Source organism: Rhizobium sp. LEGMi-198b, from assembly GCF_054114205.1.
Genome location: NZ_JBSYVH010000005.1, coordinates 345,610 through 403,280 on the forward strand (window position 1 = coordinate 345,610; position 57,671 = coordinate 403,280).

Below are 57,671 nucleotides of genomic sequence, written 5' to 3' on the forward strand. Positions count from 1 at the left end.
TTCTCACGCCGCGCCTGCGCAAGGTCCTTGTCCGTCTGTTCGGTCTGAAACCAGGTTCCCATCATAGTCATTTGCTGTGAGACAAGAGCGCGAAGCTTCTGAATCTGCGCAATCTGTTGCGCAGCGATCTGGTGCCCCACCTGCAAAGCCTTCATCTGTCCGTCGGCGGTATCAGACATCGACCGCAGGGAGGCCATCGTGCCTTCCTCATTGTCGAACTGTTCGGCCGTGAGGCTTGCCGCCTTTAACGTGCTTGCGATCGTATCGCGGTTGGTGTCCGACCAAGACTGATATGCAGTTGAAAAAGAAGCATTGTCTGGCAGGTTGGTCTTAAGGATTGAGTAGCTCTGAAAGCGTTGTTGCAGCACATCATCGGCATTGCCCATGGAAAACGAGATGCTCTGCCCCTGATCGACGATGCTGCGCAGCTGGTTGAGATCGCTTTCGACCTGCCCCCACATATGCGACGGAAGCGTCGCCGTGTTCTGGAGCATGTTCTGGTAGATATTCAGCTGCGTTTCGATCTGTTGTGCGAGCTGGCTGATCTGGGTGAGCTGGTTCTGGATCTGCTCGCCGGACTTCCCGACCAAAGAGACCAGCTCGCCATTGTTGAGGACCTGCGTCCACTCGGTGGCGGCGCCAGTTGCGGTGCCGGCTTCCGCGGGAATGACGGCGGCGATCGTCAATGCAACCGCCGCGAGGCCAGCGAGCAGCCTATTCGATGGTGAGTTGCGCTTCGGCATCGTAAACTCCTCTCGTTTGTAGCCAGTGGATCGGCCAGTCGCGGCCGTGTTCCGAATGGAGGGCGCGAATGCGCTTCAAGTCTTCCTTGCCGGATGCGCCGACGAAACTAAGGGCCACGGGACCGAGCGCCATATCGAACAGCCGCCGGCCTTCAGGGGTGACGGCGTAATATTCGCGCTTGGGGATCGCGTTCGAAACGATCTCGATCTGTCGCTCGTTGAACCCGATCCTCTCATAGAACTCGCGGGTCCCGGGCTCTCGGGCGGCGCCGTTGGCAAGGCAGATCTTCGTTGGGCAAGATTCCTTCAGCACGTCGATGATCCCGGAACGCTCAGCATCTGAAATGGAGTGCGTGGCGAGTACGACGGCGCAGTTGAGTTTACGAAGCACCTTCAACCATTCCCGGATTTTGTCGCGAAATTTCGGATGCCCAAGTGGCACCCATCCTTCATCAAGGACGATCAGGCTCGGCGACCCATCCAAGCGCTTCTCGATGCGACGGAATAGGTAGGTCAGGACTGGTATGAGATTTCGCTCGCCCATGTTCATCAACTGCTCGATCTCGAAGGTCTGAAAGGCACCGAGCGAGAGACCGTCCTCCTCTGCATCAAGCAGTTGACCCATCGGACCGTCGACAGTGTAGTGATGGAGCGCGTCCTTGATCTCGCGCATCTGGACGCCGCTCACAAAGTCTGACAGCGATCGACCCGGTGCGCCGATCATTAATCTAATCTGGCGCGAGATCGCATTGCGATGATCGGGAGTGATAGTGACGCCCTGCAGCGCGACCAGCATCTCGATCCATTCCGTCGCCCATGCTCGATCAGACTCTCCGGAGAGGTCCGACAATGGGCAGAAGGCCAGCGCACTCCCCTCTTCTTGAGCATCGCATCCAATTTCATAGTGATCGCCACCGGCGGCGAGCGTGAGCGGCAGGAGGGAGTTCCCCCGGTCGAAGGCAAAGATCTGGGCGCGTTCGTAGCGCCGGAACTGCGCGGCGATCAGCGCCAGAAGCGTCGACTTTCCCGAGCCGGTTGGTCCGAAGATCAGCGTGTGACCGACGTCATCGACATGGAGGTTGAGCCGGAACGGCGTCGACCCGCTCGCCACCTGCATCAGCGGCGGCGAGTTCGGAGGATAGAACGGACACGGCGCGATCGCGCCGCCCGACCAGACAGAATTGAGCGGAATGAGATCGGCGAGATTACTTGTGTTGATCAGCGGCTCCCGCACATTGCAATACCAATTGCCCGGCAGGCTGCCGAGAAAGGCATCGGTGGCGTTGAGCGTTTCGATCCGCGCGCCGAAACCCTCCGCTTGGATCAGCCGGCGGATTGCTTCTGCTTTTTCCTGCAGGGCCTCCCGGTTGTGATCAAAGAGAACGATCACCGGCGTATAGTAGCCATAGGCCACCAGCTGCGAGGAGGCTTGCGCGATGGCGTCTTCGGTCTCGGCCACCATGGTCATGGCGTCGTGGTCTACCGAACGGCTCTGCGTCTGAAACAGCTGATCGAAAAAGGGCCGCACCTTTTGCTGCCACTTTTTGCGAGTACGTTCGAGCTTCCGCCGCGCCTCTTCCGCATCGAGGAAGATGAAGCGCGATGACCAGCGATAGGCGAGCGGCATCAGATCGAGGCTGTTGAGAATTCCCGGCCAGCTCTCGGCCGGCAGACCGTCGATCGCCACGACCCCGAGGAAACGGCTTTCGACCTTCGGCGTCAAGCCATGCTCGAGCTCGGCAGTCGCAAGCCAGTCGAGATACATCGGGGCATCCGGCACTCGGATCGGATGATTTTCCCCTGTGACGCAAAAGCGAACGAATTGCAGCAGCTCGTCATAGCGGGCGACCCGTTCCCCTCCCCTCTCGACAGTTTCCCGGGTTTCCATGCGACGGATCGAAAGGCTGTTGGCGAAATACTGCTCAATCTCCCGGACAGCGTTCTTGAACATGAACAGCACCGTGTCGGCATAGGTTTTCTTCCGGCTCTCCTCGTCGGAGTAGATGTATTTGCTGAGCGCCGTTTTTTTGGATTCGAGCGGCCGATAAGTCAGGATGAGCGCATGCTTGCTCTCGAAATGCCCCTGCGCGCGCGCGAAATGCGCCCGCCGTTCGGCGTCGATCGCGCGGGTGACCGCATCGGGAAAGTGGCAACGATCATCCGACGGATAGTCGAACGTCGGAATCCGAACCGCCTCGACCTGGATCATCCACCCGCTTCCGAGTCGCGACAGGATCGTATTGATCTGCCGTGACAGTTCGTTGCGCTCGAGATCCGTTGCGCTTTCGGAATCCGGCCCGGCAAAATACCAGCCGGCCATCAGGCTTCCGTCTTTCAATAGAAGAACACCATTGTCGACGAGGCCGGCATAGGGAACGAGATCCGCAAAGGACGGGCCGGTGGCCCGGAAACGTTTGAGAGCGACCATGCCTTCCCCTCAATACCGGCGCCACGGCGAGGAGGTCGCCTTGTACGAATGTTTGTACGAGATATGGCGGACATAGACCCGTCGCATGAGGGGGTCTGCCTTTGCCATCATTCTCAGGAGCCCGAGGACGACGATCCAGACGGCAGCGCCGAAGAGCGCGGAATAGATCGTGAGGACGACGAAGATGAGGATGACTGCGGCAAGGCCGGTGATCAGCACCAGTTCCCGGTCCGCGCCCATCAGAAGGTTCGGGCGCGAAAGCGCGCGGTGGATGCGGTTCCGCTGCAGACCGGACGCGGACTCAGCCATTGGTCACTCCTGCGCCTTTCAAGCCGTCCGAGGCGATCAGCTCCCTCGTCAGGCCAATTGAAGCACCAGTCGCACCGAACAGGCCCACAATGGTCGTGGCACCGAGCAGAATGCCGGCGACGAGAACCACGTACACAAGTCGCCGTGCGAAGTCGTTCAACTCCCCACCAAATATGAGCATGCCGCCGGCTATGGCGACAGCCGCAAGTGCGATGTATCCTGCCACGGGTCCGGTGATCGACTCCTGAATCTGCTGCAATGGTCCTTCCCAGGGCAGCCCGCCACCGCCCGAACTGGCGAGTGCCGGATCACGCGAAGCTAGCACCATGGTTAGGACAGAAAATGCGACCGTGACGACGGAAGCCTTACGCGACATGACGGGCCTCCTCTTCTTCATCGACTTGGTCTGAACCGATCTCGTATTGGCCCTCCGCGAACCGTTCGATTTGGATGACGTCTCGAACCCGCCGCCCGCGCGGTGTCCGTTCAATGGAAATGATGAGGTCGACCGCCTCACCGATAACCTCGTGCATCGGCCGCTGGCTCGCTTCCGCGGTCAATTGTTCAAGGCGGCGGAGCGCCGACATGGCGGTGTTCGAGTGAATTGTCGCCACGCCTCCGGGATGACCGGTGTTCCACGCCTTCAACAGAGTCAACGCGGCACCGTCGCGGACTTCGCCGACGACAATCCTGTCGGGGCGCAGTCGCATCGTGCTCTTCAACAGTCGCGCCATGTCAACGGTATCGCTGGTATGTAGAAGAACGGCGTTCTCGGCCGAACAATGAATTTCGGCGGTGTCTTCGAGGATCACCAGACGGTCTTCGGGGGCGAATTTGACGATCTCATCGATCAACGCGTTCGCAAGCGTCGTTTTGCCAGAACCGGCGCCCCCGGATACGATGATGTTTAGCCTTTTGGAAATCGCTTTTCGGATCATCAAGGCGTGGTATCTCGTCAGCGCGCCTGAGCGCACATATTCTTCGAGCGGAATTGGGCGTGGGGCACGGCGGCGGATCGTAAAGGCTGGCTTGGCGACCGCTGGTGGTAAAAGGCCTTCGAAGCGGTGCCCACCTATCGGGAGCTCGCCGGAGATGATGGGTTGCTTCGTGTCTACCTGGGACTGAATGAAATGCGCCACAATTCCGATCACCGTTTCCGCCGCGACGGGCGACATTTCGCCGGCCGCCGCAACGCCGTGAGCGAGGCGCTCAATAAAGAGCTTTCCGTCCGGATTGAGCATTATTTCGATCACATCCACGTCTTCCAATGCGGCGCACAGCTTATGGCCGAGCGCGTCTTGAAGTTTGCAGACAAGCCGGTGGTGAGAGCGGAGCTGGTTCACGGATCTCTCCTTTTCCACTGCCCATCTGGCGAGATGAATTCAGAGTGGTAATTGGATGGGCGAAGCCGGAGGAATGTCTCGGCGTTCACCGGTAAGGTGCCCGCGACGGCTATTGTCTTGCCAATATTCTTGGGTTCGCCCAATCGTGACAGGCGCCATCCAACGCGTGCAAGGATCCGCTCAAATCGAAGATCGGTCACCGTGACGAGCTCCGTGTACCCATTTGCGATGCACCATTCGATGATGCCCGCGAACATGGTCAAAGTGGCCTCGTGGACGAGGCCCCCTCCGCGAAGATCGACCAAGGTCGTGTCCACGCAAAAACGGGAGCTTTCGATCATAGATGGATGGGCGTTTAGTTGTCCGTGTGTCAGCAGTGAGGAAAAGACATGCGTCACCATCGTTGGACCCATGGCTGGCAGGAGCCTAGCGCATCCTGCCACACGAGCGCTATCCGATACGGCGAGAATGTAAGTCGGCTGGAGAGCGTCGAAGGCGTCCGCTTCCCGGCCGTCAAGAACCCCGACCTCCCAACCCAATCGATCTGAAAACACCTGAGCTCGAAGTCGATGATGTGCTTCGAGAAGGTGCTGTGCGGGAAGCCCCTGTCTTGTCGATATCGCAACAACCTTCATGCTGATCTCCGTCGCTAAAATTTATCGACAAAGAGCAGCACGGATTAGAATGGCTGGGCAGTTGTAGAATCCTACAAGGTATTTCGGTGAGTCGCGCCGTTTTGCGTGAGGACGTGCTGATCTGATCCCGCGTGTTATCCCCTTAGTTGTAGGAATCATCAGCGAACAAATACGCAACGAACGTTGCGGTACGGAGCAGTAACAGATTGGATTCACAGGTGAAACGCCGATCGCGGCGTTAACCATAGGTCAAGGGGCGTCCCGCCTATTAACAGTTTATTAGCCGCATTTTCCTTGCCGGCCCGGGAGAATCGGACATAATAACGGTTCAGTGGCATTATCGGGCCGAAAACCGTTATCTGAAAGATTTCTGACAATGAACGCTAATTCGATGGCTTCGCTTAAGATGCCGATGCACTTTGAAGATCAAATCCTTGAACAGGGTGATTTGATTTCGAAAAAGCTGCACCTCCTTAGCGTACAGCGATTCCCGCCGAACGCGAAAAAGACATTGCGAAGCTTCTCGCTGGCAGAGGTCGCAACCTATGTCGGTGTATCGCAGAGCACATTGAAAAAGCTGCATCTGGAGGGAAAGGGCCCCTCCCCTCAAACCTCGTCCTCGGGTCGTCGCTCTTATACCGCCGAACAGATGTTGGAGCTTCGCCAATATCTGGATATGCACGGTCGATCCGACAACCGCATGTATGTTCCCCATCGGCGCGGCGGTGAAAAGCTGCAAGTGCTTGCCGTAGTCAACTTCAAGGGCGGCTCGGGGAAGACCACGACCGCCGCCCATTTGGCGCAGTACCTGGCATTGACGGGGCATCGCGTCCTTGCCGTAGACCTCGACCCTCAAGCATCCCTCTCGTCTCTGCACGGTTTCCAACCGGAGCTCGATCAGATCGCGTCGATCTACGACGCCATCCGCTATGATGGTGCGAGAAAGCCAATCTCGGAAATCATCCAGACCACCAATTTCCCTGGATTGGATATTGTCCCTGCAAACCTGGATTTGCAGGAGTATGAATATGACACGCCGCTCGCGATGTCTGATAAGTCATCCAATGAAGGCAAAACGTTTTTCACCCGTATATCGCGGGCTTTGGCTGAGGTCGACGATCGGTATGATGTCGTCGTCGTCGACTGTCCACCGCAGCTCGGATATTTGACGCTGACCGCACTGACCGCAGCGACAAGTGTTCTGATAACAATCCATCCGCAGATGCTGGACGTGATGTCGATGGGTCAGTTTCTTCTGATGCTTGGTGGAATTCTAAAGCCGATCCGTGCAGCCGGCGCGGAAGTGAACCTCTCCTGGTACAGGTACTTGATTACGCGCTACGAGCCAACCGATGTTCCGCAAGCCCAGATGGTCGGCTTTATGTCCACGATGTTCCACGAGTTCATACTGAAGAACCAGATGGTGAAGTCGACGGCGGTTTCGGATGCCGGGATTACCAAGCAAACTCTGTACGAAGTTGATCGCGCATCCATGAATAGAGGCACGTATGACCGTGCGATGGAATCGTTGGATGCAGTGAACGCTGAAATTGCCGGCCTCGTTCACGAATCGTGGGGGCGCCGATTTGTCGGCTGACAAAAACGGAGGTTTTATGCGGAAAAACAAACGGCTAACGGCTGTTCGGAGCAAATGAGATGGCACGAAAAAATCTGCTCGAGGGACTCGCTGACCTGCATGATGATAGCGGCGCGGCACCCGCATACCCCATGCGGGGCGCAGGAAAATCTCTCGTGCGTTCGCTGGACGAGTTGGCGAAGCAGGCTGATAAATTTCTCGAAGGCGAGGCAATTATCGAACTCGATCCGGCACAAATTGAAGGCTCTTTCGTGAAGGATCGGCTTTCAGACGACGACGGCGAGTATCAAGATCTGCTAGAGGCGATCCGGGTGCGTGGGCAGGATACGCCTATTCTCGTGCGGCCCCATACGAAGGTCGATGGTCTTTATCAGGTCGTGTTCGGCCATAGACGAGTAAGAGTAGCAAGAGACCTCGGCAGAAAAGTTCGGGCTGTTGTCAAGGCAATTGACGACCGTGCCCATGTCATTGCTCAAGGGCAAGAAAATTCCGCGCGTGCAAACCTCTCTTTTATCGAAAGGGCATTATTCGCCAAGCGCCTGGATGATCTTGGTTATGGCCGAGAGGTGATTTCCTTGGCATTGTCGGCGAATGCGGCTTCGATCTCGAAGATGATGACTGTTGCAGAGCGCATCTCGGCTGACGTGATAGAAAAAATCGGACCAGCTCCCGGTGTGGGCCGAGAGCGTTGGGTTGAGCTTTCACTTTTAGTCGGAAAATTCGCCAATGGTGGCAAAGTATCAGAAGTTTTGAGCACAGACGGTTTCGACGCATTGCCATCTGATGAGCGCTTTTCATCTCTGTACAAGGCGCTCAACACAACAGCGCGGCCTGTGAAGAAGGCGGAGGTTTCGACTCAAAAGGCGAAATGGCAGCCCCGTGACAAGGCGGTGCAGGCTGAAATCAAGAATACGGGCAAAGCTTTCTCGCTCTCGATGAAGGCGAAGAATGCTGGCCGTTTCGGAGAATATCTTTCCCGCAATTTGGATGCGCTCTATGAGCAATTCCTGAAGGAGGGAAGCAAAGGAGACTGAAGCCGCAAAAGAAAAAGGCCCCCAAACGACCAAGTCGTGGAAGCCCTTCTCGTATTCCCTAAGCAAGATCGAGAGTCGCATTTCCACGAATCGCTGTCAAGAGTCGTAACCGTCGATTTGGCGGGCGGATCTCTTTTGCCTCAATGAAGGTGAGAGAAAATGCAGACTGGAAATGTGACGACGCCCTTCGGGCGGCGGTCGATGTCGCTTGCCCAGGTAAAAGGGCAAATGAAGACGGCTGAGATGCGGCCGGGTAAGACGGCCGACAAATGGAAGATTTTTCGCGATGCCTCGGAGGCGAGAACAGTGCTCGGCGTTCAGGACCGCGCCCTTGCCATTCTTGATGCGCTCTTGACCTTCTATCCGGACAATGAGCTTTCGGAAGAGCGCGGCCTGGTGGTGTTCCCGTCAAATCAGCAACTTTCGGTTCGAGCGCATGGTATTGCTGGCACGACATTGCGCCGGCACCTTGCCGCACTCGTCGATGCTGGACTGATCCAGCGCAAAGACAGTGCTAATGGCAAACGATACGCCCGAAAGGACAATGGCGGCCAGATCGAAGATGCGTTCGGCTTCAGCCTCGCGCCGCTGCTTGCTCGCGCCGAAGAGCTTGCGCAGCTCGCCCAGCAGGTAGCGGCCGAGCGCCGGCACTTCCGTCGCACCAAGGAAGCCCTGACGATCTGCCGGCGAGACGTACGCAAGCTGCTGACGGCTGCGATAGAGGAGGGCGCTTCCGGCGATTGGGAAAAGCTGGAGGGCTACTACGTGCAGCTGCTAGCCCGTGTCCCCCGCTCCCCAACCCTCAAAGATATTGAATCCGTCCTCGACGAAATGCGGATGTTGCGTGAAGAGATCATCAATCACCTGGAATTTCAGGAAGATTCCCAAAAAACAGATAGCAATGATGTCCAAAATGGACGTCACATACAGAATTCAAAATCCGACTCCAGCAGTGAACTTGAACCACGCTCTGAAAAAGAGCCGGGGGCGAAATCGAGCCCAGATATCGGGCGGATGCGAGAGCCGATAAAGGCTTTTCCGCTTGGAATGGTGCTGCAGGCCTGCCCTGAGATTTCGAACTACGGGCCGGGCGGTGCGATCGGTAGTTGGCGCGATCTGATGTCGGCTGCGGTGGTCGTGCGATCGATGCTGGCCGTCAGTCCAAGTGCCTACCAGAATGCCTGCGAGGCATTGGGCGCCGAAAACGCCGCGGCAGTGATGGCCTGCATCCTCGAAAGGGCGGGGCACATCAACAACGCGGGCGGTTATTTGCGTGACCTCACCCGCAAAGCAGAACGCGGCGAGTTTTCGCTTGGGCCGATGTTGATGGCGTTGATGCGAACGAATGGTTCTCCAGGCCGGAGGGCATCGTGATCAACAAAAAGCACATACTCGTCAGACATTACAGCAGGCGAAATGCTCACTTGTGGTCTCCGGAGTTTCGCCGATAAACTGCCAATGTGATGGAGTCTCTGAAGAACATGCATATTCGAAGAGCCGTAATCACGGACGCGGAGGAGCTTTGCAGCCTTCTGAACGAAATCATCCGCGCCGGGGGACAACCGCACTCGAGACACCGCATTCTGCCACTGAGTTCGCCGAGTGGTTTATCGATGGCGAGTTTGCGCTTGCTTGTCATGTTGCTGAGCACGATCGGTTGCTCGTCGGCTTTCAGTCGTTGAGCCTATACGGCGATCCACCGAAGGGATTTGTCGACATTGCTACATTTGCACGCGCGAACCCAAACATATCCGGCGTCGGCAGCGCCCTATTTCCTGCAACGCGTGCAACAGCCGAAGAACTCGGGTTCGAATTCATCAATGCGACCATCCGTGCCGACAATTTAAGGCGTCTTGCCTATTACACCAAGATGGGTTTTGAGGATTATGACAGGCTCATAAAGGTTCCGCTCCTGGATGGGAGACCCGTCGACCGGGTCAAGAAGCGCTTCAAGTTGGGGCTGTGCCACATATGCTAAGGCCCACTTGAACTGATGATTTCAGCAAGTCGCAACTTAAGAGCAGGCGGCCGAAGGCGCTTTTGAGCGCGTTACCGCCGCTCCTGTCCAATGGCGTCAGAGCGGTCTCACGTTTTCCGCCTTTAGCTTGCCGGTCTTTCGATCTTGACCGAGATCGTAGGAAACGGACTGTCCTTCTCTGAGCAAATCGCCATATTGCAGAGCGGTGACGTGCACGAAAACGTCGCCTCCTCCGCTTTCCGGCGTGATGAAACCAAAGCCTTTATCGGCGTTGAAGAACTTTACCTTGCCAGTTGGCATAACAATCCTCGTGTCTTCGCAGTTTGGGCGGCGAACCAATGACCAGCCAACGCAAGAATCAAGCCAGTCCGCTTCCGGCGATTGTTACCGCACTCTCTTGATAGAGCGGACGAAAAGCCCCGCGCCCGAACCGTTGCTTCTATCGCTCCTGCTCCGGCAGTTTTAAGGTGTACCGCGTATGCCGGCGTTCGCCGGTGCCGTTCAATCGCTCCCTTCCCCACCATATCGTGAAGGTCTCGAGTAGACGCCGCTCGGGACGCCCCTATGATCGCGATGTAGTTTTCCGCGCTCAGCCGCCTTTGAAGCCCTCAATCCCTTCGCGGAACATGCGGGGAGATCACCTTGTCCTGGCGCTTGTTGAACTGGCCGCGGAACCGGTCATAGAACTTCGCTTGCGGATATAAAACGCGACGCGAGTGAGAGTCGTCTGCTGCGCATCGAGAATGGTTTGCGAGAAGTACACGAGCCATTCGGTTATATCGAGCTTGCGCTGATTTTTTTCGAGCTCTGCGTAATAGGCCTTGCGGCTCTTTTCGATCGTATATGCAAGCGAAATCAGGCTTGGCTGCCCGATGTTTTGCGCCAGCGACTTTCCCGCCAACGCGCGGCCGATCCTGCCGTTTCCATCTTCGAATGGATGGATGCTTTCGAAGTAAAGGTGACTTATCCCGGCACGCGTCAGAGCGGGGAGGGGACTTTCGCCCTCCAATCCGGATCTGTTGAACCAGGAGACATACCCATCCATTTCGGACTGTACCTGCCGGGAAGGCGGCGCATCGCGTCCTCGTGAGTCCGATAGCCACCGATCGTTGCGAGATGGCTGTTGCCTGCCATCAGCATCGAATGCCAATGAAAGAGGGTTTCGTGGTCGAGCGGTTTGGACCAGGTGTCGAAGAGGTGGATCATCATGTCGGCGATGCCACGTTCCTGAGGCCTGATCGCTCTGTTGTCGGCATCAAGGCCGAAGTCCCGACGCAGCGACGACTGCACGCTCAGCCGATCGAGCATCTCACCTTCGATCGCTGAGGTTTTCACAACCTCATTGCTCAAAAGCTCGATCCGCAGGGACTTGCCATCCTCTTCATTGAAGTGACGCATGGCCCCGATGACCTCTCCCGAGGACTTGAGAAACTGACGCTCCAGCGGTTCGAGGGGTTCACGATCTTAGCTGAAGTGCGGCCAGCCGGGTTGCGCCCAATCTCAGCGCATGAGTGGTAGCTCATGAGGATCACACACAGTGCAGCTTCCAGACGGCCGAGCCTAATGAGCGACTGTAATCAGCCTTCTGTTAACTAATTCGGTGGCTTGGTCTGCCGGCTGGTCGCGATCTTTCTTCAGCGCGGCGACTGCTCGGCCGCTTGTTCGGCCGTCACCCTATTTGTGAGCGGCCTTCTTCTATGAAGGCGTCTTCAATCACCGCAGACACCGCCGGTTATAATGTTTTTGCAAAGACATTATAACCGGCGGTGTCTGTTGCGGTCGTCAGCTCGAGGAGCCAATCCCCCTTGGCCGAACAGGTCGTGGCAAGCACGGATTGGAAGGAGATCTCCGCCCGGAAAGGAAGCTGGCGGGACAAAAAGCTCGGGCGCTCTTATGAACCAGCTACTTAAGAACGAACTAAGCCGAAGCGATGTGCCTCATCCAACAGCGCCCTGACGGAAGAGGGCTGCCACTTCCTATTGCCATGCGCCGGTCGTTCCCCCATTTGGTCCAGTTGCGCGGCAATGTCGCGCAGCGACAGACTGGGATCGGCGATGGTGATCGCGGCGACCAACTTCATCAAATGATCTTCGGGAGCGCGGCGCGGTGAGCGGGCCAGCACCTCTGGCTCTGCAAGCTTCTCACGAACCATCCGGTGAACAGCGCGTCGGAGCCGCTCGACGGTCCAGTCGTGGCCGCGGCGGTTAAGGACGCGCACGACATTGTCCCAGCTGTGCTGCGGGCGGAGCTGCCGCACGGTCGGGAGCCACGTCTGTGCCGACGAAATCAGTTCGTCGAGATAAAGTTTCTGGCGTGCTTTCGACACCGCCTTGATCGCCTCCGGTCGGCGCTCGCGCAGACCGGGGTTTCCGGGAACCTTCCCTCTGGCTTTCGCAGCCTTAATACCAGCTTTGGTTCGTTCGACGATCAGGGAGCGCTCAAGCTGGGCGACGGCGCCGAGCACCTGCAGGGAAAAGATACCCTGCGGCGTGGACGTGTCGACCGGATCGCGCAACGAGCGGAAATGAACTCCGCGCTTTTCGAGATCTTCGATCACGTGAAGCAGATGATTGACTGATCGTGCCAAGCGATCGAGACGAACGACGACTAGCACGTCGCCAGAAGTGAGATCCTTCAGCAACTTGGTGAGCACCGGACTTGCGCGAGATAAGCCGGATCCGTGCTCCTGATGAATGCGGTCGCAGCCGGCTGCGCGCAACTCATCGACCTGGGCGTCTTTGAGCTGATCGTCCGTTGAAACCCGTGCGTATCCGATCAGCCGTTGCGGCGCGGACGGGGAGCTGACGGTTGCTGTCTGTGGCATTAATTCTCGCCTTGTTTTTGTTTGGCGCTGTACAGATAATGAATGCTTGAGAAAATGTAGGTTTGCAAGCGTGTTTTGAGACCAAAATGGAGGACTATCCAGCGTGTTTTGTGATTTGGGATAGGCGCAGCTCCATCGCGACCCCTGAAAGGGCGTCAGCGGGCTTCCATGGCGGAAATCGCGTGAAATAGGTTGTTTCGGAAGGGGTCTGCTCCGGCCCCGGCGTTTTGGCAGGTTCTGACGCAGAGTAACGGTCGGGGAGAGACAGCGGTGCGGCCGATTCGGCGAGCTACATTCCACTCATCAGACAGATGGGTCCACCGAACCTGGGTGAACACGCCGCTATAATGCTCGGCGCGAACATCCTCCTGTCCGAGAGGCGATGCGTGGGCATGGATTGCTCGCACTGGATGTGCTTAGCTCTCGGTCAACAGCTGACTCCAGGTCGAGATAGATCGACGGAGGTCGGCTATCAAGAGTGCCAATGTCGTTTTACCGACCTGACGCGGGCCGATGAGTGCGACAGCCGGGCTGGTGTCTAGCAGTTCGTTCAGTCGGATGATATTCGACGGTCGATCATCCTTGCATTTGTGGAGTTTAATTCCAGAATTGCAAGGGAAAATTCCGTGTGGCTTCTCGGGAAGACCTCGATGCCCCAGTTACATCACCAATCGCGCCGCGACCGTTCTTCCGCTCGGCGCTATTGTAATAGCTCGCGGCCTGGGCCACGGACTTATGCAGCGATTGCTGCATCGCTTCGGGCAAGGGTATGGCCACGATTGGCGGCCTCAGTCAGATAAGCCGGAGCGTAATCCGTGCGCCAAAAACGCCTCCGGATCCAGGCCAGCGAGCCTGCAATGGGTCTTGAGGATTAGACTGCCCGATTGCGGCGTCAGCGCGCGCCGCTCGACGTTGCCCATTGATCGATGCGTCGGAACAACGGTCCGCTGTCGATCTAGCTGATGTCAGCTACTGTTTAAGTGCGGTGACCGGCCGGCCGATCAGGGCGAAATGCATGTCATCGTCGGCCGCCATCGTCTTGGTCCGACCGAGTTGGATTGCCAGGCAGGGAAGTTCGCATCGGCTGGATTGGTCCTTACCGGTTCCTCCTGGAGGGCGTGGCGAGGCTGTGCTCTTTGGCGACCTCGGTTTTGCGGGACCGCGCTTGAGCCGGCGTGGCGCGATTCCCCATGATTTTCCGGATTAGCAGAACATGAAATCGGACGCGGTCAGACCCAGGCCGGCCAAGTGGAGCAAACTCTGCACGTTAGCCAAATGCGCGAAGTCATCCACCTGATTGTCGGAGGTAACATAACCCAGCTCCGCCGTCATGGTGTTGTAATTAAAATAGGCAACGATATCGCCTGCAGCTTCGCCGGAGATATCCCTGGCTGCGGCTGAACCATCGGCGAAACCGTGATCGGTGATCACGACGACGTGCTCGCCGTGCGCGCCGTTGGCGGGGCCGCTATAGAACGTGTCCACCTGATCGCCGCGCGTCGCATGATTGACGAAATTCGCCGCAAGACCATCGCTGCCAAAGCCCACCGCGTCGAAGGTGAAAGTATCTTGCACTGGGTCAAAATCAACAATGCTGGTGTGGTCCGATTTTGGCTCGTAATTTTGATCGTATCCCGCCATGGGATTGTGGAACTGGAATACAAAGGTGTCGTGGTCGGCACCACCGGTCAGAGAGTCCCTGCCGTCGCCCACGAAAAGGACGTCATCGCCGGGGCCGCCGTAGAGCTTGTCGTTGTCCTCACCGAGGAGGGCCGGAGCGAGGATGCGCGGTTTGTCGAGGCCATTGTCGCCGTAGAGGTAGTCATTACCCTCGTCGCCAAAGACGTGGTCATTGCCCACACCACCGAAGACTCGGTCATTGCCCTCGCCGGCCGAGATGGAATCGCTGCCGGGACCACCGTCGATCCAGTCATCTCCCGTGGGATCGACTATTATATCGTCACCATTGCTGCCAAAGAGACTGTTGCTACCGGGGCCACCCAGAATTGTTTTTTCCATCGCCAATCCTCCTTGTGAAACAAGCCCCACTAGCCTCAGTCATATGCCTTATCGGCCAACTGAGGTAATTGATTGTTTGAATAGAGCACATCGCCAAAACGGATGCATACACGTGCGGTGCGCCGCAAATGGATCTGAACTCTGGAGGTAATCATCCAGATCGTGCTCAAGTGTATGATGGCAGGGCATTTCATCCGGCTAGCCGGTTCATGTTTGGGCGAGCGGTTGAGTTCGGACTGGATCGCTGCGTTTGCTTTCGTTCTCCGGCGCGTGTCAAGCCGCCAGCCTCTTTATGTCAGAAGCAGCATCACCAGTCTCGTTGGGCTGAACGGAAGCGGTAAAAAGGCTGGCTTTGCGGGCCATCAAACGCCTTGGCAGTGCCCGAGACCGGTGATTAAACTTGCGGCCCGCCAAGACTAGCGTTCAGATGACAAGCCGTGCCGCCCGGCCATTCTTCCGCTCGGCGTTGTTGTAATAGCTTGCTGCCTGCGTCACCGACTTATGCAGCGATTGCTGCATCGCCTCCGGTAGGGATACACCGCGATTGGCAGCTTCGGTCAGATAGCCGGAGCGTAACCCGTGCGCCGAAAACGCCTCAGGATCCAGGCCGGCCTGCTTGCAGCGGGTTTTGAGGATCAGATTGACCGATTGCGGCGTCAGCGCGCGCCGGTCGATATTGCCCCACTGATCGATGCGCCGGAACAGCGGTCCGCTGTCGGTCTTGGCCGCGGTAAGCCACTGTTTCAGCGCCATGACCGGCCGGCCGATCAGCACGACGTGGGCGTCGTCATCGGCGGTCGTCGTCTTGGTGCGGCCGAGATTGATGGTGAGGCACGGAAGAAGAGGGGAGTCCTTATCGGCCGGGTTCTGGTTCACGGGTTCTTCGTCGACGAGATCCTCGACCCGCAGTCCTGCCACTTCCGAGCGCCGGCGGCCGCCGGAGGCGAAGGCGGTCAGCAATAGCGCCCGATCACGGAGATCGACCGGGCGATCGCCGGCACAGGTGGAAAGCAACTTTGTCAGCACATCGCCGGTGACGGCTTTTTTGCTCTTGCGGCGACGTTGTCGCGGTGCGGCCCGAACCGCCAGCCGCAAGGCAGACTTCAGCGAAGGCGCGGAGAACGCTCCCGTCAGCCCGCGCCAGCGCGTCAGGATCGACCAGGAGGTCAGGCGACGCCGCACGGTATCGGGGGCATGCGGACCGTCGACGCGCAACAAATCCTGGGCACGCAATCCCGCCTCGACCTCGACCGGCATGCCGTGATCGGGGTTTTCTGCCCGTTCGACGGGATCCCAGAGATGATGGGCAACGAATTTCAGCAGGAGACTTTGCGGCGCCGGCCAGGGCAGGGGGGAACCGGTGGCAAGCTGGCACCAAGCCTCGAGGTAGCCGAGGTCGGAGGCGAGCGCCCGCAATGTATTGTCGCCCATGCCTTGCTTGGCTAGATGTTTTAACGTGGCAACGTCTTCATCGGTGAGCAATGCTGCCAGTTGGTCGCGCCGATCGAACGGAAGAATAGCATCGAGAGCGTCAAGCGCCTCGGCGCGCGCGACCCGCGCTTCGTCCGAGGATGCCGTTGGGGCGGATTTTAGCACACGCATTGTGTTCGCTTTCGTCTTGCGGGATTTCCGGGAAATCCGTATATTACGGAAAAAGGAGAATAGGCATGACAGCGACGGTCACCGCCGCGGCGGTTTCGAAAAATTTCGGCGCCTTTCAAGATGCCGCGGTTCGCGAGCCGGTGATCATTACCAAGAACGGCCGGCCCCGTACGGTGCTGATTGCCTATGAGGACTATCTTCGGCTGATGCGGCGCGAGCGTCGCGTCGACCTGACGACGGCGCTTGGCGACGCGGACATTATCGCGGTCGAAACATCCGAAATGGACCCGGGTCTCGATCATCTCAATGCCGAACTGCTGACGGACAAGAATGCTGCCGACTGAACCGAAGGTCGGCTGGGTCTTCCGTTATTCCTATCTCTGGCACCGTCACCACCTCGAGGGACGGGAGGAGGGCGACAAGGATCGGCCGAGCTTGGTGCTGGCGATCGTGGCCGCGCTTGATGACGGAGCGCCGGTGGTGCGCGTCTTGCCGATCAGCCATTCGCCGCCAAGTAATCCGGATGATGCTATCGAGATCCCGCCGGCCACCAAGCGGCGCCTTGGCCTCGACGACGAACGCTCGTGGATCGTTTTGACCGAAAGCAACCGCTTTGTCTGGCCAGGCCCCGATATTCGTCCGCTCGACCGCGAAAGCGGCTATTACGGGCCATTGCCGCCGGCGCTGTTTGCCGCGGTCAAGCAGCGTTTTGTGGCGCTTGCCCGCGGGCAGGGTCATCGTTCCACGAGCCGCAGCGACTGATGTGGCGGCAGCCATCGTCGCGCCGGTGCGGTGTTCTACCGTTTTTTGGGGCATTGGAACCGCTTTTCCATCGCATTCAGTTTCGTACGGGCCTGAGAATTGGCACGAGTTTAGGTGAATTTGCTTCGACTTTACCGATTTTGCAGGCTCAAATCCATCATTATCGATACTTGATCCTTATCGGAAGTTAGAGCGTCAACTAGCAGTCATACTCAGTGTGGAACACTAACTTTTCAATAGAGTTCGTTTAGCAAATCATTTACCATGATTTCAATGTCTTACGATTTCGGAAAGTTGCCAATATCGACTCTGATTGGCCCGGCTTTTGTGGCTTTTACTTACCGATTTCAATTGAAGTCCTGAGGTAAAAATCCAGCATCCAAATTTCACCTAACGACTTCACGCTGAGGAGGGGAGGGGCCACTCAAAGGCCCGATGCTTTGGTGAGATTGACCCGAAAACGGTCACGCCGGCGCTGATATTTGCGGGTCATTTCCGCACTGGCATGGCCAAGCTGTTTCTGGACATAGCGCTCGTCGATCTCGGCCGAGGAGGCGAGGCCGGCGCGCAGCGAATGGCCCGAGAATTTTTCGGCGCGCTCAGCCTCGCTGAGGTCGCTCCTGACGCCGGCGGCCAATGCCGCTTTCTTGACGAGACGCGCCACCTCCCGGTCGTTCAATCGATCCGGTCCAACATCTTTTCCTTGGCCGCGGACACGGCGGAAGAGGGGACCTTTTGCAATCCGGGCAAATTTGATCCAGGTCCCGAGAGCGACGACCGGGCAGGTGGCGTCCGAGGAGCCGCGGCCGATCTCGACCTCGCGCCAGCCGGTTTTTCCGCGCAGCCAAACGACCATGCCCTTGTCGAGAATCTCGACCCAGCCGCGGCCGTCTTCCGTCTGGTCGCGGCCGCAATCCAGCCCGACGATCTCCGAGCGGCGCAAACCGCCGGCGAAACCGACCAACAGCATCGCCCGATCCCTCAAGCCGCGCAGGGTTCCCCTGTCGAGCGTTTCGAGCATGGCAATCAGGTGCTCGGGTAGCACGGCTTCCTTCTGCCGGGGCGGGGCGGCGTGGGTGTTGCGGATGCCGGCGAGCACCGTGGCGATATGGCGGTCCTTGCGGTCCAACGACATGCCACGCTGGACGCAATTCCAGCCAATCGCGGACAGACGGCGTTCGATGGTGGAGACGGTGTTCGGCTTCATGCCGCGCTCGGCCGTCCCCGAAGCACAGGCGGTAATATAGAGGCCGACCGTCTGCGGGTGCGGGGGAAGAGCTGCCAACCCGGACCGCCGGCACCAGGCGGAAAAATGTTTCCAGTCGGCGGCATAGGCGCGTCTGGTATTGGCGGAACTGGCTGCCTCGACATAAATGCGGGCGCGGTCGGTCAGATCCCGCAGATGTGCGGGCAGGCCCGGCGCCGACGGGGCAGGGGAGGGGATGCTATTCGGGAGATCGTCAACGGCATCCGGGTCGCTCGTCATTATGCGGCCTCTATATCGGTTTGGGCAAAATCGCCGCCGATAAACAGCAGTGGCTCGTCGGCGCGTTTTGCCAAGGCGTAGGAAAAACAGTCGGCAAAATTCAAACTTGCCGGATGACGACCCTTGCCGTAAGCGAGCCAGGCCTGGGATGCCAGATCCACCAGATCGGCATCGACTGCAATAATCTGGGCCTCGATTTTTTTGAGCCACAAATCGATTTCGGCCAGTGCATGTTCGCCGCGGCGGCTGACCAGCACCATGCGCGCTTCCAGCACGCAGGTGGCGGGCACCAGCCGGATCGGATCGGCAACCAGCGCCTTTTCCAGTCTCAGTGCGTCCGGTTCATTGCGCAGGATGGCGACGATGGCGGAGGTATCGATGACCATCAGTTGGGAATTCCGTGTTCGTCGTAGCCGATAATGTCCTCGTCGCTGCGGTTGTCCAGTTCCGGCAGCCGGCCAACCCGCTCGCGGATGGCCCGCAGGTCGCCGAGCAGACGCTCTTGGGAGACGTCGCCGTAACCGAGGCGATGCAAGCGTTCGCTGAGCGCCTGATGAATGGCGGCGGTTTTGCTGATGCCCTGGCGGCGGGCGAGCTCGTCGGCGAGCGCGACGGTGGCCGGGTTTTTGATGTTCAGGGACACGAGAATCTCCAAAAATCTACCTTTTGTTGATTTTCTACCATTGTTCTGGATCTGTGTCAAATACGCCCGATAAGGCAAGATTATTGGACATAAAACACCAATGACAAGCTGTGCGGTTTTGCGGGAAATCGATAGCACAAACCGCGCGCGTCGATTATGATCCACCGCATGGATTCGCGCCTCCGCTCCCCGCTTGCCGCCCCGATCGCGCCGGCGACCGTGCCGTCCCTGCCGGCCTGGGCGACCGCGCGCCAGCACGATCTGGGCGAGGCGGACGCCGCCTTTGCCGCCGGTATCGCCTTGAAATCGCTCGACGATCTGGTGCGCACCGAACCCGCCTGGGCCGGCTGCTGGCGCCAGCGGCTGGCGCTGAGATGCGCGCAAGCCGCTGTGCAGCTGGTCGGCCGCAATGAGGGCGAAAAAGCCTTGCGTGACGCGGTGCTGCTGACCGCGCCCGGCGACGATCCGGGGCCGGCCGGCGCGATGGTTTTGGCCTTCAACAAGCTTGCGGCGAAGAAGCGGCCGATCGGCACAAAGGTTCTGCAGGAAGTGGCGGCACTGATCGGGTTGCGAAATGAGGGCCTGAGCGAGCTCGCCGATCTCTTCGACGCCGCGCTGCAATCCGGCCGTGCGGTGCCCTTTGCCGTCGCCGACCTGGTCGCCAGCATCTCTGCGGCGCGGCCCGACGCTGAAATCCTCGCCTGGTGGCTGGCCGATCGGCTGCTGGCGGAGAAACTCGGCTGGGCGTCTGGCGTGCCGCTGACGATGGGCGAGCGTTATGGCGCGGCGTTCAAGACGATCGGCGGTCGGGGACGCGTGCGGCCCGGCGAGCCCGGCTTTGCGCGGGCGGTGTGCCTGGCGCTCGTGTCAGGTACGACCGAAGCACTACGGCAGGCGAATGAGATCGGCCGCCGCGCTGAAACATTGCTGGCGACGGCGCCAAAAGTGCGGACCAAAGGCGCCGGCGTCGTCATCCAGAAACTACTCGACGAGGATGCAGTGCCGGCCGCCGCGCCCGGCAGCCATCTCTCCCGCTGGGCGGCGACGCGGCTGTTCGAGCGGCTCGAAAGTTTTGGCGCGATGCGCGAACTCTCCGGCCGGACCTCGTTCCGGATTTTTGGACTGTGACGATGGCGGGATCGAGCGCAATAAAAGCCAGGGGTCGACGGGACAAGGATCGGCAACACGATGTGTTGCTCGATCGCGAGCTCGAGGATCTGCCGGCGGAACTGCGCTGGCGGGAATGGATGCTGCGGGTCGAGGCGGTGATTTTTGCCGCCAACGAGCCGGTCAGCCGAGAGATTTTGGCGCGTGTGGTCGGTCAATCCTGCAGCATCGAGCTTTTGATCGACGACCTCAGGGAGGAATTGCGCGACAGGCCTTACGATCTCGTCGCGGTGGCCGGCGGCTGGCAGCATCGGAGCCGTTCGGCTTACGCGTCCGCCATCCGCGCCTCGCAGGCGCCGACGCGTGGCCCGGCGGTGTCGCTCTCCGAAAACGAGGCTGCGGTGCTGGCGGCGATCGCCTACATGCAGCCGGTGACCCGCGGCGAACTGTCCAACATGTTCGGCAAGGAGGTGAGCCGCGACACGATCGCCAGCCTGCGCGACGCCGGATTCCTCGGCTCCGGACCGCGTAGCCCGACACCCGGTGCACCCTACACCTATGTGACGACCAAGCATTTCCTCTCGGCGTTCGGTCTCGAGACACTACGCGAGTTGCCCGATCTCGAGCGGCTGGAGGACGCCGGGCTGCTCAGCCGCCAGGCGCTCGAGGGGGATGCACTGGAGGTGCATGAGAGCGAAGTATCGGAGGATGATTGAGAGCGGGGTTCATCCAAGTGTTTCGGCCTGTCTCATGCGTTCGATTGACGACGTCGACCACGCTCCATCACACGCGCATAAGCTCCGAGCAGGGCTGCCACTTCCACGGGCTTTGGCTGGACGATCGTCTTAGCCTGGAGTTTCCGGAGTTCTCTTCGTTTCGCGAGGCAATCCGCAAAACGCTCGATGAGCCTCCTGTGGCTTTTCGCCGCCAGGATCAGAAGTCGCCACTGCGCGGCTGTCGTTTCGTCGCCGGCCGTCAGCCAGTCGTCGTCTGGTCGGTTTGCGGCCCACGCAATGCAGCGCGCCCGTGCCGCCGTTGACAGGCTGGTCAGGGTCATTGTCGAATAGATGCCATCGGGCAGGTTCAAAAGACGTCGAATGAGCGAACGGCTGGATGGCGAATCTCTCATCCCTTCCAGTCGACAGATGTCGTCAATGCAGCGATCGAGCTGTCTTGCCGCTGGACTGATACCAATTCTCGATGCGCGACGCAGGTCGTAGCCACAGCGGGCACAGTAATGTTGCGGCACCAGTTCGGCCTGGTCGAAGACAGCAATGCAGCTTTGGCAGGACGGACATCGGTCACGCAATCGACAGCTATGCTTCGGACATGAAACCCGGGTCGCCAGTCGCCATCTCCGCCGAAAATATGGCTGCGCATCCTCGGCGAGACAGTAAGAACAAAACTGCAGCCAGGTTGAATCCGTACGATGCCCGCTGTTGCGAAGCGGTAGCAACAGCTGCCTCGGCAGGGCGTGCGGCAACATCATCGCCGCGAGCTCGTCGGGCGCGATACCGGTGTTGGCGCTCAGCAGCTTTGCGATGTCACTCGGGAGCCTGAAATCAAGGGCTGGCGACCACCTCACCGAATTGCGCCGGAGCACGCGAGCGAAGGCTCGCGGCGCAACACCATTGGCATGTGCAAGACGGTGTAGCCAGCTGGACAGCAACTCATCTGCCTGGGGCACGACGGTGACAGGCCAGCGGTCGGAAACCACGTCACGATAGCGTTCACGGATGCTGATCGTCGGTGCAGACGCGTCGATCATCGTCATAGAAGGCTCTCGCGTAGAGCCGAGTTGCGCCGCTTAGAAACCGGCACGTAGCGCAGTTCGTCGATGCTGGCTTTGCTGATGCGTTCGGTTCCGGATCTGATCGCCGCAATAGCTGCCTTGGTGACGATGGTGACGATCTCGCCGATCAAGCCCTCCGATAGGCCGAATATCCGGCGCGCCAGCGGCTCGTTCGACAAATCCGAGGTTTTGGCGAGCGGCAATGCGGCCTCGAGACTGTCGAGCAGCATGAGATAGTTTTCGTCATACTGCCAGCGCGGGACGGCGACCAGGTCGAAGCGGCTCGCCATCTCGCTGGTGGCGTTGATGAAATCGCAGACCGCCACCTCACCGATCAGCACCGGCGAGATGTCGTACTGGCGGCCGATCCGCCGCAGGAAGGCAAAGACGGCTTCGACGTCGCGGGCACGGCCCCGCAGCGCATTGTGGAACTCGTCGAGAATCAGCACCTTCGGTTTGAGGCTCGCCAGCAAGTGGTCGAGTTGCTCCGCCTTGCGACCGACATCCCACATATCGCCGCCGGGAGCGCGCAGCGCCTGCAGAATGCTGGCATAGAAATGGCCGAGGCCGGCGCCTTCGCGTGTCTGGACCATCCAAACTTTTTGCGCGGGCGCGGTTCTCAGGTGCTCGACCGCGAACCGCTCGGCGATCATCGTCTTGCCGTTGGCGTAGGGGCCGACCAACATCAGCCCCTGGGTTCGCAAAGACGGAGGTCGTTCCAGGAGCTCGGCCAGCCGCCGATGGCTGTCCTGGGCTACATGATGCCCGATCCAACGGGGTGCGCGGATATAGGCGATTCTTTCCGCCTGATCACGGCAGAGATATGGCCGGACATGTTCGAGCAAATGATCCGACATGGCTACCAATCCTCCACCGGCAGCCGGCTCTTCCGGCGCGGCGGATGCTCCACCGGTAGAGGCACCGGCGGCTGCATGCCCGCATAAGGCTTTCCCGCCGTGGCGGCATGTGCGCTGCGGACAGCGTCGCGCAACTGGCGCTTGGAAGCCTTTGCGGTTTCCGCGATGGCTGCGATCTCGCGACGGACCGCTACCTTCTCGACGTTTGAGCGTTGATTGGTTGTGCGCCGCCGGGCGCGCTCTGCCTCGTGTTCCCACAACGTCAACGGCATCAACTGGCCATCGCGTCGCTCGACCGGCCGGAATAATCGCGTCTCGGGGTCGCGGATGTAGACATGACTGATATCGCGAGGATCGTATCGCACCTCCAGCTTTTCGAGCCGGTCACGCTCCGGAACGAGGACGCCCAGCCACGGCGAATAATAATGCAAGGCGAACAAGCTGATTCCTTGCGGCGACAACTGCCTTTCCGCCCTCGGCAGGAACGACAACAGCACGCGCTGCGGATCGTCGCCAAAATCCGGCAGTTCTGTGCTGTTGCGTTGCCATTCGCTCAGCGGCACTTTCAGGGTCTTGGAATTTTCCTGCAGGTTGTGATCGATCACGGCCAGCGCAACGCAGCGCTCCAGATCGGCGAAGCTCAGGCAGGCGCGCCGCTCGGACGGATATTCGTCGCGGTGGGCGACTGAACGCCCCGAAGAGCCCGGGTAGGTGGAGAGCACCCCGTTGACTTTGCCCAATAGCCGTTCAACCACGCCGCCGTGGTGGACCCGGCCACGATCCCGGGGCCGGATACGAATGCCGTAATCATCACAGCCTTGTTGGAACGCATGCCCCTTGAACTCCTTCGCCGAGTCCGTGACCAGCAGCCTCGGTCGACCGAACATCGGCCAGGCGTGATTGAGATTGCGCGCAGCAAGCCATGCGTCTTTCGGACACATGGCTTGGGCGAGGCATAGCGCAACAGACAGCACCGACGGCTTCTCCAGGGTGAGGCAGAAGCCGAGAATGGATCGTGTCGCCACGTCGGTGATGACCGTCAAATAGGGGCGGCCTATGAACACACCAGCCCCGTCGACAACCTCCACGAAATTGATATCGGTCGGCGTATGGTCGATTTGGCAGACGGCGAGCCGGTGCGACGCGTGGATATAGCCGGGCCGCGGCTTTAGCCGCAGCAAGTGCTTCGGATTGGCCGATCGCTTCTTCGCGATCTCTTCAGGCGAAAACAACGCCGGAATGCGTCGAGCGACCGTCACATAGGACGGCACGACAAGAGCGGCTTCCTCGCACCGTGCGCGGATCTCGTCGACCACGGGAGCAAGGGCGGTCGGCTCGAGCGTCAGCCACTTCTCGCGAAGTGTAGCCGCAATGATCTCCTCGACCTGTTCCGGCAACCGCTTGCGCCGACTGCTCGCGGTGCGAGGAAGTAAGGCGGTCACCGTGCGATCGGCGCGGTAACGCGCAAGGAGATTGTAAATCTGCCGTGTGGTCAGCCGCAGTTCGGCCGCCGCGCGTGCAACGGCAGCCTGTCTCGGGCCACCGTCATCGAGGACCTTGTCCAATTCGCCGGCGACGCGCCTCGCCATCGACCAATGCTCGTCTGAAATTGGACGCGCCGAGGGCAAGGTTTGGTCGGGTAATCGCTTTGGCAAGGGTGCTTCATTGAAATCGTTAGCGGAAAATCGACGCCGATTTAACGCCTAAACCTCACGGGCGTATGACATTTTCCGATTTGAAATGTGAAAGTAAAAGCCACACCCGTTCACCGGTTGGGGCCGGGTGGATCGAGCGGCAGAATTTCGCCGACGCCTGCGCCTCGCTGTGGATTGACGGCGAACTCGTCCATCTCGAAGACCTCGTCCTCCACGACGCCACTCGCGACATCCGCACACCCACCCACGAACTCACCATCGCCCGCGACGTCCTTCGCACCCGCCGGCGCATTGTTGGCCAGTCGCCGGATTGGGCGCTGTCCGCGGAAGGTATCCGGATTTTGCGACAAACGTCGGACATCAACCCTGTCGGAGCCGAAGGAGTGGAGCCGGCCGGCATCATGCGACCTGCGCCCGCCGTCGATCCGGAAGGGGAGGGGGAGGATGTCGATGATGCGGAGCAACTGCCCGGCGTCGACTATGCTGCCATCGATGCAGTGCTTGCCCGATCGGAGGCTGCGATCGAGAGTGCCAAACGGCCCGGCCGTGGCAGCGTTCAAGAAAAAGATCCGATGATCTACGATCTCGACTGGGACGAGGATGCCCGGCTCGACGAATGGCGGGCGGTGATGCGTCAGGCCGAAAACCTGCCGGCAATGCTGCAGGCGATCGTCGCCCTCGATGCCTGGAACGAGCTTGCTGTCTTGCAGCACGCGCCCTGGCTCGGCCGGCTGCTGGCCGCGTCGATATTGCGCCAGGCCGGCATCACCTCCGGCGCCCATCTCGCGGCCATCAATCTCGGCCTGAAAACCATTCCGATCGATCGGCGTCGGCATCGAGACCGGGAGGTCCGGCTATTGGCCATCGCCCATGGGCTTTTGGCGGCCGCCGAGATCGGTCTGAAAGAGCATGACCGGCTGGCGCTGGCCCGCACACTCATGGACCGGAAGCTGGAGGGGCGCCGCACCTCGTCGAAACTACCGGAGCTGGTCGAGCTCGTGATGGCAAAGCCCTTGGTGTCGGCCGGGATGGTAGCGAAGACGCTCGACGTCACGCCGCAGGCGGCGCGGCGGATCGTTTTGGAGCTGGGCCTGCGCGAGATGACCGGGAGGGGGAGGTTTCGCGCATGGGGACTTATGTAGCTAGCCTGTCGGCAATTGCGCGCGGCGCCGTGCCCAGGATTTCAGTCGTCGGAATTAGAAAAGTTCGCTGTGTTAAAGGAGCAAGGGTTCCGCAGACTGTTGGCGCTGACCGCGGCGTGCGAAAAGCTGCTTGTAGGCCGGCAGACAGGTACAGTATTCGGCATTTTCGATGCCAATAATGTCGACAACATGGGACGTGCTTTCTGGAGGAATGCGCATTCGACCATCGCGCAGTGCTCGGAAAAGGGCCTCCCTATGGCCCTCCGCCCCCAGGCTCTCAGCAGTGGTCGGATGGAGGACGAGATCGAGGGACCATGCAGGTTCAACACCCATGATGGTATTGGCGCGAGTTCGGCCGCGTTTCTCGTCTATTACCGGATAGAGTCCTCTTGCGCTGGCGAGCGTGATTGTCGCCGCCTCTCCGTCATCGAGTGAAGGCGATACTGAAGTGAGCTCGAAAAACATCTCGAATTCCTGATCCGACAGATCAACTAACGTGACGTGTCCAGCTGCAGAAAGCGCTCGCAAAAATGCCTCTTCGCCGTTGCGACGGCTCGTCTCGTTTTCAAGCTCGCCAGCTACAATGTTCGCGACGACGATCGGATTGGGAATCGAAGTGAGAATATCGACCCCGCACCTGGAGGCATGCAGGTTGATGAGCACGCTCGTATCAAGAACCAAAGGGACGGTGTCGTCACTCAGGGAATTTGAGTAGGTCATCCGTCTCTTTATCCTCAAGCTCGATTTCATCGACGATCTCGCGCAGCTGCAGCCTGGTGATTTTCAGGAGTTCAGCGAGCTGTCCCTCAGACATTAGCTCCCGCTTCCAAGCCGCATGTGCCATCAAACTCATTCGTTGCGAGACCAACCGATCTGCATCAGCCTTTCCGGCGTCGCGTCTATCTGCAGCGCTCCCAAGCACTTCTCGTGCCTGCTCGTCCGTTATACCTCCATTATCTTCGAACCAGGACCACGTTCCCTTCTTCACAAGCCCCAGTTCCTCCAAACGCAGAACACAGGCTTGGCGGGAAATCCCATATTGGTCAGCAAGAAGAATGACGAGGCGACGCGTCGTCTTTCCAGTAATCTCCTTCAGCTCTCGAAAGCTCTCGCCAAAACTTTCCGCCGGTGCAACGAATGCGCGACCGAAGGCATTTGCGTAACGCTCGTCCCGTGACAGAAATTTTTCGTCATCTTCAAGGACCTCAGGCATTTGCCGCGTCCCATAGAAATGCCCCGTTTCGTGTGCCACGGTCTGGACCCGGCGAGGCAGTGGATGGTTTGCGTTCAGAAGAATGCAAGCGCCAACGTTATCATCGTAAGTGAACAGACCCGCTACCCGTGACCGTGAAGAAAGGCGCCGCTGGTAAAGGCGAATGCCAAGCCCCTGCTCCACGATTGAAAAGATATCTGCGATCGGGCCTGATCCTAGACCGAGCCAGTCTCGAAGCTCTTTCGCATGGGCTTCCCCCAAGGCGACTGCGTCACCCTCGTTGAGTCCCCGTTCCGGAGGATAGTTACGGCGGCGCTGTATACCGAGAATGTTTTCGAGCTCCACGTCTGCTTTGATCAGGTCGTTGAGCAGCCGTATTGCTTCTAGCGTATGTTCGTCTTCCGTCTCTCGCAGCTTGCGGAACCGCGGCATCAGGTCCGTATGGACGGCCTCGCGTCGCAGCAGTGCATTTACCGACACGCCGTAGTGGCGAGCCAAGCTCTGAATCTCTTGGATGCGAACGCGCCTTACGCCCTTCTCGATAGAGACCAGCGTCGGTCGAGAGACGCCGATGAACTGCGCAGCGTCATCTTGGCGAACGTCGGCGTTCTCGCGGGCAATCCTGAGCCGGCGACCGATTTCTTGCGCGCTCAGCTCATTTAGAACGGTCATAGCGGCCTCCGTCCATCCAGCTGTTCAAGAAGCTTTTTTCACCTTGTGCGGACAAGAATGCCCGCCATTCTCTGGCATGCGTCATCAACATTATTCTCAAGTTTCGAAGGGTCTGCTCATAGGCCTCACCAGTTGCGGCCGCAACCTGCGACGCAAATGGCCGTAACACTGCATCGGGCAATTCAGACATTGCGGCGAGGTGGTCCAGGTGGCGAGCTCCTACGCTTCCATATTCAATCATGATGTCACGATCGGCCTTGTCCGTAATGCGAGCGAGCGCCGTTTCAACGTCTGCAGAAGAAAGATCCGAGACAACATAGGTGTCACTCGGCTCTACGACTTCTGCCGCGTGAAGGCTCATTCGACGCAAGAGGCAGGCAGCGCAGAGACCGCATTGCCGCCGGTGCTCGGCATTGACGATCCTGCGCGTCTGCCAGCACGAACGGGTGTTGATCAAATGCTGATGTTTCCTGCCCGCCAGACCAAGGAACGCCTTCATCGTGTCACCTTTGGTCGACCATAGGCGTGGCTGTTCAAACTTTATGCTGCAGTCGAGCAAAGCCCGCGTGAACCGCTCCATCTTTCTGAAGAACGCCGGAAAATTCCGGTAATCAGTGTAGATATTATAAAGGGGTACGAGCACCGGTCCGAGTGCGCCTTGCCCGCTTTCGGGCACGATAATCCTGCTGATATTGGAAAGATGCGAGGCAATCGTCGCCATTGCCGCGAACTGGAAACCGCGAGATCGGAAGCTACTCTCTTTGCCCTTGAAGCCCTTCACCCGGAACGGAATCTGAGTGAAGTGGCTGTCGCCATCCATCCGGCGCTGCTTGGTGCTGGCAACGCGGATACACAAGGCCTCGGAGGGCCGGCCGCTCAGCGCGGAAACCGCACGCGAATCCAATCCGTTGCTATAGGCGATAGCGAAAGTCTTCGGCTGGTCAAACATAAGCGGTACCTGCCGCCAACCTATCGGAGACGCGTTGGCGGCTTTGACAAAAGTGAAACGCCAGCTGTCGCCGGTCAGAAAATTCATGGCGCTTCGGAGTGACGACTGAACCTCAGGCCTCGACCAGCATGCGTGGTCGATAACCGGGATCGTAACATGCAGGTTGCGCAGCCATGATGCCGGTCGCCTCCACCGGCGGTCGGCGAACTCGATCGCGGCTGCCAAGACCATCAGGTCATAGTGTTTGGCCGCAAACCCCTTCACGTCAAAGGTGTCAAGAATATCTGGAACGAACTGTATATGCTTGCCGATCTCGGCAATGACAGTTTTATCCAACCCTGGGGGTTGGACGACCTGGCCTTTCTCAACAGCGAAAAGGCGCTTTTCCTGCTGGACCTCTGAGAGCGCTTCAGTCTTCATCTGGTCCATCGTTCACATCCGTGCGCGCGGTCCGGCGGAACGCGTTCTTGTTGCCATTCTCGAGAGCAGCACAAATGCTGCCAACATCGATACTCGCGAAGGTTTCTCGATTCCGTTTAACGCCTTTTGCAAAATCCGATTGGCTCATATCTCTAACATCTCTGGCGCGAAGGCATTCCTCGTGGATACGATTTTTGGCGTTTTCGAGAAGCTCGCTGACAGCGCTTCCGAGGGCCGTGTCGAGCGATTTTCTTTCCGACATCCCTTCCCGAAGATTGCAAAGGAGATTTCGCTCGAGCGCGTCGCCGAGAGACGAGCGCTCGTTATTGTCGAAGATGGATTCCGTCGCGGCTACGGAATCCAGATCCATCTGGTCACGCGATGCACGAGAATCTAGTTCACGATAGAGCCGATCGAATGCCTTCATATCGATGGCACCAAGAACGCTATGACAGGCCTGCTTAGCACGCTCGTCCTGCGAGGCCGCGTCATTGACGAGGTCCCGTCCATACTGCTTCCACTTATTGCTCAATGCGGAGTTTCGAAAAGGTCCGTCGGTCATCATTGCCTCCAATGTTGGCAATATTCACCAAAAAGCTGACAAAGTCAATTTATAAGGAAAAAAATCTGACAATTGGTCCATAAGTCAGCAAAGATGGCGGCGGGCATTAAGGCCGGCAAACCGAGCAGCCGGGTTGTCAACGTTCCTTTAAATCTTAAGCGGAGCACGTTATCAGAGGGTTTGAATAGAATCGCCAGCAACAGATTTGACGGACATGGTTACGTACTCATCGCAGCGTCGGGGACAGCTTGGGGTAAATCAGGTCGAGAAAGTTGTCCTGGAAATGGGATGGCGTTGGCAACAACTCGATGCTGCAAACGACGATGGCGTCGACGGCCTCATCTTTGTAGAGGCCCGAGGAATACCTACAGGGCAAATCATCTATGTTCAGGTGAAGTGCCACGATTCTCGAACGGATACTAAAGGTAGGATCTGTGTCTCCTTTAAGAAGGAGGGACTTGCTCGAAACTATGAACAGTGGCGACGTGTGGTGGGCGCCGCCATTTTGGTTCATGTTTCGCCTATCCCTCCGTATGCGACACACTGGGTCAATTTGCTTGAGCCGGGAGTGGTAAAGGGGAGTCAGGTATTCGTTGACCCCAAGTGCAGCTTTGGGCAATCAAGTGCGAGGCGGCTCGCAATCCTGTGTGGAAACATTCACCGCGATCTCCTAAAGGCGCGCGTCGACACTGAAGCCGCGGACTTCGAGTACCTGAAAAAAAGTGCTGCGGACCTTCAGAACAATGCAAAGGCCTTCTATCGGCAGCTGAGAACTGATCCTCCGAGACTGGGGGGCAGCGGACCATTGGTCAACTTTAGTTCGGAGGGTTGGCGCCACATTACCCGACAGTCTCGCGCACGCCTAACGCAACTGCAGTCGATGCTGCTGTTGGGAAGCACGCCTCGGATAATCGAGTCAACACCTGAAGCCGCCCTTGAGGTTTCTGATGAATTTGACGGTGGGCGTCTTGTCATCGCGCGCGTGGCTCTAACCTTCCCTTTCAGGCAAACCTGTATGGTAAAGCTCATTTTGAGGCGGCGAGGTACGGTCGGAGACTACTCCTACAGCTTTTGGTCGATTTACGAGTCTCGTAGGGGACGTGATGTGCTGGGCCGCAAGTGAGACGCAGGGAACCTCCTACCACTGCGTCTTTCGATCGCAAAGGTCCTAGGACCTCGGACGGGAGCGCGTTCCCTACGCCTCAGGGCACAGTTGGATGCAGATTGTGGCTTTGTCAACCATATCACGCTCGCAGAATGCCGATCGACGTAATTCGGGGTTCAGCTGGCCCCTAGATCCCGGCGACCAGCTTGGCGATCTTGACGGCGTAACGGTCGGTCATCCCGGACACATAGTCAGTCAGCGCGCGGAGAGCTGTGTATTCGTCTTTAACGTCGCGCAAATCGAGGTTGGCCGCGCGACGAAGCTGCTCGTGGTAACCGTCGAGCCCGGCCGGCTCCCAATTCCTAGCACGCAACTGCTCGAAGACGCCTATTAGTCCATCAAGTACCCGGTGCACGACGTTCCGGCCGAAGACTTCCAGCTCCGTCTTGCGCGGAGAGGTGAACAGGCGCTGCCTGGAGAGCTTCTCAATCGCGGCGAATTCCCCGCTTCTAGCCGACACCTCTATAAGCGATCCCGAGAACGAGCCCGACATGATCTCTTCATAGTTTTCCTTGAAGGCCGCGACACAGGCATCGATGGCCGACCCGATCGCGCGAGCCCGGGCATAGGCGATGATCTCGTCAGTCGTTCTGTCGGCTAGATCGACGTTGGGTACGCCGGCGAGGGACTGAAGATGCTTCAGGACCACGTCCTCGGGAAAGTCGCCGGACGCATAGGCGTCCTCGAGGTCGAGAATGTTGTAGCAGATGTCGTCGGCGGCCTCGACGAGGAAGACAAGCGGGTGGCGGCGCCACCAGCGATCGGCGCCGATGGCTTCCACGGGCAGCCCCACCGCTTCGGCGACCTGGGCGAAGAGCTCGGCATCGCTCTCGAACACGCCGAATTTCTTGAGCCCGCGATACGGTTGCGTTGCGCTGGCGCGGACCCTGGCGGTCACCGGATACTTCGCGAAGGCGCCTAGCACGCCCATCGAGAGGCGCATGCCGCCCTCGTTCCGGTACATCTCGAGCCTACTGATGATCCTGAAGCCCTGCGCATTCCCCTCGAAATCCTCGAATTCTAACCGAAGCGGCGCCTCGATCGCGCGGAACAGTTCGGACGAACCGCCGAAGCGCTCCGCGAACCAGCTTCCGATCGCCGCCTCTCCTGAGTGCCCAAAGGGCGGGTTCCCTATGTCGTGTGCAAGGCAAGCGGCCTGGGTCATCCCGGCGACGGCGTGTTTCTCGCCGGCGCCGAGGCCGTGCTCCTTCTCGAGCCAGTCGCCGACGGCAATGCCCAGGGAACGGCCGACGCTCGCCGTCTCGACGCTGTGGATTAGTCGATGATGTAGGTGGTCGTTTTCGTACAGGGGATGGACTTGCGTCTTGTTGGCAAGGCGACGGAAGGGAGCAGAGAATGTAATTCGGTCCGCGTCTTGAATGAACGTCGGTCGATCAGGCTTCTCAACGTAATTCGTGTCGCACAAACGCCTGCGGTCGAGGAGGTTTTGCCAATCCACGTGATTTCTCCAACAATCTGTACGCCACAACTGCCACGTTAGTAGCTGCCAAGGACAATTGTGTAAACCGCGGACACAGAACTAGAATCCGCCTAAGGCTGCTGCCGTATACCAGCCGAGCTGAGGGGTATCGAACACCCGCAGTCAGTCGCGCATATCGCCAGTCACTCGCGCGGGTTCCAAGGCAAAAGGTAGCCGGGCTGGGTCGGCAGCCGCTACGTCCCTGTCGAAATCGGCGCGGCCGTAGTCCCTTGGATAGTAGCTGAAACTCTTGAGCTCGAAATAGGAACTAGCATCCATAAATCGGCGAGAGAGCGAAAGGCTCGCGGCCTCGGCCTCGTCAGCGTCGAAATGCTTGCTCAGGTGCATCACGGTGATGCCGGTTGCTTCGGCGCTTGTCGGGTCCACCGGCCTGGCTCCGCGCGCGATCCAGTCACTCAGTAACGGATCGGCCGTCTTGGGCGGCCCGTAGGCGATGACCGGCCCCACTGACACGCCTGCGATCGCCGAAGCGTGGTGGTCAAGCCATGCCGTCGTTTCATCGAGGGTCCGTTGTGTTTCACCTGCATAGAGCAGCACATTCGCTTTGACCCGCACGCCGTGTTCGCGGCAGGCCTCGATGAGGTCGGATGCGCGCCTGAGATACCTGTCCGGATCACGCGACTTCCCCATGGCCAAGATCTGGGACGGGGATGCTGTCTCTAGCCCAAGGTCGATGACTTTCAGCCCCGCCTGCGCCAGCGCCGCGACCGTTTCCGGTGTCATGGCGTCCACCCGGGTCTCCGTCCGCCATTCGATGCGGAGCCCAAGTCGCTGGACGGCCATAGCGAGGCGCTCGCTCCATTGACGGCTGGGCGCAAACATCGACGCCTGAAGGTAAGGGTGAATTGCAGCACCGCGGTACTGCTCCTGGACGAGAGCCATCGATGCGGCGAGGTCGTCCGGATCGCGCAGCTTCTCAAGTGGGATATCGCGCTCCTCGCAAAATACGCATTTCATGCCACAACCGCGGGAGGCCTCTACGCTCGGCTGATACCGCTCGTAGCCGTCCACGAGCAGGTGGTTCAAAGTGAACCCGGGTGTCGGCGCCGAGAGCCTGCGAAGGTCGGGGATCACGCTCAGAAGGCTTTCGACGATGGGCTCGCCAAGCCCCTCGACGAGAATGTCGGCTTCCGGCAGCTTGGTCCGCAACCACGTAACATCGGGCCCGACCACCCACCGGCCTCCAACAACGATGCGACAGTCGGGATCCGCCTTCTTTGCGAGGGCGCAGAAGGCCTTGGCCCAGTCGAGGGCGTAGAAGCTCGGGATGGAGACCATCAGTGGAAAGGACGAGGGGATCGCCCCCGTTGCCACGAGTCGCTGGATCGCCACCTCTGGCGTGTCATGCTCCCCATGAACTAGAAGCGTGTCATAGCCCTTGAGTTGCAACATAGTTGCCAGCGACAAGGCGCCGTAGTTGAGATAGAGCTGTCTACGAGCGAGTGAGTGGTCACGCTTTTTCGGGGCAGTCATGCCTGCAGAAACAAAGACTACAACATTTGATCGAGCCATAAACTACCTTCCTGCGGCGCGGGTTAGTGATATAGGAGTTCAACTTGCCGTTTGTAAGTATTGAGGGAATCGACGGCAGCGGAAAATCCGTGCAGGTCAAACGCCTTGTCGAGCGCTTGCGTGCGGAAGGCAGGAGCGTCGTGCAAACAAAGGAACCTGACGGCAGCCGGCTCGGAAAAGAAATCCGCGCCATCCTGACCCACGGCGACCGGCAGCTTGAGCGTGTGGAGGAACTGCTGCTGGTCAATGCAGCCCGGTACGACCACGTCCAGAGTGTGATCCGCCCGGCCTTGGCCCGCGGGAACTGGGTCGTGTCGGATCGCTACTTCGATTCGACCTATGCCCTGCAAGTCTTCGGCGCGGCCGAGGATCTCAGACCTCTGCTCAACGCCGTCCTGCACGCGGTTGTCGGTGACGCACGCCCGCATGTGACTATCATTCTCGATTTGCCACCAGACAGGGCTGCGGCACGCAGGACAATCCGAAAGGACGGTCCCGGCGATCCCGCTGAGGACAGGCGGAACTTCGTACAGATTGCAGATGGCTTCCGTTCGGCCGCGGCGAACGACCCCGACCGCTGCCATCTAGTGAATGCTGACCGCGCCGAGGAGGAGGTGGCTGCCGATATATGGTCGAGAATTGCACCACTGCTTTAGAGTGAGAGGCGCGCCAGTTTTCTTTTCTAAATTGGAGGGTGCGACCTGTTCACAAATGAAGCCCGGGATACCCTTGAAAAGGTTGCAGAAGTGGGTTGCATTTTATCGGCGATGGATTGCAAATGGCCCCTAGGTCCAGTGGGCCAGTCCGACTGGAAAGTCGGGCATCAATATGTGTAGACCGGTTCTAGCAGCGAAGGGGTTGAGCGCGTCCAACTCGCGGATGCGCTCTACCAGGCCGTGCGTAGCGAGATCGCGTCATTTGCGGTGATTGTGGACGCCAAGATGAGAGCGCAGTGCATTTCTACGGTCGCGAAAGCCTTTTTGCGTTCCCGGATCAGCCGATGAAATTGTTCCGGCCGATGGCGGATGTTGAGGTATTGTTTAAACGAGGGGGTGTTCGTGGCGGATTCCGATGGAGAAGAACCTGAGAAATTGACATTCAAATTTCTGCGGGGCGTCGAGGCAGATGCCGGTGAGCTTGAATGGCCGGCCGGCGCCGATGTCGTCAGGAAAGCGCTGTCGGAATCGCTGAATGCAAAGAATGTGGCGTTCCTGCTTGGGGCAGGATGCTCGTCGTACTATGTCAAGGAAACTGACGATCTGCTCGGCGATGACTGGCGGGAGGTTGGCATCCCAACCATGGCCCCGCTCGCCAAGGAGTTCACGAAGGTGCGGGCCGCCGACGAGGCAGCGTTCCCGACGACCGCCGAGCGGAAAGTTCTTGCCGACGAGTTCGGGATCGATATTGGTGACAAGGAGTATGCCCGCAACCTTGAACGGCTGATGGAGCTGCTGTTCAGCCTGCGGTTCTCGCTCACGCGAAGCACGCTTGCGAAGGCGAAAGACAATCTGAAGGTCGTCAATAAGATTATCCAGAAGGTGCAGGCTTTCCTCTGGGGCAAATGCACGAATGGCGCGTTCGCCAATGGCGACAGCACCGTCGGAACGCTCTACGAAACATTCTACAGAAAGCTGGTCCTGCGTGATCGCTCGCTGCCGCGTCCGTGGATTTTCACCACCAACTACGACCTTTTCAACGAGACGGCAATGGACCGGCTCGGCTTGCCTTACGCTAATGGCTTCTCCGGCGTGGTCGAGCGCCGCTTCAATCCGGCAACTTTCCGTTACGCACTTGCCGAGCAGCTCGATCTGACCAACAGGAAATGGTCGGCTGTGGATGGCTTCGTCTATCTCTGTAAGATCCATGGGTCGATTAGCTGGACCGAAGACGATCACGGCTTGTTCCCGATCCGCGAAACGGCTGTATCGAAGGGGCAGGAACCGGGGAAGGTGATGATCTATCCCACCCCCGCGAAGCAAAATTCCAGCCTCGGATCGCCCTATGCCGACCTGTTTCGTGAGTTCCAGTCGCGGATCGTGAGGGAGCAAAGCGTTCTCTTCACCATGGGGTATGCCTTCGGCGACGAGCACATCAACAACATCATCTACCAGGCGCTCACCATACCGACGTTCCGCCTAGTAATCTTCGTCGATCCGACGCTTGAGGGAGAGGTCGCGAAACTCCGCGCCCTGAACGATCCCCGCATCTGGATCATCGGTGGCAGCGGCCCACAGGCCGACCGCAAGGCGCATTATTTCGATACGATCATCGACGAGTTCATGCCCCAGCGGCCTAGCGAGCGCATCGACGATGCAATCCGGAAAGTGCTGGAGGCGATGTCGCCAAAGAAGGCTGGGGCTCCGTCCACCGATGGAGACAGCGAATGAGCCGCGACGACCGCAAACGCGCCATCGGCAAGGTGGTCTCCGTCGCGGCCGACCGCTTCGTCGTCGAGATGCACGCCGGCACGGACAATTTCACCGTCGTCGGGTTCGATGACGTCCACTATGTCGCCCGCCTTGGCTCGTTCCTGATGATTCCGGTTCAGACGGAATATGTCGTGGTCGAGGTTGTCGGCCTGCGAGAGCGGGACATCGCCAACGCCGGCCGCGGCGAAGGGGAGCTTGATAAGGCATCGTCGGCGAAATATCTCGACGTCGTGCCGGTCGGAATGCTGCCACAGGACCGCAGCGCAAAGTTCCGCTTCGGCGTCTCCGTCTTTCCGTCGCTCTACGCGGACGCGCTCTATGCTCTCGATGCAGAGCTTGACCGCGTTTTCGAGACCGACAAGCCGAGCGAACCTGCTCCGGGCCTCAACGGCGCCCCGCCAGTGCCTGAAGATGCGACGCGCTTTCGCGCCCTTTCGATCGGTCGCTCAGTGGTGTTTGAGGGCTACGACGTCAAAGTCCGAATCGACGACTTTTTCGGCGGTCATACCGCCGTCCTTGGGAATACGGGTAGCGGCAAGTCCTGCACCGTAGCATCGGTGCTCCAGTCATTGTTTGATAAGGTGGACGAGTTCCACGCCCGAGGGGCGACGTTCCTGGTCTTCGACGTGAACGGTGAATACGCCAATGCGCTGTTGCCGCTCGCCAAAGAAAGTAGCATTGGCGTCGCACATGTCGTGCTGGATGGAACTGCAGCCGACGGAAGGTTCCGCCTTCCGCATTGGTTCCTGGAGCAATCCGAATGGGAGCTGCTACTTCAGGCCAGCGAACGAACCCAGCTTCCGATACTGCGCATGGCGCTCGGCCTCGCCACGCTGTTTTCCGCAGGAGCAAGCGCTGAACTGAAGGGCATACAGAACCACATCCTTGCTACGTGCCTGAGCCAGATTCTCCGCGATGACACCGGCAGCCCCTCGAAGCACGATCGGATGGTCGGTCTGCTGCAACGGTTTAATACCGCCGAGATCGGCACAACAAAGATCAAGCCCTATATCAAGATCAACTACGGTCAAATGGCAGACCCGGATGGCCTGACAAGATATCTCCTCGGTGATGCAAGTGGCGGTGGATTCATCATCGATGGGCTGAAACTCCCCGCCTACTCCAATCTGCCGTTCGACTTCGCGGCGTTGGGGGAGGCGCTGGACCTGGCGATACTTTACGAGGAGGCGCACGGGAACAGGCAGATTCGGGATTATTGCTCGCAGATGCTGACCCGCTTTAAGTCCCTTGAGGAGCGCCCCGAATACGAATTTCTTCGCCACCAAGCTGCTGGTGGGCAGGCGGAACTGTCCCGCGACACATTTCTGGAAAGACTCCTGGGGCTTGAGCGCAACGGAACGAATTGGCTCAAGCGGCATCAGATCATCATAGTTGATATGAATGCGGTCGAAGATGAAGTCGTTGAGCTGGTGGCATCCGTGCTCGCACGGATGGCGTTCAGATTGCTGCGTCAAGCCGATCCGCGGAATCGCTTTCCGGTGCATCTACTTCTCGAAGAAGCGCACCGATATATTTCCGAAGCAACCTCCCGATATGCGATTGACGCAAGCAAGATCTATGAAAGAATCGCCAAAGAGGGACGAAAATACGGGCTTTTCCTGTTGGTCGCTTCGCAGAGACCAAGCGAGCTTTCAAAAACCGTGCTCTCGCAGTGCTCGAATTTCGTTATCCATCGCATACAGAACCCAGATGATCTTTCGCAGATCCGGCAGATGACACCGTTCATCTCGGAGGCGGTTCTAAAACGGTTGCCGTCTTTGCCGAAACAGCACGCGCTCGTCTTCGGAACATCGGTGAACCTCCCGACCACTTTCAAGGTGCGGGAAGCGAAACCGCTTCCGAAAAGCGATGACGCGAAGATTGGGGAACTCTGGTTCCACGAGGAGGGGCGTGCAGCTCAGGTTCGGATCGCTGTGTCACCTGTCCAGAATGTCGGTGCAGGGGGCGTATTCGACTGATGATCGATGCCTCAAATCTGGAAGAGTTAGCGGTGGCGCTAGACGCCAGTTCAGACTATCGGGTACTACGGCGCCTTCGACCGCGAAGGCCAGTGGAAGGATACGACGCTGCGGAGACGCGCCTGGGCTTGATGGTCGACGTCGAGACGACAGGCCTCGATCCCGATCTGGACGAGATTATCGAGTTGGCGATGGTGCCTTTTCGGTATGCGCTGGATGGGATGATCGTGGAGGTTCAAGAGCCCTTTAACCGTCTCCGCGAGCCGACGAAGCCGATATCGCCGGAAATCACGACGTTGACCGGTATTTCTGACGCCATGGTGGCCGGCAAGTCGATTGATCCGGAAGAGGTTGCCGCGTTTGCTGCACCGTCTGCTGTGGTGATCGCACATAATGCTGCATTTGATCGGCGTTTTCTTGAACGCTTCAGTCCGGTGTTTTCAACCAAGCCATGGGCCTGTTCCATGTCGGAGATCGACTGGGCGGCTGAGGGGTTCGAAGGCACCAAGCTCTCCTACCTCGCGATGGCCCTGGGTTTCTTTTACGATCGGCATCGCGCTGCGAATGACTGCCTGGCCGCCATTGAGATCCTCGCGCGAGAACTGCCGACGGCGCACATTTCGGCCCTTGTCAGGCTGCTGGATCGCGCACGTCTACCAACCTGGCGGATCTGGGCCGAAAACTCGCCGTTCGAATTCAAAGATCTCCTGAAGGCGCGGGGGTATCGTTGGAACGGCGAGGCGAACGGGAAGCCCCGGTCTTGGTATTTCGATGTTGCTGACGCTGAAAAGGATGCGGAAATATCCTACCTTCTACGTGAGATATATCGATACGACGCAGATATAAGAACGGTTCGTGTCACTGCTTACGATCGCTTTTCTACCAGAGTTTAGGCGATGTATCGTCTCGATTTCCGATTAAGATGAGCGTTTTTTGTTGAGTCTGAGTGCGGGCTTGCAGTGAGCTAAATCTATCTTTGTTGGGGGCACTTTTGACCAATCCAGCCGTGAGGCTTTCTCAGTTGCACGCTTGGCGTCATGAAACCGAGTTGCGCGGTTTACAGCCTCGGCTCGATGCTTATTGGTCAGTCGATAGTAACAGGCCGGACGGTACCGACGCAGAGCGGGAAAACTACTACCGGCAGGTGGTGGCGCCTCACGAAGCCGCAATTCTCGCCGATTTCCCTCAAGATGTGCCGGAAAAAACCGCCTGGGATGTTATCCTGCGCGAGGAGAATTGGCGCTCAGTGCTCAGAAACTGGCGTCACGATGGACAACAAATATTTGTGTTTGCACCCGACTTGTTGGCAATGCTGGCCGATACTGACGTGAATGAGTTGCCCGTCCAGAACCTGCGAATGCCGTACGATACGTTCTATGTCGCTCTTGCACCGGGGCATTTTTTGCCCAACTACAATCGCGATTGGGTGGTCGACGGGTTCTATGTCACGGCTGAAACTTGTCTAGTTGACTCGCTCCGGTTGAGGCCCCGTCCTCCGAACGAACTGATCGCTGAGCAGAGAAAGCAATGGGCGGATCTTGAGCGAATCCCAGGCGCTCTGGAGAGTCTGCGCAAGGACGGCTCCGAAAGTTTTGCAAGCTTTGACAGTTACATTGCAAAGCTGTTGGCCGAAAATGCAGCTGCCCAACAGCTTTACGACCGTTACCTGCTAGATCCCGATACGGTGATGGATGAAATCGCAGCAAAGGTGGATATCCGCGGTTCGGGCGAGTGGCGCTCATACTTGATGTTCAGTGTGGATTTCACCTTCTGTCGGCGTGATCATGCTCCGGCGTCGCTTTCATTGACCGATCTTTTGGGCCAGCCTACGCTCCGTGCGCACTACGATTTTGTCTCGCACCGCAATACGGTTGCGGATGGCATCGAACGCGGTCGTCGATCGGCGATTCCAATGGATACCCTTCGAGAAGAAGATGGGCATCCTGATGATCTTTCTCAACGTGATTTCCGACCCAACGGTTCTGGAGGAGGTCACGCGACTGGTGTTCAACCTCGTCTGCTATTTGAATTATCCCGAGCGCGATCAGGAAAAACGACTAAGCGATCCGCGGGTCCACGAAAAGGTAACGCGGGCGAAAGGCAAAGCAAGAAAATTGGCCGAAGCGCGAGCACGCCAGGACGGTCGTCGCTGGATCAATTTCTGCGGCTATCGAACGTCATTCGATAGGCGAAAGATGCTCGGCGCTTCGGCCGTTGGCCATTGGCGCCGGGGACACTGGCGGAATCAACGGTTTGGGAAGGCGCTGGCAGAAAGCAGGTTGCTTTGGATTCGGCCAACGATGGTTGGGGCCGACAAAGATATCATTGATAGCCGTCCGACGGTTTACGAGGTGTCCCAATAGCCGGCGCCTCGGTCGCTAAGCGGTGGCCTTTTGCTGTGTAGGGCCGATCGGGTGCGGAGCTGCTCGGACGCCACGACAAGCGCCGCAAGGAGAGGTTTGTTGGTTCAATCCACCTTTACCGGGATGCAATAATTAGAATGCGGTCGATGGGGATGGTTTGTCGCGATGGCAGGGAAGCAATTCAAGAGGACACTTAAACGAGCCATCGATCTGGAGACGATGCTTACGATTTCAAGCGATGCTTTGATGGGGATGCCCAAAGACGACTACCAGGTTGTCAGGCGGCTTGCGACCAGAGCCCGGCTGGATCGTCGACCGCGTTATGTTTGCGGCTTGTGCGGGCATGCGGTCTACGCTCCACGTGAAGGTCGAACCGGACAGCCTTACTGGAAGCATCATCCGGGTGGCCCTGAAGACTGCTTATGGTGGACCGGGACGCCATCCGGTGTGGACGTAGTCAGTGCGCGGCAGTTTGACGGCGCTCAAGAGAGTCCGTTGCATGCGAAGATCAAAAACATCGTTGGTGAACTCCTCTCAGAGGATCGCCGGACCAAGCCGGAAAGCGTGGTCGTCGATGCATACCTCATCACCGAAGGGGGGCGTCGGCGCCCGGATGTGCGCGCAGTTTATGATGAAGCGCCAATTGTCGTCGAAGTTCAACTCGCGACGACCCAGATTCCGATCATCATCCAGCGTGAAGATTTCTATGATAGCGAGGCGTATCGGCTCCTGTGGCTGACGTGGAATTTTGAGCCGCCGACGACAAACGGACGACTTCTCAGTTCATTCGAAGACATTTTTTATTCGCACAATAAGAACCTGTTCTCGATGGATAACGAGACCGTTCAGCTCTCACGGCAACGGAACGAGGTCATTCTTCGCGCTTTCTGGGTCCGGGAGAATTTGTGGCAATCCAAGCTCGTCGGTCTTCATGAATTGAATTGGCTTTCGAGCGGCCGCGCTTTTGCCGTGGCGCCTGAGACCCGTTGGCACGAGGACTTCTTAGCTCGTTGGCGTGCGGCAACTGGTGACCATGGGACTCCGATGCCCGAACGAGGGACGCTTCTTGCTGAACTGGCTGAAAAGCTATCGCTCATCGATGTCGACGACCGCACACTCGAGGAGGCTGATATCGACTCCTTGATCAATTGTTTGCTCTCCCTGCTTGACGGCTACCCGGTAGGGTCCCGTCAGAAGAACCTTGTGGAGGTGTTGAATACATTTCTCAACGTGGAGCGGAGGCATCGGTTTGCGCGCCTCATCCGTCGATTTGCCGAGCTTGTGGACAGGAGAGACATTCTGGAAACAAAGAGCGTCCAGAGCAAGCTGGCGGTTGCGCTCAAGGCGGCGCAGGACGATCCACAAAGCTTGACGGGGCGTATTGCTCTGGCGCTCTTTCGAGAAGCGTTCGCCTCGAGGCACAAATCGATGGAGCAAAGGTGACTTCGATTCCTCGGTGAGGCGTTGATCCGCAAGCGGCGCGCCACCTTCGTCCACGCCACCAGATCGGTGATACCGGTTTCATCCTCGAGCGTGATGAACATCACGTCCCCGGAAACGCCGGGACGCTACCGAATGAGTACGGTGCGGCAGGTACACAACTACGCTAGTTTGATGTGGGAGCACGATGGTATACTAGATCTGTGAAAACGATTTAGATGCCGCCGTTGTCAATCAGATTGATCTCATGTTCCGGACTATGTTCGCTGAACTTCAGCAACGGGCATTCGATGACGATTGGGCGGAGGACTTCCCCCCCGCCAGGTGAGTTCTCATTGGCAATCAACACTGGTAACTTTTCCCCAAACGATCTAAAGATACTGAAGCACTTGGGGCCTAAATCTAATTCGTCTCTTACGTAAGGCGCAAATTGAGCTTGTCCTTCAACGCCTGCGGTCCCACGCAAACAGCCTCAATTTGCTCATCCGAAAACGAAAGTGTTTTCAGGAAATGAAGCTGGAGCAGCGCCTCCATCTTCTCGCAAAGCACATATAGCTGCATTCCATCAGCCGACTTGTGCTCCGATTTAGGGTCATAGTGCGTCAGGTAGTTTCGGGTGTCCACTATCAACCGGACAAGACGCTTTCTGTCTGCATCGCTTCCAAACCGATCCTTGAATGGTTCGAGAATCCGCTTCAGTCGGTTTGCAAGGTTGATCTCATTGGCGAAAGCCAGCTTCTGGCCAATCCACTCCTTGTGCGCGTCAGGAGCGGCCTTGATCAGAAGGTCCTTCAAGGGGCCGAAATCGGCGGGGGCCATCGCGGTTTCAGTCGAGGTTCGACGGTGCAGCGTTTCAACAGCCTGGGCGAGAGAAAGAAAACGTCCCTCCAGAAATGTATGTGACCCTGCTCTCGTTGAAAAATAGAGGTGCAAGACCGGCAGGATTACATCGTACAACTCGAACCAACTGGCGAATATCTTCTGGGAATTACCCTGAAGATCGAGGTAGCGATACAACATCCGGAAGCTGTCAATTTTGGGCGTCTTATCGAGGTGGTTTTTCGAACGGTAGTACAAGTCCATCTTGGCTGGTTTGGTTTTACCCTCGCCAATCGGTTCCGTGATGGTTTTATTGATCGCCCAGACTTCCGTCACCGACACCGTGGTGTCGACGGCGAAGGATACAAACTCTCGAAGCATAGTAACGATGTTTGTAAAGAAGCCGGGCTTCTGCGGTTCCCGGGCTGATATTTTCAGATAAGCCGAGGCATTTATCTCTGCATGCTTCACGTCGGTCATGGACGGCATGGTGTGTCCGAAACCAACGGACAACGTGAAATCATCGCCTTCATATAGGGTAATTGGCTCGGGGCGACGGTACTCGACCGAGTAAACGAGTGGGGTATCAATTAACGACAGGGAAAGCCCTGAAACACGAAGCCACTCCTCGAAGCCTTGGACAGAGGTGTACTGCTCGTCGAAAAGGATATTCTCATCGGCGTCGAATGCCACACCCAAAATTGCCCAGGATGCTTCGACTTTCGACTTGATGACACCGCCGAAACCGTAAGGCAGCTTCCGATAGAAGCAGTGCTCAAGAGTGAGCATGCCTTCCTTCTCAATCTGGCCGACCACGCGTCCAATGGTCATCGTCTCGTCCTTAAGGTCCTCGACGGACCCGGTCGGGCCGGAAAAACTCCCAAGGATTTCGAGATGAACCTTTCCGGCTTCTGAAATCGTCAACGTTCCTGGTGCTCTGTAGTCCTCCTTGCCGGGAAGCCAAAAGAAGCCTGATCGTACCAAAGGCTCTCTAATGCGCATAAAACCCCTCTTTGAAAGCCTTTGGTTGAAGCACAGCCAACGAATAAGCCTGTTCGCCCCCGAACAACTTCAATGGCAGCCAATATAGGAAGCGCTCGTAGCGATTGCACCCCTATCAAAAAAAGGAGGGCCGTCTCTGGATCCCACCTTGAGAGGGGATCAAGATCCTGCAACTACTATATAATCTGGCACCAAGTGAAAATCGGAATAGCAGGGTCTCAGGTTCAGATCCCTTCAAGGCGATCATTTGCCCTAAGCAATAGGAAGATCGCAGCGGACGCTGACAAGGACCATAGATCATTCACTTAACCGGCCCGTCGAGCAGATCCCAGGGATACCTGCGGGTACCATTTAACCTATTTCGCCTTGCTTGTGGCTATTCAATCTCAAGCGTATGCCCTCCCTTGGCAAACTCCGCCTTTATATCATCTAATATCGCTTGCTTTTCTGCAGCCGAAATCGGCAAGGCTTGGTCAGGTGGATCCCAGAAATCGATGGTGTCGGAAAAGACCGCAAAGCCAAGCTTGTCGTTTCCTGGAAAGAACATTTCCCCCTGCACCGTTGCAATGCGGTCCAAAATGTTCACCTTGATATGGCCTCGTGATACATCAAGGATCATGGCTTACCTCGCGTAAAGATGACCTTACTAGCGCCCGTCGCAGGGTCAATAGTAATGATCTGCGTAACTTTAGGATTGTTCATCAAGGCGGGGAGCTCGGCGGTTTCCCAGACGTTACCCGGCCGAAGGCTTGAGCCAATGACCGCGCGAACTGTTCCCGAGGCACCGGCAGCATACAGCGCGGAAATATTCTGCCACGCTTGGACAACCGCAGGGTTTGAGGCGTCCCATGCTGGCATCTGGACGCCATTCTGCCCAATTAACGTCTCAAGTGTCGTACCGCCGTTCTCCAGGGCAATTTGGGCGGCGACATCTTGACCGCCAACACTGCCAGTTCGACCTGACCAGAAGAACGCAGTGTTCGGTTGCGTCGCAACCGGATTGTTTGCGGCCGTAGAACCCAAACCACTCGATTGCTGGAAGTATGTGACACCGCTATTGCCACCCACGGCTATGGCATTGCCGCCACTATCAAGCGTGACGTATTTCCCGGTCGTTTCACCACTCGGACCGAGTTCCTCATAGACCGGCTCACTGCCGTCGTATGTGGTACCGACACTGCGGAACAGACCGCCTGAGCCATTAATGGCGATGCCGTCGCTTTGGTTGAGCCAGTTGAGGCTTTCTGGCAATCTCACCTGACCTGGGGATGTAATCGATGGAGGCAGCCTCGGACCATTCAAGGCTTCAAATTCGTCCAGTACCTCATCCCACGTTCTAAATTCGTCTTCAGTTTCGGGGCCGACTTCCTGCCCAGTCTCACTGACGGTGGTTTGGTCCTCGTAACTTGTGGCTTTGCTCTTGTTTCCGATCTCAACAACGCCGATGATCGTAAGGGCGAGATCGGATGAAACGACGCCAATCGCAGGGTCAATCCCCGAGCAACTTGTGCCGCTGGCCTGTTTCGCGCAGCTGATAAGGGCTGCCCGAAGCGCCTTATCGTCCAGGTTCAACAGAATGTTGCGCGCCGTCTGTCCGTCGCCGGACGATATTTTCCGATCGGCGACCATCTTATCGAGCGCGCTGCCGATTGCCTGCATCAGCGTCTGGCCGGCATTCACCGCTGCCTGCAGGCTCTGAACCGAGATATACGGCTCCAGATCGATATGCTTGTCCTTGGTGACGACGTTCTGCTGGGTGGGATCAGTGTTGATCTGGTCGACCGCTCCCGTCTGCCCACTCTGTTCCAGCGCGGCCTGCTGATCGGGATTGCGGATGGTGATGTTACCTGCACCACCGCTGCCGCTGATCGTCGCCTTGACGGACTGCTCGACATCATCGAGCTGGTACTTGCCCTCGGCGCTACTGTTGTTTTGCGTCTTGCCGTTTGCATCGGCGCCGCCATACAGGTCGATATTGGCGTCGATCTGATAGCCTTGGTATTTCTGCGAACCGACGAAGTCGGACCAGGTCAAGGTGCCGGTGTCGAGATTGACCTGGCCATCCATGGAGATCAGGCCGGCCGCCGTCAGGTTGGTGTTCTTGCCGACCGAGATGTTCTGGTCGCCGTTGGAATAAAGGCCTGCGGGCGTATCGATCCAGTTGGTCGAACCCTCGCCGGAGCCGAAGCCCGGTTGCACGCCGCCGAGTGTCAGACCGCCAAGCGCCGTGCCGACATTGCTTGCCGTCAGCAGGTCCTGCCCAGCAGTCTTGCCGATTGTGCCTCCGGTGAAGGAAAAACCGAGCGAGGACGAGCTGTTCGACTGCGTGCCGGTATTCGGCGTCGAGATGATGGAAAGATTGCCGCCGACATCGCCGTCGATCGTGTCGGCGGAGAAGACGGTGTTGTTGAGCGTCGTGTCGCCCTTCGAGACGAATTTGATGTTGTTCGAGGCGCTGACGGTGGAGATCATCTGCGTTGTCGACGAGCTCGACGATTTCGATTGACCGGCCGAGACACTGGCCGTTGGGGTGATGCCGGTGGCGCCGCCAATGCCGACGCCGACGGAGACGCCGATGCTGGCACCGGCCGACTCGCTGCGCGAAGAAGCATCGGTCGTCGCCTGAGCGCCGGCCATGTCGATGTTGTTGGCCGAGATCAGCACGCTGCCATTCATCGGATCGTCGGCATGATCGGGGTTTGCTTGCGCAGAGATCTGCAGGCCGCGGCTGACAAAATCGCCGTCGGTCGAGATGTCGACCGAGCTGCCCGAGGTCGTCGGCAGCACCGGCGTCGAGCTCGAAACCGAGGTCTCGGTCTTCGAATAGGTAAAGCCGGCCGTCAGTGAGACGGAGGCGAGATTGCCGGCCGCGACGCTGTCCTTGAGATTGGAAAGCGCCTCATAGGCCTTCATGCCGGCAAAGGCGACGTTGGCGGCCGAATAGCCGTCGGTGACGTTGCCGAGCTTGGAGGCAAGGTTCTCGATGCTTTGGCCGGCGCCAACGAAGCTCGAGGAGACACCGACGCTGACGCCGGCAAAGAAGCTGGTGGCCACTTCGTCGAAATTGGTAACGTCGTTGCCGGAGAGGATGTTGACGCCATTCGCGCCGCTGATGGTCACACCGCCGCCTGCGGCGATCTGACCGGCCTGATCGTTAAAAGTATCGCCCGCCTTAAGTGTGATGTCGCCGCCAGCGTTGATCGTCGAGACCGCATTGGTATCGGCGCTTTGATTGACTTGGTCGGTGAAGCGGCCAACGCCGATGCCGATCGACGCGCCGCCGCCGCTAGTCGAGACCTGGATGCCGAAGCCGGAGCGCTTGTCGCTCTTCGAGGTATCATCGCTTTCATGCCCCGGCAGGATGTTGATATCGCCGGTGGCCTTACCCGTGACATCGCCGTTGGTCGCCGCGATCGAGGATCCGATGATGTTGAGATCGCCCTTGGTGGCGTTGAGCATGATGTTGCCATTTGCGGCAGTGAGTGTCGACCCGACGTTATCCGTTGAGCTTTCGCTGATCGTCTTGTCGTGACTGCCATAGATCGAGATAAACCCGCCGCCCGAACCGACGCCGATGCCTGACTTCTTCGTCTGCTTGTCGCTCTCGTGCTCTTCCTCTGCCGCCATGACGGTGACGGTCGAGCCTGAGAGGCTGAGATCATTGCCGGCGGTGACGCTCGATCCGGAGATGACGGTCTCGCCACCAGCAGCGACGTTAACGTTGCCGGAGCCGGAGATGGAGGAGCCGACGGTATCCTCGTCGTAGGTGTGCGTATGGGTCTTCTTCGACGACAGGAAACCGCTCGACTTACTGTCGGAGGTGGTCTCTTCCGTGTCCTTGCCGGAGGCGACGACGATGTTGCCGGCAGCACTGATCTTGGCATCGGCGGTGTGGTTTGCGTCGCCAGCGGTGACGTCGGAAGCCGAGATCGTGACGTTGCCGCCGGTGGAGGCAATGCTGAAGCCGGTCTGGCCGGAGATCGTCGATCCCTCAGCCGTGGTCGTCGTCTCGCTGCTCTTGGTATTTCCGGACTTGCTTGAGGAGGAAGCGCTGTCGGCCGCTTCGCCGATGGTGATGTCACCCTTGGCGACCAGGGTGGCGGTGCCTCCCTTGGCGGCGATATCGGACCCGATGACGCTGAGATTGCCGGCATCAGCCTCGACCGTCACTTTGCCATTCTCGGAAGTGATCGACGAGCCGTTGCTGGTCACCGAAGTCGAGGACGAGCTGCCGCCCTTGTAGCCGGTGGCCAGGCCGGCGATCGTCTTCGACTGGCTCGTGGTCTGATCTTCAGTCGCCGTGATCGCGATGTTGCCGTTCGTCGAGACGATGCCGAGATTGCCATTGGCATCGAGCGTCGAGCCGGCGATCAAGACGCCCTGATTGCCGGACACGGTCATGGCGCCGCCGGCGATCAGCGACGAGCCCTGCTGGATCTGGCTGGTGGTCGTGGTGATGGTGCCGCCTTGGGCAAGGCTTAGGCGGTCCTTGGTGAGGACGGTGTTCTCGACGCCGGCGGAGATGATGTTGACTGAACCGTTGGAGGAGAGGACGGAGAGGTCGCCGCCGACCTTGGCGGAACTTGCGATGATGTTGACGCCGTTCGTGCCGGCGATAGTGAGATTGCCGCCCGTCGCCACGGTGGTGCCGATGAGGGCCTGCGTGCCGCCATTGTCCTGCTTGACAGCGCCAAGCGTCACGGTCTTGCCGGAAAGTTCGGCCGAGCCGCCGGCGGCGACCTTGGTGCCGGTGAGCGTCAGGCTGCCGGCACCGGCATCCATCTTCAGATTGCCACCGGCGGTCACCCCGCCACTCGCGGCAACGACGGTCTGGCCGCCGATGTTCATCGTCTGGGCGGCGAGCGTAATGCCGTTGGTGGCATTGAGGTTCATGTTGCCGCCGGCGAGGAAGACGCCGCCATTGGCCTTGATGTCGGTGGCATTGATGGTCATGCCGTCGGCGGCAGCGATCGCGCCGGAATTGTCGACGGAGCCGGCATCGATGCTGACCGTGTTGCCGGCGATGACGGCGGCGCTGTTGTTGACCTTGGCGCGGTCGGCGGCCGAGAGGTAGACGACCGGCACCAGCACCTGTGCGCCGTCGACGATCTCGGTCTGGTAGATGACGATCGACTGGGTGAGCGAGGCCGCCTGCTCGGGCGTCAGCGCCTGGCCGAGGGCAAGGCCGTTGGCCTCGGCATAGGCGACACCATTGTCGAGCAGTGTCTTCATCTGATCGGTGGCATTGTTGCCGGGGATGAAGGAGCCGGCGCCGAGGCCATCGCCGACCAGTTGCCGCAACTGCTCGTCGACGAGCTGGTTGTCGAAATAGGCGTCGCCGAGGAAGGGGACCTGGGTCTCCGGCGTATAGCCAATCCGGTCGATAAAATAGGCCGAGCCGTAGAACTTCGATACGTCGAGGAAGGCGGCCCGCGTTTCGAACAGGAAGACCTGGCCCGGCGCGGTGCCGCCGACGCCGCCGGACTGCGGCTTGGCAAGTGCGGCGAGCTGAGCGCCGTTCACCTGCAGCATCTGGGCAAGATTGCCGCTGTTGCCGATGGCAGCGGTCAGCTTGCCCATCAAGCTGTTGGGGTTGACCGAGGCACCACCGGTGGTCAAGGCAGTCGAATTGATCGAAGGTCCGCCGGCGGCGGTCACGCCGTTGCCGCTCAGCGAGGCGCTACCATTCGCCGTCAAGCTGCCGCCGCTAATCGAAACGCCGTTAGCGACAGCCACGCTGTTCCCGTCCACTGAGGCGCTGCCATTCGCCGTCAGGCTACCGCCACTGATCGAGGTACTGCCTGCAGTCAGGCTGCTGCCATTGACCGTCGGACCGCTGGCAATCGTTGTGCTGGTGCTTGCAAGCGACGGACCGCTGCCGACGCTGGCACCGCTATTGGCGGCGACGCTGGCGAGTGCGGCATTGACGTTGAACAGGGCGCCGCCGGCCGTCATGTTGTTCAAGGCGCCGAGCGGATTGCTCGCGGTTGCCGGCGCATCGATGGCAACCCCGCCGTTGATCGAGCCATTGGCGGCGACGTTGTTGACCGTGCCGCCGCCATTGATGACGAGCGCGCCCCGCGCCTCGATGACGCCCGAGATGGCGCCGATCGACTGTAGGCTCACTGTTGACCCGGCGGCAAGGTCCCTCGAAGCGTCACGATTGCCATTGGGATTGTCGGAATAGGTGAGCGACGGATCGTTGCTGCCGATGCAGGGATTGTTGGGGCCGCTGCAATCCGGACCGCCCTGCGTCGTATCGGATTTGATGACGTCAGGATAATATTGGCAGGGCGTAGAGCTGTCGCAGGTGGTCGTGGTGGTGCGGTTCAGCGTCGCGCCGTCATTGGTCAACGTGCCGGCGACGGTCAGCAGCATGTTGCTGTCGGACTCGATCGAGCTATAGGCGTTGGTCAGATTGATCGCATTGATGGTCAGGGGACCACCGGCACGGATCTTGGCCGAAGCGCCGGCGCCGGAGATCAGTTGATCCTGCGAGACGATCTGGCTCACCAGATGGTCGACGGTCTCCGTCCAGGCATAGGTCGGCTCATGTTGTCCCGAGCCGGTGCCGCACCGCGTCTCGCACTTGTAGGTCTCGGTGATCAGATCATAAGCGCTGAGGATGGTGTTGGAGATCTGCACATTGCGCTGGATCACCGGTCCGGAGGTCGTGGTGTTGGTCAGACCGTTGGTCAGGATCGACATGCTGCCGCCGGACTGAATGAGGCCGGCGGAGTTGACGACGGCGCCATTGCGACCGCCGCCTGGCCCTGCAATGGCAAGACCATTACCGGACAGCAGAGCCCCCTGGTCGTTGGTGAGCACGCCGCCGACGAAGAAGTTGGCGTTGTTGCCGGCAAAGACGAGGCCGGAGGGGCTGTTGTAGAAATCCCCTGATACGTTGAAGGTGAGATCGTTGCCGGCGGCGAGCTGACCGGCATTACCGAGCGACGGCAGATTAAGCGTCAGGTCGTGCGCGGCAAGCAGCGAGGTGCCGGCCGTCGTGGTAAGGCCTGCGGCGGAAACGGTGATGTCGCCTGAGCCGCCACCGTTGGTGACGGCGCTGACGTCAGCATTGGAGAGGTCGGCATTGCCGGAAAGATTGAGTGTCAGGCCGCCGAAGACGAGATTGCTGCCGGAGAGGTTGGCGGAGGATGCGTTGACGATCAGCGTGCCGGCGCCGGCAATCGCGCTGCCCCGGCTGCCGGAAAGATCGAGGGCGCCGGTGTTGAGGGTGAGATTGCCGCCGACACGGGTGGTGCTGGTATAGCTGATGGAACCGGGTGCGGTGAGCGTGGCATTGCCAAGGCTCTGCAGGCTGGCATAGCCGATGTTCTGCGTTGCCGTGGCGGCAACGCTGCCGCCGGCGAGCAGTACATTGGCGTTGATGCTGCCGCTGGAGGCGGCAAGTGTCATCGCGCCGGTGTGCTGCAGCATCAGGCTGCCGCCTGAGGCCGCACTGGTGGCGGCAAAGTCGACGCCGGACACCAGGCTGTTGATTGTCATCGACCGGGCAGCAAGATTGGCGTTGCGCGCGGCCAGCGACTGGCCGCTAAGCGTGATCGCATTGCCGGCATTTACCGTCAGGTCGCCATGGGCAACGGCATTGGTGCTGACATTGCCCGCCGCATTGGCGGTGATGCTGCCGGCGGCCATCAGGCTGCTGACAGAGATGTCGCCGGACGTCGCCTTGAGCGTCAGATCACCCGCATTGCTGAGAACAATATTGCCGCTGGCCGATTGGCTGGTGGCGGTAAAATCGACGCCGGCGACGATGACATTGCCGCTGATAGCAGATCCGGTGATCGACACGTCGCTGGCGCCGAGAAGCTGGCCGTTGATCGCAACCGCGCCGGGACTGGTGGACGAACCGATCGCCACCGTGCTGTGGCTGGTAATGTTGCCGCCGGTAAAGGCGCTCGCGGCCACATCGAGGTTGCCTGCGACGATCAACGTGCTGGCTGTGGCGCTTGTCGCAACAATGTCGAGATCGCCACTCGAACCAAGAGTGATGGCGCCGTTTGATGATTGCGCGGTAGCGGCAAAATCGACGCCGGTGACGGCCTGACTGACCTGGACGGTCTGGCCGGAGAGCGAGACGTCGTCTGCGCTCAGAAGCTGGCCGGTGACAATGACGCTGTTGCTGCCGGCAAGGGTGACATCGCCATGGGCGGTGACAGCGCCGGCGGTGATGGTGGCGGCACTGGCGTCGATATCGCCGGCCGACAGCATGGTCGACGTTGCAAGACCGGCGGAGGCGGCAAGATTCATGGCGCCGGACGATGCCAGCACGATATTGCCGCCGGCGGCATTGGTCGCGGTAAAGTCGATGCCGGAGATCAGGGTGGGGGCGCTGATGTTGCCGCCCGTGAGCGTCAAATCACCTGCAGCAAGAATTTGGTTGCCAACATCGACGTTGCCGACAACGCCTGCGTTACCGCTTGCGGTAATCGCAATCTTGCCATGGCTGGTGATGCTGTCGGCCTGAAGATTGGCCGCCTGTGCGGTAAAGTCGCCAGCCGACAGCATGGATTGCGAGACGATGTCGCCCGTCGCGGTGAGGTTCATGGCACCGGATGACGCCAGCACGATATTGCCGCCGGCTGTGGTGGTGGCGGCAAAGTCGATGCCGGAGATCAGCACCGGCGCGCTGAGGCTGCCGCCGTTGATGGTGAGATCGCCGGCTGCCAGGATCTGGCTGGTGATATTGACGTTGCCGATGACGCCGACCTTACCGTGGCTGGTAACACTGCCGGCTTGAAGATCGGCCGCTGTCGCCGCAAAGTCGCCGGCGGACAGGATGGTGCCGGCCGCGGCATTGCCGGAGGCGGTGAGATTCATGGCGCCCGATGATGCGAGCACGATATTGCCGCCGGCCGCATTGGTCGCGGCAAAATCGACGCCGGACACCAGAAGGCCGGCATTGAGACTGCTACCACTGACGGTCAGATTGCCAGCCGACAGTACCTGGCCGCTGACATCGACGCGACCGGTTCCGCTCGTCGTGCCGCTGGCCTTCAGATCGATATTGGCATGACCGGTGATGCTGCCCGCCGTCAGGTCGAGCGCTTGCGCGGTGAGGTCGCCGGCGGACAACAGCGTGCCGATGGCAAGATCGCTCGTGGACGTCAACGACACGTCGCCGCTCACCGTCTGGACGATGTTGCCGCTGGCAGCCGCGGTGCTTGCGAAATCGACCCCGGAGACGATGGCGCCGGCGGTGATGCTGGAACCGGAGATAGTGATATCGCCGCCGCCGAGGACTTGGCCATTTACCGTAGCCGCACCGGCAAGCGTGATGTCCTTATGGCCAGTGATCGCGTCGGCAGTGACCGTGGCCGCGCTGACATCGATGGCGCCGGCAGCCTGCATGGTCGATGCCGCGGCATTGCCGCTGACCGCAACCGTCAGATCGCCTGTCTGGCCAAGCACGATATCACCGCCGGCAGCATTGGTGGCATCAAAGTCGATACCGGCGACGATGGTCTGGGCCGACAGGCTCTGGCCGGAGATCGATACATTGCCGGAGCCCAAGATCTGGCCGTTGACGACGATGGCACCGCCAAGCGTCACATCGCCATAGGCCGTCATGGCATCGGCCGTGACGGTCGAACCGGCTGCGCTGAGATCGCCGGCCGACAGCAAGGTGCCCGTATCGATGTCGCCGGTCGACGTCAGCGTCAGGTCGCCGCTGCTGGCAAGGACGATGTTGCCACCAGAAACAGCCGTCGCCGAGAAATCAACACCTGAGACGACAGCACCGGCCGTGATTCTGGAGCCGGAGATGTCGATGGCGCCGCCACCGAGGACCTGGCCGCTGACGGCAGTGGCGCCGGAAAGGGTGATGTCCTTGTGGCCGGTGATCGCGTCAGAGGTAACGGAAGCTGCACTGATGTCGATTGCGCCGGCGGCCTGTGTGGTCGAGGCCGCCGCGGCGCCGCTGACCGAAACGGTCAAGTCGCCGGTTTGGCCAAGGACGATATTGCCGCTAGCGGCATTGGTGGCGTCGAAGTCGATGCCGGCGATGAGGGTCTGAGCGGAAAGGCTCTGGCCGGTGATCGAGACATTGTCGGCGCCAAGAATCTGGCCGCTAACGCTGATCGCGCCCCCGAGTATCACATCACCATGCGAGGTTACCGCATCGGCGGTGACGGTCGTGCCGCTGGCATTGAGATCGCCGGCCGACAGCAGCGTGCCGGCGTCGATATTACCGGTCGAAGCCAGTGTCAGGTCACCGCTACCGGCGAGCACGATGTTGCCGCCGCCGACGGAGGTCGCAGCGAAGTCGACGCCGGAAACCACGGTGCCGGCCTGGATGCTGGAGCCGGAGATGGTGACGTCGCCGCCACCCAGGACTTGACCGTTAATCCTGGTCGCGCCGGAAAGGCTGATGTCCTGACGACCGGTGATCGCGTCGGCGGTGACAGTGGCGCCGCTAACGTCGATGACGCCGACTGCCTGGATCGTCGACGCCACAGCCGCGCCGCTGACCAAGACCGTCAGATCGCCGCTCTGGCCAAGGACGATATTGCCACTGGCAGCATTGGTGGCGTCGAAATTGATACCAGCGACGAGGGTCTGTGCTGACAGGCTCTGGCCGCTGATCAGCACATTGCCGGAGCCGAGAATCTGACCGTTGACGACGATGGCGCCGCCGAGCGTGATATCGCCATGGGCCGTTACCGAATCCGCAGTGATGGTCGAACCGGCCGCGCTGAGATCGCCGGCCGACAGCATCGTACCGGCATCAACGATCCCCGTCGAAGCAAGCGTCAGATTGCCGCCGTTGGCAAGGACGATATTGCCGCCGCTAGCAGACGTGGCGGCGAAGTCAACGCCGGAGACGACGGCGCCAGCCTTGATGCTGGAGCCGGAGATGCTGATGTTGCCGCCGCCGAGGACTTGGCCGCTAATGTCCACGCGACCGCTTGCGGTCGTCGTGCCGGAAAGGGTGATGTCCTTGTGGCCAGTGACAGCGTCAGAGGTAACGGACGCTGCAGTGACGTCGATCGCACCGGCCGCCTGAATGGTCGAAGCCGCCGCGCTGCCGCTGACGGAGACCTTCAGATCGCCTGTCTGACCGAGGACGATAGTGCCATTGGCAGCATCGGTGGCGTCGAAGTCTATGCCGGCGACAAGAGTCTGTGCTGACAGGCTCTGGCCGGTGATCGAGACGTTGCCCGAGCCGAGGATCTGATCGGTAACACTGATGGCGCCGCCAAGCATGACATCGCCATGAGCCGTGACTGCATCGGCAGTGACGGTCGAGCCGGCCGCACTGAGATCACCGGCAGAGAGCAGCGTGCTGGCATTGATGATCCCGGTCGCGGTGAGGCTCAGATCGCCGCTGCTGGCAAGCACGATGCCACCGCCAGAAGCAGCTGCGGAGGTGAACTCGACACCGGAGACTATGGTGCCGGCCTTGATGCTGGAGCCGGAGACGGTGATGTCGCCGCCACCGAGGATTTGTCCGTTAACATCCACGCGACCGCTTGCGGTCGTCGTGCCAGTCGCGCCGGAAAGGCTGATGTCCCGGTGACCGGTGATCGTGTCGGCGGTGACAGTGGCACCGCTTGCATCAATCGCCCCCGCAGCCTGGATCGTCGAGGCCGTCATCGCGCCACTAACCGAGACCGTCAGGTTACCGGCTTGGCCGAGGGTGATGTTGCCGCCGGCGGCGTCGGTGGCGTCGAAATCAATGCCGGCGACCAGGGTCTGTGCCGACAGGCTTTGGCCGCTGATCGATACGTTGCCAGCGCCGAGGATCTGGTCGGTGACGCTGATGGCACCGCCGAGCATCATGTCGCCATGCGCCGTGACCGAATCCGCAGTGATGGTGGTGCCTGTCCCATGGAGATCGCCGGCCGACAGCAGCGTGCCGGCGTCAACGATGTCGGTCGAGGCAAGGGTCAGGTCACCACTGCTGGCGAGTGCGATGCCACCGCCAGAAGCAGCCGTTGCCGCGAAATCAACGCCGGAGACGATGACGCCAGCCTTGATGCTGGAACCGGAGATATCGATGTCGCTGCCGCCAAGGACTTGGCCGCTGACATCTACGCGACCGCTTGCGGTCGTCGTGCTGGTAACGCCTGCGAGTGTGATACTCTTGTGCCCGGTGATCGCATCCGCAGTGATGGTCGCGCCGCTGGCATTGAGATTGCCGGCGGCCTGTATGGTCGGCGCCGTGATGGCGCCGCTGACCGCAACCGTCAGATCGCCGCTGGATGTGAGCGTGATCGTGCCGCCGGCGGCATTGGTAGCGTCGAAGTCGATGCCGGCGACGAGGGTCTGGGCCGCCAGGCTTTGGCCGGTGATCGAGACGTTGCCGGCGCCAAGGATCTGATCGCTCACGCTGATGGCGCCGCCAAGCGTCATGTCGCCATGGGCCGAGATATTGTCTGCGGTGATGGTCGCGGCGCTCGCATTAAGATCGCCTGAAGACAGCAGCGTTCCGGCAGTGAGCGCGCCTGAGGCTGCAAGCGTCAAATTGCCGGTTCCGGCGACCGTTGTGCCAAGGACAATTGCGCCGCCGGCCGCATCGGTGGCGGCGATATCGACGCCGGAGACAATGGCATCGGCGGTGATGCCGGAGCCAGTGATGCTGACATTGCCGCCACCAAGGACCTGGCCGCTGACATCGACGCGGCCGCTGCCCGTCGGCGTGCTGGTGGCTCCGGCAAGCGTGATGTTCTTGTGGCCGGTGATGGTGTCGGCGGTGATCGTCTGGCCGACTGCATCGATCGCGCCTGCTGCAAGGATCGTCCCGATCTGGACGGCGCCGGCGCTATCGTCGATCGTCAAATCGCCGCTACTCGCCAGCACGATATTGCCGCCGGCCGCCTTGGTCGCGGCAAAGTCGACGCCGGAGGCAAGAAGATCGGTGCTGACGCCATTGGCGTTGCCATGGATGGTGATATCGCCGGCACCGAGCAACTGGCTGGCGACATCAACGCCGCCATCGATGTCGACATTGCCGTGGCTCGTCAGATTGTTGGCCTGCAGCAGGTTGGCCTGAGCCGTAAGATCGCCGGCCGACAGCAGCGTGTCGACATCGATCGTGCCGGCGGCGGTCAGATCGAGCGTGCCGACGGTCCCAAGAGCGATATTGCCGCCCGCCGCATCGGTGGCGGCAAAATCGACGCCGGAGGCGATCGTCGTTGCCTGGATGCCGGCCCCGGAGATGGTGATGCCACTGCTGCCCAGGATCTGGCCGCTGACGTCCACGAGACCGTTTGCGGCCGTCGCGCCGGTGGCGTTGATTATGATGGCACCGTGGCCCGTGATGGTCTGGGCTGTCAACGATGTCGCGTCGACCGTGATATTGCCGGATGACAGCAGGCTTGCGGCATTGACCGCACCGCCCGTCGCCGTCAGTTGCAGGTCGGCGGCGCTCGCCAGCACGGTTTTGCCACTGGCATCCGCCTGCGTTGCGGCGATGTCGAGGCCGGAGACGGTGGCACCGCTCGAGATCGAGCGGCCGGTGGCGGCAATCTTGCCCTGGGCAAAGACAGTGCCGGCAACGGAAATATCGAGGCCGGCATTAAGGCCGATATTGTTGTAGCTCAACAGCGATGCGGCCGAGATCGCGCCGGAGGTCGCCGTGATCGACAGCGCGCCCTTGCTGCTGGCCGCCCCCGTGAGGCTGACATTGCCGGCCGAGGCCGACAACGTCGCGGTTCCACCGGC

At 59.4% G+C, this 57,671-nt stretch carries 40 protein-coding genes and 4 pseudogenes (2 of these 44 only partly in view); 17 read left to right on the plus strand and 27 right to left on the minus strand.

The window, feature by feature from the left end; all coding sequences use genetic code 11:
* The 6 genes in view from trbJ to traI are tightly spaced (at most 9 nt apart) and all read right to left on the minus strand, a layout consistent with a single transcriptional unit that may run on beyond the window.
* Nucleotides 1–743, minus strand: partial view of a P-type conjugative transfer protein TrbJ gene (gene trbJ / locus ACXHXG_RS20810; protein ID WP_457900535.1) — the 5' portion only. The gene continues 61 nt to the left of window position 1, outside the view; 743 of the gene's 804 nt are visible here — the first part of the coding sequence; it begins with the start codon at nt 741–743; its stop codon lies off the left edge, out of view.
* Nucleotides 715–3,171 carry a conjugal transfer protein TrbE gene (locus ACXHXG_RS20815; RefSeq protein ID WP_457900536.1) on the minus strand — a complete coding sequence of 819 codons (2,457 nt, stop codon included), beginning with the start codon at nt 3,169–3,171 and terminating at the stop codon, nt 715–717. Before ACXHXG_RS20815 ends, trbJ begins: the two co-directional genes overlap by 29 nt.
* Before the next feature lie 9 nt (nt 3,172–3,180).
* The gene (locus tag ACXHXG_RS20820) at nt 3,181–3,480 is read right to left on the minus strand and encodes a conjugal transfer protein TrbD (RefSeq protein WP_457900537.1); all 300 of its coding nucleotides are present in this window, start codon (nt 3,478–3,480) and stop codon (nt 3,181–3,183) included.
* Nucleotides 3,473–3,856 (minus strand): TrbC/VirB2 family protein, encoded by a 384-nt coding sequence (locus ACXHXG_RS20825; protein WP_283054526.1) that lies wholly within the window; start codon nt 3,854–3,856, stop codon nt 3,473–3,475. Before ACXHXG_RS20825 ends, ACXHXG_RS20820 begins: the two co-directional genes overlap by 8 nt.
* Nucleotides 3,846–4,823, minus strand: a complete 978-nt coding sequence (trbB, locus tag ACXHXG_RS20830) for a P-type conjugative transfer ATPase TrbB (protein ID WP_457900538.1) — start codon at nt 4,821–4,823, stop codon at nt 3,846–3,848. Before trbB ends, ACXHXG_RS20825 begins: the two co-directional genes overlap by 11 nt.
* Nucleotides 4,820–5,458 (minus strand): acyl-homoserine-lactone synthase, encoded by a 639-nt coding sequence (gene traI, locus ACXHXG_RS20835; protein WP_457900539.1) that lies wholly within the window; start codon nt 5,456–5,458, stop codon nt 4,820–4,822. The genes trbB and traI overlap by 4 nt, the downstream gene beginning before the upstream one ends.
* A gap of 376 nt (nt 5,459–5,834) precedes the next feature.
* Between traI and repA the strand changes: the two genes are divergently transcribed.
* From repA to ACXHXG_RS20855, 4 genes and pseudogenes are all read left to right on the plus strand, one after another.
* On the plus strand, nt 5,835–7,055 hold the full coding sequence (repA, locus tag ACXHXG_RS20840) for a plasmid partitioning protein RepA (protein WP_283060824.1): 1,221 nt from the start codon (nt 5,835–5,837) through the stop codon (nt 7,053–7,055).
* 59 nt (nt 7,056–7,114) lie between these two features.
* The gene (gene repB / locus ACXHXG_RS20845; protein ID WP_283060825.1) at nt 7,115–8,089 is read left to right on the plus strand and encodes a plasmid partitioning protein RepB; all 975 of its coding nucleotides are present in this window, start codon (nt 7,115–7,117) and stop codon (nt 8,087–8,089) included.
* Nucleotides 8,090–8,248: 159 nt separating this feature from the next.
* Nucleotides 8,249–9,463 carry a plasmid replication protein RepC gene (gene repC / locus ACXHXG_RS20850; RefSeq protein ID WP_457900540.1) on the plus strand — a complete coding sequence of 405 codons (1,215 nt, stop codon included), beginning with the start codon at nt 8,249–8,251 and terminating at the stop codon, nt 9,461–9,463.
* Between the two features lie 107 nt (nt 9,464–9,570).
* A pseudogene (locus ACXHXG_RS20855) lies at nt 9,571–10,067 on the plus strand (GNAT family N-acetyltransferase).
* A gap of 96 nt (nt 10,068–10,163) precedes the next feature.
* Here the strand turns inward: ACXHXG_RS20855 and ACXHXG_RS20860 are convergent.
* The 6 genes and pseudogenes from ACXHXG_RS20860 to ACXHXG_RS20885 form a co-directional block, all read right to left on the minus strand.
* Nucleotides 10,164–10,367 carry a cold-shock protein gene (locus ACXHXG_RS20860; protein WP_283060827.1) on the minus strand — a complete coding sequence of 68 codons (204 nt, stop codon included), beginning with the start codon at nt 10,365–10,367 and terminating at the stop codon, nt 10,164–10,166.
* A gap of 139 nt (nt 10,368–10,506) precedes the next feature.
* A pseudogene (locus ACXHXG_RS20865) lies at nt 10,507–11,567 on the minus strand (Fic family protein); the annotation flags it as partial.
* A 406-nt stretch (nt 11,568–11,973) separates the two neighbouring features.
* Nucleotides 11,974–12,891 (minus strand): recombinase family protein, encoded by a 918-nt coding sequence (locus ACXHXG_RS20870; protein ID WP_457900541.1) that lies wholly within the window; start codon nt 12,889–12,891, stop codon nt 11,974–11,976.
* Nucleotides 12,892–13,563: 672 nt separating this feature from the next.
* Nucleotides 13,564–14,000: pseudogene (locus ACXHXG_RS20875) on the minus strand (site-specific integrase); the annotation flags it as partial.
* 94 nt (nt 14,001–14,094) lie between these two features.
* Entirely contained in the window at nt 14,095–14,910 is an 816-nt protein-coding gene (locus ACXHXG_RS20880) for a calcium-binding protein (RefSeq protein ID WP_457900542.1), read from the minus strand.
* A gap of 423 nt (nt 14,911–15,333) precedes the next feature.
* Nucleotides 15,334–16,512: a site-specific integrase gene (locus tag ACXHXG_RS20885; RefSeq protein ID WP_457900543.1), complete on the minus strand. Its 1,179-nt coding sequence runs from the start codon at nt 16,510–16,512 to the stop codon at nt 15,334–15,336.
* Nucleotides 16,513–16,577: 65 nt separating this feature from the next.
* Between ACXHXG_RS20885 and ACXHXG_RS20890 the strand changes: the two genes are divergently transcribed.
* A complete protein-coding gene (locus ACXHXG_RS20890) occupies nt 16,578–16,856 on the plus strand; it encodes a type II toxin-antitoxin system Phd/YefM family antitoxin (RefSeq protein ID WP_457900544.1) in 279 nt (92 codons plus the stop codon).
* The gene (locus tag ACXHXG_RS20895; protein ID WP_457900545.1) at nt 16,843–17,274 is read left to right on the plus strand and encodes a plasmid maintenance toxin (PemK-like); all 432 of its coding nucleotides are present in this window, start codon (nt 16,843–16,845) and stop codon (nt 17,272–17,274) included. The genes ACXHXG_RS20890 and ACXHXG_RS20895 overlap by 14 nt, the downstream gene beginning before the upstream one ends.
* A 424-nt stretch (nt 17,275–17,698) precedes the next feature.
* Here ACXHXG_RS20895 and ACXHXG_RS20900 read toward each other — a convergent pair whose 3' ends face one another.
* The 3 genes from ACXHXG_RS20900 to ACXHXG_RS20910 are packed head-to-tail and all read right to left on the minus strand — an operon-like array spanning nt 17,699 to nt 19,403.
* Nucleotides 17,699–18,760, minus strand: coding sequence for a site-specific integrase (locus ACXHXG_RS20900; RefSeq protein WP_457900546.1), 1,062 nt, complete (start codon nt 18,758–18,760; stop codon nt 17,699–17,701).
* Nucleotides 18,760–19,146 carry a type II toxin-antitoxin system VapC family toxin gene (locus tag ACXHXG_RS20905; protein ID WP_457900547.1) on the minus strand — a complete coding sequence of 129 codons (387 nt, stop codon included), beginning with the start codon at nt 19,144–19,146 and terminating at the stop codon, nt 18,760–18,762. The genes ACXHXG_RS20900 and ACXHXG_RS20905 overlap by 1 nt, the downstream gene beginning before the upstream one ends.
* Nucleotides 19,146–19,403, minus strand: coding sequence for a type II toxin-antitoxin system VapB family antitoxin (locus ACXHXG_RS20910; protein WP_457900548.1), 258 nt, complete (start codon nt 19,401–19,403; stop codon nt 19,146–19,148). The genes ACXHXG_RS20905 and ACXHXG_RS20910 overlap by 1 nt, the downstream gene beginning before the upstream one ends.
* Nucleotides 19,404–19,571: 168 nt before the next feature.
* On the opposite strand from ACXHXG_RS20910, the gene ACXHXG_RS20915 reads away from it, so the two are divergent.
* The gene (locus ACXHXG_RS20915; RefSeq protein WP_457900549.1) at nt 19,572–20,531 is read left to right on the plus strand and encodes a DUF1403 family protein; all 960 of its coding nucleotides are present in this window, start codon (nt 19,572–19,574) and stop codon (nt 20,529–20,531) included.
* A 2-nt stretch (nt 20,532–20,533) separates the two neighbouring features.
* The gene (gene scpB, locus ACXHXG_RS20920; protein ID WP_457900550.1) at nt 20,534–21,226 is read left to right on the plus strand and encodes an SMC-Scp complex subunit ScpB; all 693 of its coding nucleotides are present in this window, start codon (nt 20,534–20,536) and stop codon (nt 21,224–21,226) included.
* A gap of 32 nt (nt 21,227–21,258) precedes the next feature.
* Here the strand turns inward: scpB and ACXHXG_RS20925 are convergent, their stop codons facing one another.
* From ACXHXG_RS20925 to ACXHXG_RS20935, 3 genes are read right to left on the minus strand one after another with little or no spacing between them, the layout of a single operon-like run.
* The gene (locus ACXHXG_RS20925; RefSeq protein ID WP_457900551.1) at nt 21,259–22,284 is read right to left on the minus strand and encodes a TniQ family protein; all 1,026 of its coding nucleotides are present in this window, start codon (nt 22,282–22,284) and stop codon (nt 21,259–21,261) included.
* Nucleotides 22,281–23,159, minus strand: a complete 879-nt coding sequence (locus ACXHXG_RS20930; RefSeq protein WP_457900552.1) for a TniB family NTP-binding protein — start codon at nt 23,157–23,159, stop codon at nt 22,281–22,283. Before ACXHXG_RS20930 ends, ACXHXG_RS20925 begins: the two co-directional genes overlap by 4 nt.
* Nucleotides 23,160–23,161: 2 nt before the next feature.
* Nucleotides 23,162–24,748 carry a transposase gene (locus ACXHXG_RS20935; protein ID WP_457900553.1) on the minus strand — a complete coding sequence of 529 codons (1,587 nt, stop codon included), beginning with the start codon at nt 24,746–24,748 and terminating at the stop codon, nt 23,162–23,164.
* Between the two features lie 146 nt (nt 24,749–24,894).
* On the opposite strand from ACXHXG_RS20935, the gene ACXHXG_RS20940 reads away from it, so the two are divergent.
* Nucleotides 24,895–25,956 (plus strand): RHE_PE00001 family protein, encoded by a 1,062-nt coding sequence (locus tag ACXHXG_RS20940; protein ID WP_457900554.1) that lies wholly within the window; start codon nt 24,895–24,897, stop codon nt 25,954–25,956.
* Nucleotides 25,957–26,028: 72 nt separating this feature from the next.
* Here the strand turns inward: ACXHXG_RS20940 and ACXHXG_RS20945 are convergent, their stop codons facing one another.
* From ACXHXG_RS20945 to ACXHXG_RS20960, 4 genes are read right to left on the minus strand one after another with little or no spacing between them, the layout of a single operon-like run.
* The gene (locus tag ACXHXG_RS20945; RefSeq protein WP_457900555.1) at nt 26,029–26,676 is read right to left on the minus strand and encodes a PIN domain-containing protein; all 648 of its coding nucleotides are present in this window, start codon (nt 26,674–26,676) and stop codon (nt 26,029–26,031) included.
* On the minus strand, nt 26,651–27,841 hold the full coding sequence (locus ACXHXG_RS20950) for an ImmA/IrrE family metallo-endopeptidase (protein WP_457900556.1): 1,191 nt from the start codon (nt 27,839–27,841) through the stop codon (nt 26,651–26,653). The genes ACXHXG_RS20945 and ACXHXG_RS20950 overlap by 26 nt, the downstream gene beginning before the upstream one ends.
* Nucleotides 27,825–29,219 carry a 7-cyano-7-deazaguanine synthase gene (locus ACXHXG_RS20955; RefSeq protein ID WP_457900557.1) on the minus strand — a complete coding sequence of 465 codons (1,395 nt, stop codon included), beginning with the start codon at nt 29,217–29,219 and terminating at the stop codon, nt 27,825–27,827. Before ACXHXG_RS20955 ends, ACXHXG_RS20950 begins: the two co-directional genes overlap by 17 nt.
* Nucleotides 29,200–29,772, minus strand: a complete 573-nt coding sequence (locus ACXHXG_RS20960) for a hypothetical protein (RefSeq protein WP_457900558.1) — start codon at nt 29,770–29,772, stop codon at nt 29,200–29,202. The genes ACXHXG_RS20955 and ACXHXG_RS20960 overlap by 20 nt, the downstream gene beginning before the upstream one ends.
* 214 nt (nt 29,773–29,986) lie before the next feature.
* Here ACXHXG_RS20960 and ACXHXG_RS20965 point away from each other — a divergent pair, with 214 nt between their 5' ends.
* A complete protein-coding gene (locus tag ACXHXG_RS20965) occupies nt 29,987–30,895 on the plus strand; it encodes a DUF4365 domain-containing protein (protein WP_457900682.1) in 909 nt (302 codons plus the stop codon).
* A gap of 169 nt (nt 30,896–31,064) precedes the next feature.
* Here ACXHXG_RS20965 and dgt read toward each other — a convergent pair whose 3' ends face one another.
* Complete coding sequence (gene dgt / locus ACXHXG_RS20970) at nt 31,065–32,396, minus strand: dGTP triphosphohydrolase (protein ID WP_457900559.1); 1,332 nt, start codon at nt 32,394–32,396, stop codon at nt 31,065–31,067.
* Between the two features lie 144 nt (nt 32,397–32,540).
* A complete protein-coding gene (locus ACXHXG_RS20975; protein WP_457900560.1) occupies nt 32,541–33,950 on the minus strand; it encodes a B12-binding domain-containing radical SAM protein in 1,410 nt (469 codons plus the stop codon).
* 44 nt (nt 33,951–33,994) lie between these two features.
* Here ACXHXG_RS20975 and tmk point away from each other — a divergent pair, with 44 nt between their 5' ends.
* From tmk to ACXHXG_RS21005, 7 genes and pseudogenes are all read left to right on the plus strand, one after another.
* Entirely contained in the window at nt 33,995–34,606 is a 612-nt protein-coding gene (gene tmk / locus ACXHXG_RS20980; protein WP_457900561.1) for a dTMP kinase, read from the plus strand.
* 435 nt (nt 34,607–35,041) lie between these two features.
* Complete coding sequence (locus ACXHXG_RS20985) at nt 35,042–36,337, plus strand: SIR2 family protein (RefSeq protein ID WP_457900562.1); 1,296 nt, start codon at nt 35,042–35,044, stop codon at nt 36,335–36,337.
* Nucleotides 36,338–36,510: 173 nt separating this feature from the next.
* Nucleotides 36,511–38,358 carry an ATP-binding protein gene (locus tag ACXHXG_RS20990; RefSeq protein WP_457900563.1) on the plus strand — a complete coding sequence of 616 codons (1,848 nt, stop codon included), beginning with the start codon at nt 36,511–36,513 and terminating at the stop codon, nt 38,356–38,358.
* On the plus strand, nt 38,358–39,251 hold the full coding sequence (locus tag ACXHXG_RS20995; protein WP_457900564.1) for a 3'-5' exonuclease: 894 nt from the start codon (nt 38,358–38,360) through the stop codon (nt 39,249–39,251). The genes ACXHXG_RS20990 and ACXHXG_RS20995 overlap by 1 nt, the downstream gene beginning before the upstream one ends.
* A 392-nt stretch (nt 39,252–39,643) precedes the next feature.
* A pseudogene (locus tag ACXHXG_RS32085) lies at nt 39,644–39,874 on the plus strand (AcrVA2 family anti-CRISPR protein); the annotation flags it as partial.
* Between the two features lie 430 nt (nt 39,875–40,304).
* Entirely contained in the window at nt 40,305–40,721 is a 417-nt protein-coding gene (locus tag ACXHXG_RS32090) for an AcrVA2 family anti-CRISPR protein (protein ID WP_487247646.1), read from the plus strand.
* A gap of 165 nt (nt 40,722–40,886) precedes the next feature.
* Nucleotides 40,887–42,164 carry a DUF6035 family protein gene (locus ACXHXG_RS21005; protein ID WP_457900566.1) on the plus strand — a complete coding sequence of 426 codons (1,278 nt, stop codon included), beginning with the start codon at nt 40,887–40,889 and terminating at the stop codon, nt 42,162–42,164.
* A gap of 411 nt (nt 42,165–42,575) precedes the next feature.
* On the opposite strand, the gene ACXHXG_RS21010 is transcribed toward ACXHXG_RS21005, so the two are convergent.
* The 3 genes from ACXHXG_RS21010 to ACXHXG_RS21020 form a co-directional block, all read right to left on the minus strand.
* Nucleotides 42,576–43,982: an ApeA N-terminal domain 1-containing protein gene (locus tag ACXHXG_RS21010; protein ID WP_457900567.1), complete on the minus strand. Its 1,407-nt coding sequence runs from the start codon at nt 43,980–43,982 to the stop codon at nt 42,576–42,578.
* Between the two features lie 376 nt (nt 43,983–44,358).
* Complete coding sequence (locus ACXHXG_RS21015) at nt 44,359–44,601, minus strand: Imm74 family immunity protein (protein WP_457900568.1); 243 nt, start codon at nt 44,599–44,601, stop codon at nt 44,359–44,361.
* Nucleotides 44,598–57,671, minus strand: the 3' portion of a protein-coding gene (locus tag ACXHXG_RS21020) for a two-partner secretion domain-containing protein (RefSeq protein WP_457900569.1). It continues 1,221 nt past the right edge of the window; only the last 13,074 of its 14,295 coding nucleotides appear in the window; its start codon lies off the right edge, out of view; its stop codon occupies nt 44,598–44,600. The genes ACXHXG_RS21015 and ACXHXG_RS21020 overlap by 4 nt, the downstream gene beginning before the upstream one ends.

What these genes read in the sequence shown, in the direction of transcription:
- ACXHXG_RS20880 (WP_457900542.1), bottom strand. Translation starts at nt 14,910, where the DNA reads ATGGAAAAAACAATTCTGGGTGGCCCCGGTAGCAACAGTCTCTTTGGC.
- ACXHXG_RS20870 (WP_457900541.1), bottom strand. Translation starts at nt 12,891, where the DNA reads ATGCCACAGACAGCAACCGTCAGCTCCCCGTCCGCGCCGCAACGGCTG.
- ACXHXG_RS20935 (WP_457900553.1), bottom strand. Translation starts at nt 24,748, where the DNA reads ATGGCGAGGCGCGTCGCCGGCGAATTGGACAAGGTCCTCGATGACGGT.
- repC (WP_457900540.1), top strand. Translation starts at nt 8,249, where the DNA reads ATGCAGACTGGAAATGTGACGACGCCCTTCGGGCGGCGGTCGATGTCG.
- ACXHXG_RS20815 (WP_457900536.1), bottom strand. Translation starts at nt 3,171, where the DNA reads ATGGTCGCTCTCAAACGTTTCCGGGCCACCGGCCCGTCCTTTGCGGAT.
- ACXHXG_RS20915 (WP_457900549.1), top strand. Translation starts at nt 19,572, where the DNA reads ATGGATTCGCGCCTCCGCTCCCCGCTTGCCGCCCCGATCGCGCCGGCG.
- traI (WP_457900539.1), bottom strand. Translation starts at nt 5,458, where the DNA reads ATGAAGGTTGTTGCGATATCGACAAGACAGGGGCTTCCCGCACAGCAC.
- ACXHXG_RS20890 (WP_457900544.1), top strand. Translation starts at nt 16,578, where the DNA reads ATGACAGCGACGGTCACCGCCGCGGCGGTTTCGAAAAATTTCGGCGCC.
- repA (WP_283060824.1), top strand. Translation starts at nt 5,835, where the DNA reads ATGAACGCTAATTCGATGGCTTCGCTTAAGATGCCGATGCACTTTGAA.
- ACXHXG_RS20995 (WP_457900564.1), top strand. Translation starts at nt 38,358, where the DNA reads ATGATCGATGCCTCAAATCTGGAAGAGTTAGCGGTGGCGCTAGACGCC.
- ACXHXG_RS20955 (WP_457900557.1), bottom strand. Translation starts at nt 29,219, where the DNA reads ATGGACCAGATGAAGACTGAAGCGCTCTCAGAGGTCCAGCAGGAAAAG.
- ACXHXG_RS20820 (WP_457900537.1), bottom strand. Translation starts at nt 3,480, where the DNA reads ATGGCTGAGTCCGCGTCCGGTCTGCAGCGGAACCGCATCCACCGCGCG.
- ACXHXG_RS20905 (WP_457900547.1), bottom strand. Translation starts at nt 19,146, where the DNA reads ATGGTCATCGATACCTCCGCCATCGTCGCCATCCTGCGCAATGAACCG.
- repB (WP_283060825.1), top strand. Translation starts at nt 7,115, where the DNA reads ATGGCACGAAAAAATCTGCTCGAGGGACTCGCTGACCTGCATGATGAT.
- ACXHXG_RS21015 (WP_457900568.1), bottom strand. Translation starts at nt 44,601, where the DNA reads ATGATCCTTGATGTATCACGAGGCCATATCAAGGTGAACATTTTGGAC.
- ACXHXG_RS20885 (WP_457900543.1), bottom strand. Translation starts at nt 16,512, where the DNA reads ATGCGTGTGCTAAAATCCGCCCCAACGGCATCCTCGGACGAAGCGCGG.
- ACXHXG_RS20895 (WP_457900545.1), top strand. Translation starts at nt 16,843, where the DNA reads ATGCTGCCGACTGAACCGAAGGTCGGCTGGGTCTTCCGTTATTCCTAT.
- ACXHXG_RS20945 (WP_457900555.1), bottom strand. Translation starts at nt 26,676, where the DNA reads ATGACCTACTCAAATTCCCTGAGTGACGACACCGTCCCTTTGGTTCTT.
- ACXHXG_RS20930 (WP_457900552.1), bottom strand. Translation starts at nt 23,159, where the DNA reads ATGTCGGATCATTTGCTCGAACATGTCCGGCCATATCTCTGCCGTGAT.
- ACXHXG_RS32090 (WP_487247646.1), top strand. Translation starts at nt 40,305, where the DNA reads ATGATCTTTCTCAACGTGATTTCCGACCCAACGGTTCTGGAGGAGGTC.
- ACXHXG_RS20900 (WP_457900546.1), bottom strand. Translation starts at nt 18,760, where the DNA reads ATGACGAGCGACCCGGATGCCGTTGACGATCTCCCGAATAGCATCCCC.
- ACXHXG_RS20965 (WP_457900682.1), top strand. Translation starts at nt 29,987, where the DNA reads ATGGTTACGTACTCATCGCAGCGTCGGGGACAGCTTGGGGTAAATCAG.
- ACXHXG_RS20825 (WP_283054526.1), bottom strand. Translation starts at nt 3,856, where the DNA reads ATGTCGCGTAAGGCTTCCGTCGTCACGGTCGCATTTTCTGTCCTAACC.
- ACXHXG_RS20950 (WP_457900556.1), bottom strand. Translation starts at nt 27,841, where the DNA reads ATGACCGTTCTAAATGAGCTGAGCGCGCAAGAAATCGGTCGCCGGCTC.
- ACXHXG_RS21005 (WP_457900566.1), top strand. Translation starts at nt 40,887, where the DNA reads ATGGCAGGGAAGCAATTCAAGAGGACACTTAAACGAGCCATCGATCTG.
- ACXHXG_RS20960 (WP_457900558.1), bottom strand. Translation starts at nt 29,772, where the DNA reads ATGACCGACGGACCTTTTCGAAACTCCGCATTGAGCAATAAGTGGAAG.
- ACXHXG_RS21010 (WP_457900567.1), bottom strand. Translation starts at nt 43,982, where the DNA reads ATGCGCATTAGAGAGCCTTTGGTACGATCAGGCTTCTTTTGGCTTCCC.
- ACXHXG_RS20925 (WP_457900551.1), bottom strand. Translation starts at nt 22,284, where the DNA reads ATGACGATGATCGACGCGTCTGCACCGACGATCAGCATCCGTGAACGC.
- ACXHXG_RS20860 (WP_283060827.1), bottom strand. Translation starts at nt 10,367, where the DNA reads ATGCCAACTGGCAAGGTAAAGTTCTTCAACGCCGATAAAGGCTTTGGT.
- ACXHXG_RS20975 (WP_457900560.1), bottom strand. Translation starts at nt 33,950, where the DNA reads ATGGCTCGATCAAATGTTGTAGTCTTTGTTTCTGCAGGCATGACTGCC.
- scpB (WP_457900550.1), top strand. Translation starts at nt 20,534, where the DNA reads ATGGCGGGATCGAGCGCAATAAAAGCCAGGGGTCGACGGGACAAGGAT.